Source organism: Pseudoalteromonas maris (assembly GCF_049257235.1).
In the GTDB taxonomy this organism is placed as follows: Bacteria; Pseudomonadota; Gammaproteobacteria; order Enterobacterales; family Alteromonadaceae; genus Pseudoalteromonas.
The window spans coordinates 288357-346027 of the sequence record NZ_JBMMUF010000004.1 but is presented as its reverse complement, the minus strand read 5'-3'; the positions used below and the strand labels follow the sequence as shown (position 1 = coordinate 346027).

At 45.6% G+C, this 57671-nt stretch carries 48 protein-coding genes and 1 riboswitch (2 of these 49 cut by a window edge); of the genes, 19 read left to right on the top strand and 29 right to left on the bottom strand.

What is annotated here, in order from left to right; translation table 11 throughout:
• Positions 1 to 1152, bottom strand: partial view of an aminopeptidase PepB gene (gene pepB / locus AAEU32_RS08400; protein ID WP_421970079.1) — the 5' portion only. 144 nt of this gene lie to the left of the window's left edge; 1152 of the gene's 1296 nt are visible here — the first part of the coding sequence; its start codon is at positions 1150 to 1152; the stop codon falls past the left edge of the window.
• A 78-nt stretch (positions 1153 to 1230) separates the two neighbouring features.
• Here pepB and sfsA point away from each other — a divergent pair, with 78 nt between their 5' ends.
• Positions 1231 to 1944: a DNA/RNA nuclease SfsA gene (sfsA, locus tag AAEU32_RS08395; protein WP_421970078.1), complete on the top strand. Its 714-nt coding sequence runs from the start codon at positions 1231 to 1233 to the stop codon at positions 1942 to 1944.
• Positions 1945 to 2130: 186 nt separating this feature from the next.
• On the opposite strand, the gene AAEU32_RS08390 is transcribed toward sfsA, so the two are convergent.
• Both AAEU32_RS08390 and AAEU32_RS08385 read right to left on the bottom strand, forming a co-directional pair.
• On the bottom strand, positions 2131 to 3603 hold the full coding sequence (locus tag AAEU32_RS08390) for an NAD-dependent succinate-semialdehyde dehydrogenase (protein ID WP_421970077.1): 1473 nt from the start codon (positions 3601 to 3603) through the stop codon (positions 2131 to 2133).
• Positions 3604 to 3901: 298 nt separating this feature from the next.
• On the bottom strand, positions 3902 to 6448 hold the full coding sequence (locus AAEU32_RS08385) for a penicillin acylase family protein (RefSeq protein ID WP_421970076.1): 2547 nt from the start codon (positions 6446 to 6448) through the stop codon (positions 3902 to 3904).
• Positions 6449 to 6593: 145 nt separating this feature from the next.
• Here AAEU32_RS08385 and AAEU32_RS08380 point away from each other — a divergent pair, with 145 nt between their 5' ends.
• The 8 genes from AAEU32_RS08380 to AAEU32_RS08345 all read left to right on the top strand — a co-directional run bounded on the left by AAEU32_RS08380 (position 6594) and on the right by AAEU32_RS08345 (position 13098).
• Positions 6594 to 7607: an AraC family transcriptional regulator gene (locus AAEU32_RS08380; protein ID WP_421970075.1), complete on the top strand. Its 1014-nt coding sequence runs from the start codon at positions 6594 to 6596 to the stop codon at positions 7605 to 7607.
• A 184-nt stretch (positions 7608 to 7791) separates the two neighbouring features.
• The gene (gene dksA, locus AAEU32_RS08375; RefSeq protein WP_421970074.1) at positions 7792 to 8235 is read left to right on the top strand and encodes an RNA polymerase-binding protein DksA; all 444 of its coding nucleotides are present in this window, start codon (positions 7792 to 7794) and stop codon (positions 8233 to 8235) included.
• 6 nt (positions 8236 to 8241) lie between these two features.
• Complete coding sequence (gluQRS, locus tag AAEU32_RS08370; RefSeq protein WP_421970073.1) at positions 8242 to 9177, top strand: tRNA glutamyl-Q(34) synthetase GluQRS; 936 nt, start codon at positions 8242 to 8244, stop codon at positions 9175 to 9177.
• A gap of 79 nt (positions 9178 to 9256) precedes the next feature.
• A complete protein-coding gene (gene pcnB, locus AAEU32_RS08365; protein ID WP_421970072.1) occupies positions 9257 to 10681 on the top strand; it encodes a polynucleotide adenylyltransferase PcnB in 1425 nt (474 codons plus the stop codon).
• A gap of 4 nt (positions 10682 to 10685) precedes the next feature.
• Entirely contained in the window at positions 10686 to 11174 is a 489-nt protein-coding gene (gene folK, locus AAEU32_RS08360; protein WP_421970071.1) for a 2-amino-4-hydroxy-6-hydroxymethyldihydropteridine diphosphokinase, read from the top strand.
• Positions 11175 to 11183: 9 nt separating this feature from the next.
• Entirely contained in the window at positions 11184 to 11978 is a 795-nt protein-coding gene (panB, locus tag AAEU32_RS08355) for a 3-methyl-2-oxobutanoate hydroxymethyltransferase (RefSeq protein ID WP_421970070.1), read from the top strand.
• Between the two features lie 13 nt (positions 11979 to 11991).
• Positions 11992 to 12843: a pantoate--beta-alanine ligase gene (gene panC / locus AAEU32_RS08350; RefSeq protein WP_421970069.1), complete on the top strand. Its 852-nt coding sequence runs from the start codon at positions 11992 to 11994 to the stop codon at positions 12841 to 12843.
• Between the two features lie 24 nt (positions 12844 to 12867).
• Positions 12868 to 13098 (top strand): hypothetical protein, encoded by a 231-nt coding sequence (locus AAEU32_RS08345; protein WP_421970068.1) that lies wholly within the window; start codon positions 12868 to 12870, stop codon positions 13096 to 13098.
• Between the two features lie 193 nt (positions 13099 to 13291).
• Here the strand turns inward: AAEU32_RS08345 and AAEU32_RS08340 are convergent, their stop codons facing one another.
• On the bottom strand, positions 13292 to 13684 hold the full coding sequence (locus AAEU32_RS08340) for an HIT domain-containing protein (RefSeq protein ID WP_421970067.1): 393 nt from the start codon (positions 13682 to 13684) through the stop codon (positions 13292 to 13294).
• Positions 13685 to 13774: 90 nt separating this feature from the next.
• On the opposite strand from AAEU32_RS08340, the gene AAEU32_RS08335 reads away from it, so the two are divergent.
• The gene (locus AAEU32_RS08335) at positions 13775 to 16018 is read left to right on the top strand and encodes a S9 family peptidase (RefSeq protein WP_421970066.1); all 2244 of its coding nucleotides are present in this window, start codon (positions 13775 to 13777) and stop codon (positions 16016 to 16018) included.
• Positions 16019 to 16086: 68 nt separating this feature from the next.
• Here the strand turns inward: AAEU32_RS08335 and AAEU32_RS08330 are convergent, their stop codons facing one another.
• The 4 genes from AAEU32_RS08330 to dinB form a co-directional block, all read right to left on the bottom strand.
• A complete protein-coding gene (locus AAEU32_RS08330) occupies positions 16087 to 18510 on the bottom strand; it encodes a PAS domain-containing hybrid sensor histidine kinase/response regulator (protein ID WP_421970065.1) in 2424 nt (807 codons plus the stop codon).
• A 401-nt stretch (positions 18511 to 18911) separates the two neighbouring features.
• A complete protein-coding gene (locus tag AAEU32_RS08325; RefSeq protein ID WP_421970064.1) occupies positions 18912 to 20453 on the bottom strand; it encodes a M17 family metallopeptidase in 1542 nt (513 codons plus the stop codon).
• Positions 20454 to 20596: 143 nt separating this feature from the next.
• Positions 20597 to 22273 carry a carbon starvation CstA family protein gene (locus AAEU32_RS08320; RefSeq protein WP_421970063.1) on the bottom strand — a complete coding sequence of 559 codons (1677 nt, stop codon included), beginning with the start codon at positions 22271 to 22273 and terminating at the stop codon, positions 20597 to 20599.
• Between the two features lie 118 nt (positions 22274 to 22391).
• Complete coding sequence (dinB, locus tag AAEU32_RS08315) at positions 22392 to 23444, bottom strand: DNA polymerase IV (RefSeq protein ID WP_421970062.1); 1053 nt, start codon at positions 23442 to 23444, stop codon at positions 22392 to 22394.
• Between the two features lie 200 nt (positions 23445 to 23644).
• Here dinB and AAEU32_RS08310 point away from each other — a divergent pair, with 200 nt between their 5' ends.
• Entirely contained in the window at positions 23645 to 24997 is a 1353-nt protein-coding gene (locus AAEU32_RS08310) for a transporter substrate-binding domain-containing protein (protein ID WP_421970061.1), read from the top strand.
• Here the strand turns inward: AAEU32_RS08310 and AAEU32_RS08305 are convergent.
• The 5 genes from AAEU32_RS08305 to AAEU32_RS08285 form a co-directional block, all read right to left on the bottom strand.
• Entirely contained in the window at positions 24991 to 25176 is a 186-nt protein-coding gene (locus tag AAEU32_RS08305) for a hypothetical protein (protein ID WP_421970060.1), read from the bottom strand. The genes AAEU32_RS08310 and AAEU32_RS08305 overlap by 7 nt on opposite strands.
• Before the next feature lie 87 nt (positions 25177 to 25263).
• Positions 25264 to 25770, bottom strand: coding sequence for an Lcl C-terminal domain-containing protein (locus tag AAEU32_RS08300; RefSeq protein WP_421970059.1), 507 nt, complete (start codon positions 25768 to 25770; stop codon positions 25264 to 25266).
• A 12-nt stretch (positions 25771 to 25782) separates the two neighbouring features.
• A complete protein-coding gene (locus AAEU32_RS08295) occupies positions 25783 to 27447 on the bottom strand; it encodes an Lcl C-terminal domain-containing protein (RefSeq protein ID WP_421970058.1) in 1665 nt (554 codons plus the stop codon).
• 69 nt (positions 27448 to 27516) lie between these two features.
• Positions 27517 to 27849 carry a hypothetical protein gene (locus tag AAEU32_RS08290; protein ID WP_421970057.1) on the bottom strand — a complete coding sequence of 111 codons (333 nt, stop codon included), beginning with the start codon at positions 27847 to 27849 and terminating at the stop codon, positions 27517 to 27519.
• Positions 27850 to 27864: 15 nt separating this feature from the next.
• Complete coding sequence (locus AAEU32_RS08285) at positions 27865 to 28629, bottom strand: DUF2982 domain-containing protein (RefSeq protein ID WP_421970056.1); 765 nt, start codon at positions 28627 to 28629, stop codon at positions 27865 to 27867.
• Between the two features lie 271 nt (positions 28630 to 28900).
• On the opposite strand from AAEU32_RS08285, the gene AAEU32_RS08280 reads away from it, so the two are divergent.
• The 3 genes from AAEU32_RS08280 to msrA all read left to right on the top strand — a co-directional run bounded on the left by AAEU32_RS08280 (position 28901) and on the right by msrA (position 33704).
• Positions 28901 to 29965: an efflux RND transporter periplasmic adaptor subunit gene (locus AAEU32_RS08280; protein WP_421970055.1), complete on the top strand. Its 1065-nt coding sequence runs from the start codon at positions 28901 to 28903 to the stop codon at positions 29963 to 29965.
• On the top strand, positions 29962 to 33060 hold the full coding sequence (locus AAEU32_RS08275) for an efflux RND transporter permease subunit (protein ID WP_421970054.1): 3099 nt from the start codon (positions 29962 to 29964) through the stop codon (positions 33058 to 33060). Before AAEU32_RS08280 ends, AAEU32_RS08275 begins: the two co-directional genes overlap by 4 nt.
• Before the next feature lie 110 nt (positions 33061 to 33170).
• Complete coding sequence (gene msrA / locus AAEU32_RS08270) at positions 33171 to 33704, top strand: peptide-methionine (S)-S-oxide reductase MsrA (protein ID WP_421970053.1); 534 nt, start codon at positions 33171 to 33173, stop codon at positions 33702 to 33704.
• A 119-nt stretch (positions 33705 to 33823) separates the two neighbouring features.
• On the opposite strand, the gene AAEU32_RS08265 is transcribed toward msrA, so the two are convergent.
• On the bottom strand, positions 33824 to 35692 hold the full coding sequence (locus AAEU32_RS08265; RefSeq protein ID WP_421970052.1) for a TonB-dependent receptor domain-containing protein: 1869 nt from the start codon (positions 35690 to 35692) through the stop codon (positions 33824 to 33826).
• A gap of 38 nt (positions 35693 to 35730) precedes the next feature.
• A riboswitch (cobalamin riboswitch) is annotated at positions 35731 to 35861 on the bottom strand.
• A gap of 211 nt (positions 35862 to 36072) precedes the next feature.
• Positions 36073 to 36555, bottom strand: coding sequence for a YajQ family cyclic di-GMP-binding protein (locus AAEU32_RS08260; protein ID WP_421970051.1), 483 nt, complete (start codon positions 36553 to 36555; stop codon positions 36073 to 36075).
• Between the two features lie 130 nt (positions 36556 to 36685).
• On the opposite strand from AAEU32_RS08260, the gene AAEU32_RS08255 reads away from it, so the two are divergent.
• Positions 36686 to 37036 carry a VanZ family protein gene (locus tag AAEU32_RS08255; protein WP_421970050.1) on the top strand — a complete coding sequence of 117 codons (351 nt, stop codon included), beginning with the start codon at positions 36686 to 36688 and terminating at the stop codon, positions 37034 to 37036.
• On the top strand, positions 37018 to 37929 hold the full coding sequence (locus AAEU32_RS08250) for a ketopantoate reductase family protein (RefSeq protein WP_421970049.1): 912 nt from the start codon (positions 37018 to 37020) through the stop codon (positions 37927 to 37929). The genes AAEU32_RS08255 and AAEU32_RS08250 overlap by 19 nt, the downstream gene beginning before the upstream one ends.
• Here AAEU32_RS08250 and thiI read toward each other — a convergent pair.
• Together thiI and AAEU32_RS08240 are read right to left on the bottom strand one after the other, a co-directional pair.
• A complete protein-coding gene (gene thiI / locus AAEU32_RS08245) occupies positions 37910 to 39367 on the bottom strand; it encodes a tRNA uracil 4-sulfurtransferase ThiI (RefSeq protein ID WP_421970048.1) in 1458 nt (485 codons plus the stop codon). The two genes, AAEU32_RS08250 and thiI, sit on opposite strands and share 20 nt — an antisense overlap.
• Positions 39368 to 39485: 118 nt before the next feature.
• Positions 39486 to 40136, bottom strand: a complete 651-nt coding sequence (locus tag AAEU32_RS08240) for a TetR/AcrR family transcriptional regulator (protein WP_421970047.1) — start codon at positions 40134 to 40136, stop codon at positions 39486 to 39488.
• Between the two features lie 151 nt (positions 40137 to 40287).
• Between AAEU32_RS08240 and coaD the strand changes: the two genes are divergently transcribed.
• Together coaD and AAEU32_RS08230 are read left to right on the top strand one after the other, a co-directional pair.
• A complete protein-coding gene (gene coaD, locus AAEU32_RS08235) occupies positions 40288 to 40767 on the top strand; it encodes a pantetheine-phosphate adenylyltransferase (protein WP_421970046.1) in 480 nt (159 codons plus the stop codon).
• On the top strand, positions 40767 to 42158 hold the full coding sequence (locus AAEU32_RS08230) for a capsule assembly Wzi family protein (protein WP_421970045.1): 1392 nt from the start codon (positions 40767 to 40769) through the stop codon (positions 42156 to 42158). Before coaD ends, AAEU32_RS08230 begins: the two co-directional genes overlap by 1 nt.
• Here the strand turns inward: AAEU32_RS08230 and AAEU32_RS08225 are convergent.
• The 7 genes from AAEU32_RS08225 to argC all read right to left on the bottom strand — a co-directional run bounded on the left by AAEU32_RS08225 (position 42135) and on the right by argC (position 50624).
• On the bottom strand, positions 42135 to 42629 hold the full coding sequence (locus AAEU32_RS08225) for a hypothetical protein (protein WP_421970044.1): 495 nt from the start codon (positions 42627 to 42629) through the stop codon (positions 42135 to 42137). The two genes, AAEU32_RS08230 and AAEU32_RS08225, sit on opposite strands and share 24 nt — an antisense overlap.
• 1840 nt (positions 42630 to 44469) lie before the next feature.
• The gene (locus AAEU32_RS08220; RefSeq protein WP_421970043.1) at positions 44470 to 44676 is read right to left on the bottom strand and encodes a hypothetical protein; all 207 of its coding nucleotides are present in this window, start codon (positions 44674 to 44676) and stop codon (positions 44470 to 44472) included.
• Positions 44677 to 44825: 149 nt separating this feature from the next.
• Positions 44826 to 46691, bottom strand: coding sequence for an argininosuccinate lyase (argH, locus tag AAEU32_RS08215; RefSeq protein WP_421970042.1), 1866 nt, complete (start codon positions 46689 to 46691; stop codon positions 44826 to 44828).
• 15 nt (positions 46692 to 46706) lie between these two features.
• On the bottom strand, positions 46707 to 47906 hold the full coding sequence (locus AAEU32_RS08210; protein ID WP_421970041.1) for an argininosuccinate synthase: 1200 nt from the start codon (positions 47904 to 47906) through the stop codon (positions 46707 to 46709).
• Positions 47907 to 47915: 9 nt separating this feature from the next.
• Positions 47916 to 48833: an ornithine carbamoyltransferase gene (locus tag AAEU32_RS08205; RefSeq protein WP_421970040.1), complete on the bottom strand. Its 918-nt coding sequence runs from the start codon at positions 48831 to 48833 to the stop codon at positions 47916 to 47918.
• 8 nt (positions 48834 to 48841) lie between these two features.
• Positions 48842 to 49615: an acetylglutamate kinase gene (argB, locus tag AAEU32_RS08200; RefSeq protein ID WP_421970039.1), complete on the bottom strand. Its 774-nt coding sequence runs from the start codon at positions 49613 to 49615 to the stop codon at positions 48842 to 48844.
• Between the two features lies 1 nt (position 49616).
• Entirely contained in the window at positions 49617 to 50624 is a 1008-nt protein-coding gene (gene argC / locus AAEU32_RS08195) for an N-acetyl-gamma-glutamyl-phosphate reductase (protein ID WP_421970038.1), read from the bottom strand.
• 224 nt (positions 50625 to 50848) lie between these two features.
• On the opposite strand from argC, the gene argE reads away from it, so the two are divergent.
• Positions 50849 to 51994: an acetylornithine deacetylase gene (argE, locus tag AAEU32_RS08190; RefSeq protein ID WP_421970037.1), complete on the top strand. Its 1146-nt coding sequence runs from the start codon at positions 50849 to 50851 to the stop codon at positions 51992 to 51994.
• A gap of 63 nt (positions 51995 to 52057) precedes the next feature.
• Here argE and AAEU32_RS08185 read toward each other — a convergent pair whose 3' ends face one another.
• The 5 genes from AAEU32_RS08185 to AAEU32_RS08165 form a co-directional block, all read right to left on the bottom strand.
• The gene (locus AAEU32_RS08185; protein ID WP_421970036.1) at positions 52058 to 53026 is read right to left on the bottom strand and encodes a PstS family phosphate ABC transporter substrate-binding protein; all 969 of its coding nucleotides are present in this window, start codon (positions 53024 to 53026) and stop codon (positions 52058 to 52060) included.
• Between the two features lie 88 nt (positions 53027 to 53114).
• Positions 53115 to 54446, bottom strand: coding sequence for a phosphate regulon sensor histidine kinase PhoR (gene phoR / locus AAEU32_RS08180; protein WP_421970035.1), 1332 nt, complete (start codon positions 54444 to 54446; stop codon positions 53115 to 53117).
• A gap of 79 nt (positions 54447 to 54525) precedes the next feature.
• Positions 54526 to 55215: a phosphate regulon transcriptional regulator PhoB gene (gene phoB, locus AAEU32_RS08175; protein WP_421970034.1), complete on the bottom strand. Its 690-nt coding sequence runs from the start codon at positions 55213 to 55215 to the stop codon at positions 54526 to 54528.
• A 551-nt stretch (positions 55216 to 55766) separates the two neighbouring features.
• On the bottom strand, positions 55767 to 56831 hold the full coding sequence (gene fba, locus AAEU32_RS08170; RefSeq protein WP_421970033.1) for a class II fructose-bisphosphate aldolase: 1065 nt from the start codon (positions 56829 to 56831) through the stop codon (positions 55767 to 55769).
• A 140-nt stretch (positions 56832 to 56971) separates the two neighbouring features.
• On the bottom strand, positions 56972 to 57671 hold the 3' portion of the coding sequence (locus AAEU32_RS08165; protein ID WP_421970032.1) for a phosphoglycerate kinase. The gene runs 476 nt beyond the window's last position; 700 of the gene's 1176 nt are visible here — the last part of the coding sequence; its start codon lies off the right edge, out of view; the stop codon is at positions 56972 to 56974.

Here is a 57671-nt window from a genome sequence, read left to right as displayed (position 1 = left end):
TGATAGGAAGCCAGCAGCATTTGATGCACCGCCAAAACCACCGCCTTTTTGTGGACGGCTATTAGCTGTATCAGCATATGGCGATGGACAGGTATTTTGGTGGAATTTCTCAAGCGGTAGTGGCCACGCGCCTTCAAATTCATCTCGAGCAAAGCCTTCAACGTCACGTACCATGTCTCTATCAAGACCAAATAACGCTGTATATTCTTGACCTACCGCAACCATAGCCGCACCTGTTAGCGTTGCTGCATCGATGATAGTCGCAGCACCTGATTCACTTGCTGCCATTAGGCCATCTGCAAGCACCAAGCGGCCTTCAGCATCGGTGTTAACGATTTCAACGGTCGTGCCATTTTTGTAAGTAAGGATATCACCTAACTTGTATGCATGACCTGAAATCAAGTTTTCAGCACAGCAAAGGTACATTTTTACGCGTTTATCTAGACCACGGTTAATCGCAAGAGCAAGGCCAGCTGTTACTGTTGCTGCACCACCCATGTCACATTTCATAGCCAGCATGCCTTCGCTTGGTTTGATTGAGTAACCACCTGAATCGAAGGTAATACCTTTACCTACAAGCGCTGACGCCACAGGTGCGTTTTCATCACCTGTAGGGTTAAAGTCTAACTCAAGTAATACGGGTGGACGCTCACTACCACGACCTACTTCGTAGATGCCAACCCATTGCTGCTCTTTGAGTGCTTCACCTTTAATGATTTGGTAGCTTACGTGCTCTGGTGCTAGTGATTGGATAAACTCGCCCGCTTTTTCAGCCAAACTTTCAGGGTAGATGTCTTCAGCTGTGCCGTTAATCATCTGGCGCATCCAAATAGCAGATTGCTTCAGAGCAGCCAGCTCGTTTAAATCGCTTTGTGCGTTATCTACAAACTCAACGCCATCTAGTACTTTCGGGCTTACAAAACCTTGATAAAACGCCCATTGGCTTTCTGTGCACCATGCGTCACCTGTTAGGGTCACCGCTTTAATTCCTTGATTGGCAATAGCACGACCGGCCATTTGCACGTTTTTCAAGGTATCCACTTCGCTTAGGTGAACACTCGCACCTTGCTCGTTGAATGATACTGATGCAGCTTCGCCCCAATGTGCAGGTGCGGCTTGTTCACTTAGTTGTACTAAAAATTGTTGACTCATGTGGGTCCTCTTGGACTGTGATTACAATTAGCAGCAGTTTACACTAGGGCCACGCAGTTCTAAAGAGATGTACGATTAATGTTATATCAACCGATATTACAGCCAGCCACCCTACTCAAACGCTACAAACGCTTTTTGGTGGATTTACGCCATCCTGATGGCCATGAGTTCACGGTTCACTGCGCTAACACAGGAAAAATGACAGGCTGTGCCGAGCCAGGGGTGCGTGCATATTATTCTGAGAGCGACAACCTCAAGCGTAAATATCGCCACTCATTAGAACTAACCAGCAACAGCGCTGGAGATATAATTTGTGTTAATACAGCAGTCGCTAATAAGGTGGCGATTGAAGCCATTGAGCAAGGGGTAATCGATGAGCTGGACGGTTATGACACCTTGTTAAGCGAAGTGAAGTACGGTGATGAAAACAGCCGCATCGATATTTTATTAACTGATGCAACTAAGCCTGATTGCTACATTGAAGTAAAGTCTGTGACCTTGTTAGAAGCGCACGGTCAGGGCTACTTTCCTGATGCACAAACCGTTCGCGGACAAAAACATCTACGCGAGTTGATGGCAATGAAAGCGCAAGGGCATCGCGCGGTGTTACTCTTTGCAGTGCTGCATACGGGTATTGAACGAGTAAGCGCTGCGGCACACATTGATCCCAAGTATGCACAATTACTGCAAGAAGCCGTAAATTTAGGAGTGGAAGTGTTGGCTTACAAGGCCAAAATCAGTGAGCAAGGTGTCACCCTGACTCATGCAATTGAATTTATCAGTTCACCTTAAACGCAATGTGAGATGGATAAATAAATACACTACATGGTGAGAGTGCATGCCCGCTTTAGGTGCAGCGCAAACGAGCTGCGTTGCCTTGGCCGCGGGCGATAACGTGCGTCTTTGTTTGTTGTAAACTTGCGTTTGCCATTTAAATTCTACCTAATTCGTTGATTACTGCTTTGCTAGGGCTTGACGTTATTTATCTAAGCCGCCCATGCACAAGTATTTAATTTCAAGATAATCGTCTAAGCCGTACTTAGAACCTTCACGACCATTACCTGATTGCTTCACGCCACCAAATGGTGCAGCTGCATTTGAGATCAACCCTTCGTTAATGCCGACCATGCCATATTCCAGACCTTCAGCTACGCGCCAAATACGGCCAATATCACGGGTGTAAAAATAAGCGGCAAGGCCATATTCAGTGTCATTCGCTTGGGCAATCACATCGGCTTCTTCGTCAAATGCAATGATGGGCGATACTGGGCCGAAAATTTCATTGCGAGCGATTGGCATATCGTTGGTGACCCCAGTCAGTACGGTTGGCTGGTAGAAGTTTTCACCCGCGCTATCTCGCTTTCCACCTAGTGCAAGCTTCGCGCCCTTTGCGAGGGACTCTTGCACTAACGCTTCAACGTCGCTGAGCGCTTTTGAGGAAATCATCGGGCCAATAGTGACGCCCTCGTCAAGGCCATTACCTATGCGCAAAGCAGCAACCGCAGCTGAGAATTTATCGGTAAATTCAGCCAGTACGCCTTGTTGTACAAAGATGCGGTTAGTACATACACAGGTTTGCCCTGCATTGCGGTATTTAGAGGCAATCGCGCCTTGGACCGCTGCATCAATGTCGGCATCATCAAAGACTATAAAAGGGGCATTCCCACCGAGCTCCATAGATACTTTCTTTACCGTCGTTGCACACTGACTGATCAGCGCCTTGCCTACGGGTGTAGAACCTGTGAAAGTGAACTTAGCCACATCTGGATGCTGGGTAAGCACTTGACCCATACCGCGGGCATCTTCACCGACAACCACATTAAATACGCCTGCTGGAATACCCGCACGCTCTGCCAGTTCAGCCATTGCCAATGCAGATAACGGGGTTTGTGTTGCAGGGCGCACGACAAAGGTACAACCTGCAGCCAATGCCGCCGCGGCTTTACGCGCAATCATGGCATTGGGAAAGTTCCATGGTGTGATAGCCGCCACGACCCCTACTGGCTGCTTAATAACGACAATGCGTTTGTCACTTGAAGGGGCCGCGATGGTGTCGCCATACACGCGCTTACCTTCTTCTGCAAACCATTCGATAAATGCAGCACCATAGGCAATTTCACCTTTAGCCTCAGCTAACGGCTTACCTTGTTCTAGAGTCAAAATGCGGCCTAAGTCCTCTTGATTAGCCATCATTAAGTCAAACCAGTTGCGCATCAAACGTGCGCGCTCATGGGCGGGCTTTGCCGACCATGCTTTAAGTGCTGATTTTGCAGCTTTCACAGCCAGCTCTGTTTCAGCAACGCCCGCGTTACTTACTTTGGTCACTTCTTGCCCGTTAGCTGGATTGATAATGGCTACTTGAGACTCGCTGCTATGCCAGCTGCCGTTGATATATGAGAAGTTTTTCAACAGCTGATTGTCTTGAAGACCTAATTCGAATGTATCGTGCATTACCGTTCTCCGTTGAACATCGCGTTGGGGTATTAAATAACAATAGTAAACTGGGTTAAATAACAAACTTTCAACCTCTCACGCTCACCAAACATTGAGCCATTGATATCAGCTTGTGCATTAATGCGCACTAATACCATGGTGCCATGCTTTTTATCTAGGGGATAGGAGATCCCCTATTCGGGGGTAGTGTGCTGTTACAAGCAAAAAAAACGGTTTGCACTAGGCAAACCGTTTTAGTTGGGAATGGGGGCATACTGCACAAGGCAGTTGCCCACTCTGAGGTTCCAAATTGTTACTATTGCGCTTTTGTATGGCTCAGGTCCATCTCGGCAATTAAGTTGTTAGTAATATCACCTTCGCTGAAATACAACGGACGCAGTGCCGCATTTTGCGAGTAATAGCGACTTTGGTCGTCGAAGTGCTCAGAATCCGAATGCGAGCTCTGTGACATCGTCAACAAGCCCTTAGCCACCGGACCTGTGTCGGTGAAATTCATCACAAACATCCAGCTTGAACCATAGTTTACAGGGTAACCATCAGCACTGAGTCCAGACGCTAAAGGTTGACCTGTAATTGCATCATTGAGGCGGTCAAAAATCTTGTAAGGAATGACCGTTGAATTTGATAGCGCACGACGGTCAAACCTAAATACATTGAAACCACCTTCTACGCTCATTGGGCCCGCCCAAGGCAGCTTTTCACCCGAGCCCATACCACCCGCTAAGGTTTTTTCTACAAACTGTAGATCTCCTAGTGTGGCATCTAAGGCAAAACCATTATCAGTGACATTTAACACCGCATGAGCTAGGGCTTCTAGCGCTGTTCCATCTAATCTCAGGGTATTAGGTGTGTTTGGCGCATCAGTCACAGAAAAGTTATCAAAAAGGTGTACTTTGGGGTCAAACAAATGAGCAAACTCACGCACAAGTGCAGCCCCTTTGCTATCAAGATTCATCTTGCCATCGAACTGGGTCAATACCGCACACGCTGAACTTAAATCCACATCTCGACCACCAACATTCACTGGTGTACTGCCTTGTGCCTGACATTGTTCAATGAGGTCTGGGATCACCAAGTCATACAGATAAATATCATTTCCAATGAGCGCTTGCTCTAGCTCTGCAAAGGAAAATTTACCATCCGCGCCGCCACCATCGCGAAGCAACTTTAACCCCATACGGGTGCGTAATGATTGTTGGTAAAGCACGTCACCATATTGTGCTGCATAGCCTAACAGCGGCTGCTCTGGGTTAGTCAGCCAGTAACTGTCGTTAGAATTTTGTACATAGTCAGTACGCTCAAGTTTGGGTGCATCCTCGTAAGCAACCACTCCTGTCGATTCAAACAACGACGTGTCCCCCGGCACTAAATCAAAACCGGTTTGCTCGCGCAGCGCCACCAATTGTGGCTGCAATCGCATAGCAAGGTTTGCAGTATCACCCACTTGCAACACGGTAGAGTCATCTATATAAAAGGCATTACCCTCTTTATCCGCCGCCATCGTGTTATTAAACGACACGCCATCGAACTCTTTGAATGCGGTTTTCATATCATCCAGTGAGTTTGCCGCGTTTAAGCGTGACCAAAAGCCCACCACATCCATATTAAATTCATTGGCGTCTTTTATAGTAAAGGCGTTGGAATCGCTCCAACCTAAGCCAAATGCAGCGGGCGTTTCAATCATCAGACCTTGATGTGAATAGTAGAAATCTTTATTCAACGAGATCACTTGCCCAGGCCCCACAGCCACATCAACACTGATGTTTTTACTGGTGATTGGCATTTCTTCACCATCCAGGGTGTAAGTCATACGATCGCCATCTTTGAGCGCCAATTGATAAATAATGAAGTGACGAGCTGTTGAAAAGGTGTGCGTCCACGCCACATTTTCATTGAAACCAATGTTGATCACACCGGGCATACCTTGCAAGCTTCCGCCCATCACATTGAGTGAATCAGGAATCGTTAAGTGTGATTGCCAAAAACGTAAATTGCCCTGATGTGGGAAGTGTGGGTTAGCAAGTAAGCCACCTTTACCATTTTCCATTTTATCTTTACCTAAACCCCAACCGTTTGAGCCTAAGTGGTCGTATTTCTTTTGCAGCTTTAAGGTACTGGTTTTGCTATTAAGCTCATGAGCAAAGGCTTTCGCTTGCGCGCCTTGCTGCGTCATCACTGGCAAATACTCGTTACCATCACCGGGGTTAGCGAAAAACGCTAAATCCAAAAAGTTGGCTGAACTGGCAATTTGCACCGTCGCCATAGCGTAGGCCAGCATATCTTGCTCTGTAATGGTGATTGCCCAAGGCTGCCCCGCGCATTCAGGGGCCAAATTTGTAACGCCTGTGTCTGCCACATACTTATTAAAGCCTGCAACAAATCCTTGGTAATGGGCGCGACTTTGCTCATCCAAGTTCATAAAATTATTGGCTGCGTACTCATTCACGCCAAGCGCTTTATATCCAAAGTCTGAAATAAGATGCTCACTATCTCCGCTGCCTGGTACCTTGTCTGGGCCGAAGTACATACTGCGATGCCCTCGCACTTTTACCACTTGGTCCATTAATATGCAGGCATTATCTTTGGCGTACGCATAGCCACTACCAAAGGCCAAACTTTCAATGTTGTCGGCTTTCACATGTGGCACGCCGTACGTGGTCCAACGAATGTTCGCCTCTAACACGCCATCGTCATCAAACAACACTAAAGGCTTAGGTTGTGGCTCTGGTTGAACTGGATCTGGCGTTACAACCACCTCCTCTTTATTGTTATCAGAGCCACAGGCGCTCAATAGTAGGGCGCTGAGCACGGCGGCGACCAAAGGTTTGAGATGTGTGTTCATAGTGCATCCTTTTCTCATTATTTCGATACTTAAGTATCAACCATGCCCTAACCTAGGGCTTAAATCTTGACAAACAACGCCAAAAATTGACTTTGCGCGCCAGTTGACGCACTTTTAGTAAGTCGCATAAAAGAATAAAAATAAAATGCATACAGCCTATGTCAGCTATCAGGTGTTACGCTCCCTTGTTTTGTTTTTGCAAAGCAAGGGCTTATCACGTAGCGCCTGCCTAGAAAAGCTCAACTGCACTGAGCACGAGCTCAACAGCCTAGATAGTCGCTTTACAATCAGTGACTACAACACCCTAATGCGCTGGGCACACCAGCAATTGCAATGCCCACATATAGGCTTGTTATTTGGTGCACACATCGACTTAGAAAGATGGGGAGTGCTTGGACATCTCGCGAGCGTCAGCCCTGACTTACGACAAGTGATTGAATACGGTCGGCGCTTTCATTCTCTAGTACGACATACGCAAAGCTTGAGTGTGCATCAACATGTGAAAACCCTGACGATAGACCTCGGACCAACTCCTCATGAGTGTTATTACGTTATTGATGAGCTCTTTGCCAGTTGGCTGCAATTTGCTAACACCTATGCACTCGATGCCGGTGAGCTTGCGCCACAGCATGTGTACCTTACTCGGGCTGCGCCGCAAACGCCGAAAGAAAAACGCCTCTATGAAAGTATATTGAATTGCGACGTGACTTTCGGCGCATCCACGAACGCGTTAGTGATGCCTAGGGAAGCGATAAACTTGCGATTAAAGCATCCCGACAAAGCGCTTGAGCAATTATTGGAGCATCAAGCACAGCAACAACTTGCTAGCCACAAATCACTGTGTGAAGCGGTAAAGCTGTATATTAGTGCCTTTTTGCCAAATGTACCCAAAACAGCACAAATTGCACAATTATGTGGTTTTTCCCCAAGAAGCTTACAAAGACAACTCGCTTTGCAGCACACCAGCTATACTCAGTTGTTGGATGAAAGCCGAAAACAACTTGCTTTACAGTTATTTGAATCAGATTACAGCGCGGTAGAGGTCAGCAACAAGCTAGGATTTTCAGAACAAAGTGCGTTGCAAAGAGCCTTTAAGCGATGGTTTGGCGTATCACCAAAAAAGTATTTATTACAACAAAGAGAACTTGAAAAACAATAAATCAGCCCTATATAGGGCTCAATTATAATCACTACCTACCTCTTGCGTCCTTGTAGCGTTTAAATCTAGACCCTACTGCACTATAAAGAGAACGAAAAAGTGTTTGCTAAGGGGGTGGTATTTTGCTATTTATAGCCGCCGGTATTTGCCGGGGACTCGGTATTTAAGGATTTAGGAGATAGTTATGCCAGAGCAGCGTAAATTAGGTTTAATCGCTCAGGCGGGGTTAGAGCCGTATCAGGAACAACCAGGCGAAGAGTACATGAATGAAAAGCAACGTGCTCATTTTCGCAAAATTCTGGAAACGTGGCGTAACGATCTGAGAAATGAAGTAGACCGCACAAAAACTCATATGCAAGATGAAGCGGCTAACTTCCCAGATCCGGTTGACCGTGCAGCACAAGAAGAAGAATTCTCACTAGAACTGCGCACTCGCGACCGTGAACGTAAATTGATTAAGAAAATCGAAAAGACGTTAACGCTAATTGATGAAGACGATTTTGGTTACTGCGAATCATGCGGTATCGAGATTGGTATTCGTCGACTAGAAGCACGTCCTACAGCTGACCTATGTGTTGACTGTAAATCGCTTGCCGAAATCAAAGAAAAGCAAACAGGTCGCGGCTAATACTCCATGACCCATTTGGATGGGGGCTCCAAAGCTCAACCCTATGTGGGTCGCTTTGCCCCTTCCCCCTCTGGACCACTTCACTTTGGCTCCCTCGTTGCCGCACTAGGCAGCTACCTTGACGCACATGCTCATCACGGGCAGTGGCTCGTTCGCATTGAAGACATAGATACACCTCGCGTTCGCCCCGGTGCAGACAGTGATATTTTGCGCACACTCGAAGCCTATGGTTTACATTGGCATGGCGAGGTATTGTGGCAAAGCCAACGGCTTGAGCGCTACCAACAAGTGACTGCACAATTGCAATCTCAAGGCCTTATTTATGGGTGCCAATGTACGCGCAAGCAAATTAAAGAATTAGGCGGTATTTACAACGGCCATTGTCGTGAACGTGCACTAACAGGACGCGATTTAGCCCTGCGCCTAAAACAACAGCACCCTGTTTATCACTACCAAGATCGCTTGCAAGGTCATATCGATATTAGCCCTAGCGAAGCGCAGGAAGATTATATTATCAAACGGCGCGATGGCTTGTTTGCTTACCAACTTGTGGTGGTCATTGATGACATCGACCAAGGCATTACCGACGTAGTACGTGGCGCCGACTTATTAATTCCTACTGCACGGCAAATAGGGTTGTTCACTCAGTTAGGACGAAATGCACCACGTTATTTGCATTTGCCGCTAGCGGTTGCAAGCCCTGGATTTAAGCTTTCTAAGCAAAATTATGCCCCCGCGATAGACAAGGAAAACCCCCAACCCGCTTTGCTCGATGCCCTGCACTTTTTAGGACTCACTCCTGAACCCGAGTTGGTCAACGCCACGGTTAATGAGATCATTAACTGGGCACAGCAACATTATCACCCAGCGCGTTTGCGTCATGCCTTAGAAGTGCAAGTGAGCAAAGGTGAAAATGGGCAAACCCTGTTACACCCTGTGTAAGTTGGATTTTTATCCCTCAATCGCTTAATTTTTCTGCCACGCTGGTATATTATAGGCCACTTTCAAAATCGCCATAACTATGCCTAGGAGAGCGGTTATCATTTCCAAACTGTTTAAGCTATGCCGACAAGCCCTGTCTGCAAAAGAGCCAAGCGATAACGATGGTGCCTATGTCACTACCTTGAGCGAGCCGCTCATCATTCCTCGCAGTGAGCATGGTATTTCTCGCGCCCAATTTAGTCCTAACGCGCTAAAAGTGCTCTATCGTCTAAAAGACGGTGGCTATGACGCTTACCTAGTTGGCGGTTGCGTCCGCGATTTGTTATTAGGTCTAGAGCCTAAAGATTTTGATGTAGTAACCAATGCAACGCCGGAGCAAGTTAAAAAGTTGTTCCGCAACTGTCGCCTGATTGGTCGCCGTTTTCGTCTTGCCCATATTGTGTTTGGCAGAGAGATCATCGAGGTGGCAACTATGCGTGGTCACCACGAGGAGCAAAACACACAAAAGTGCAACAAAAGCCAAGCTTCAGAGCATGGACAACTGCTGCGTGATAACGTGTATGGCACCATAGATGAAGATGCCGAGCGTCGTGACTTCACCATCAATGCGCTTTACTACTGCATCAAAGATTACAGCATTTATGATTACGCTAATGGCGTAAACGCCATTAAAAAGCGCCGCGTTGAACTCATTGGCGACCCTGAAACACGCTACCGAGAAGACCCTGTGCGCATGCTGCGTGCTATTCGTTTTGCTACCAAACTGGATATGACAATTTCCCCAGCGACTGCAAAGCCTATCACCCAGCTCGCTGATTTATTGGCGAACATTCCACCTGCGCGCCTATTTGAAGAATGCCTAAAACTCTTCCTAAGCGGCAAAGCGCAGGAAAACTTCAGTGCACTTCGTGACTTTGGCTTGTTTAAATACTTATTCCCAGAGCTAGATAAAATTCTCGATGCCAACCCAGGTGGCTTGGAAGAAAAGTTTGTCACCCAGATGTTTGTTAATACCGATGCGCGTATTAACAACGACAAAAAAGTAACTCCGGCATTTATCTTTGCTGCTTTGCTGTGGTTCCCACTGCTTAAACGCACAGAAGAGTTAATGCAGCGCGAGCAATTACCGCACTTTGAAGCCCTTGCGTCAGCAATGAACCAAGTGCTCAGCGAAAGCGCGCAACAAGTTGCCGTACCTAAGCGCTTCACCCTAGGTGCGCGTGATATTTGGCACATTCAACATCGCTTTGATAAGCGCGGTGGCCAACGCGCATATCGCTTGAGCCAGCAACCACGTTTCAAAGCAGCTTACGACTTTATGTTGTTACTTGTTGATAGCGGCCAAGACGAGCTCAAAGAGCTGTGCGACTGGTGGACGGCTTACCTCAACACTGACGTAAACGGTCAAAAGATGATGGTCAAATCTCTCGGTGGCAATAACCGCCCTCGCCGTCGTCGCAGTGGTGGTTCACGCCGTCGTACGAACAAACCAGCAAGCGAGTAACAACGTGGCGTTTGAAACTGTGTATTTGGGCTTAGGGGCGAATCAAGGCGACCCTATTGCTCAGCTCAAACAAGCGATATCGGCACTGCAACAATTAGCAGGTACACGCAATCATCGTTGCTCTGCACTTTACGCTAGCAAACCTATGGGTCCGCAAGACCAGCCTGATTATGTTAATGCTGTAATGGAACTTGAATGTGAGCTTGCACCGCACGCGCTGCTTGATGCCACCCAAGCCATTGAGCTACAACTTGGCCGCGTACGTAAAGAAGAACGTTGGGGCCCGCGCACACTTGATATAGACATTATTTTATTTGGCGAGCAACGCCTTGATGATACCCGTTTGTGTGTACCACACTATGGGATGAAAGAACGTGAGTTTGTTCTTTATCCATTGCAAGAGCTCGCCCCAAATTTAGTGTTGCCTGATGGCAGCACGTTAAGCACACTTATCAGCCAAGTGCCTCGCAATGGCCTAGAACAACTCCAATAAGGAAAGCTAATGGCGAAGACTTCTGTATCCACCATGCTGAAAATGAAGCAATCAGGTGAGAAAATAACGACTTTAACCGCCTATGACGCTAGTTTTGCCAAGCTCTTCGCAGATAACGGCATTGATGCGGTCTTGGTAGGCGACTCACTCGGTATGGTGTTGCAAGGTGGTGATGACACCTTAGCGGTAAGCATTGATGACATTGCTTATCACACCAAATGCGTACGTGGTGGCAGCCGTGAATTATTTATCATCGCTGATATGCCATTTATGACCTATGCCACGCCAGAGCAAAGTTGCATGAATGCTGCGCAACTGATGCGTGCAGGCGCCAACATGGTCAAGCTCGAAGGTGGTCAGTGGCTACTCGACAGTATTCGTGCACTCACTCAACAAGGCGTGCCAGTTTGTGGGCATTTAGGTTTAACTCCTCAGTCTGTTCATGTATTTGGTGGTTTTAAGATTCAAGGCCGTGATAAAGAGCAGGCCGATAAAATGATTAGTGATGCCAAGGCACTTGAGGCTGCGGGCGCGCAACTGCTTGTACTTGAATGTATTCCAAGTGTACTTGCTAAAGCGATCACCGAGGCTGTCTCTATTCCCACCATCGGTATTGGCGCAGGTAAAGATACCGATGGGCAAATTTTGGTTATGCACGATTTACTGGGTATTTCAGCGGGCTACATTCCTAAGTTCTCGAAGAACTTTTTGGTAGAAGCAGGCTCAATGCCAGAGGCCGTGCAAAAATACTGTAATGATGTGAAGTCAGGCGCTTTTCCAAGTGCCGAACATGAGTTTAATTAAGCGAAGTTAGCTAATGCAAACAACCAGCGAAATCAGTTCACTACGAAGTCAAATTAAAGCATGGCGTCAAGCCGGCCTAAGCATTGCGTTTGTGCCTACCATGGGCAACTTACACGAAGGTCACTTTTCATTAGTTGATAAAGCCAAGACCCTTGCTGATAAAGTGGTAGTGAGTATTTTTGTTAATCCAATGCAATTTGGTGCCAACGAAGACCTTGATGCCTATCCGCGCACCTTAAAAGAAGACCAAAGCGGTTTAAGTGAACGTGGCGCAGACTACTTGTTTACGCCCACTGTGGATACCATTTATCCCAATGGCCTAGACGCACAAAGCTATGTTGATGTGCCAGGTGTATCTATGGGTTATTGTGGCGGCTCGCGCCCGGGCCACTTCCGTGGCGTGGCAACCGTCGTGACTAAGCTCTTTAACTTGGTACAGCCTGACATTGCCTGTTTTGGCGAAAAAGACTTCCAACAATTGCAAGTTATCAAAACCATGGTGCGTGATTTAGCCATTCCCGTTGAGGTGGTGGGCGTACCGACGCAACGTGATGTTAATGGCTTAGCCCTGAGTTCGCGCAATGGCTACTTAAGTGAAGCACAAAAGCAGCAAGCAACCATTTTGTTCAAAACCCTCCATTGGGTGAAGGAACAAATTATTACCGGCAACCGTGATTTTGCGGCGCTTGAAGCTCAGGCTATTGCACACATTCAAGAACAAGGTATGCGCAGTGACTATTTCAGCGTAGCCGAGCGCAATACCCTAAAAGCAGCGAAAAGCGACGACACAGAGTTAGTCATTCTTGCGGCAGCATTTTTAGATAAAGTAAGACTGATAGACAATTTAGCGTTAGACTGTAAATAAACCACATAATAACGGGATGTAAACATGAACAAGGCAGTACTCACTCTAGCGCTCGCATTCACACTGGCTGGTTGCCAAAACTCGGTGAATAACCCAGAACTCAATCAGTGTGCGCAACAAAACTTTCAGTGCGAAAATTCATGCACCAACACTACGGTGGAAGAAAGCATGACAGAAAAAGTCTGCGTGGCACAATGCCAAGAAATTTATAATCGCTGTAAAGAGCAAGCACAAAAGCTCGGCGACATAAACTGAGCACGAACATAACGCAAAGGGAGTCTTGCAACCACCCTCTTTAGCAGCGACTAAAAAACGCCGATTATTCGGCGTTTTTTTATTGGCTTTTAAGGCCATGAGCCGCCAATTTAGCCCGCTAGAATGATTCGCTCTTTACGGTGATGTAGATAATTGAACACTGGCGTTTAATCCACACTAAAGCACCAAAGCCCTACATTGCCATGGCTGCTTTAATTTTAGCTATTTGCGCTTCGGTGTATGGCTGTGCAGGGTTGACGCCCCACACAGGTTTAGGCCAAGCAGCATCATCTTTGAAACGGGCAATATGATGAATGTGTAATTGCGCCACCATATTGCCAAGGGCGGCAATATTTAATTTGTCGGGGGAGAATACGGTTTTGAGCATACAAGCCAGCTTTGCCGACTCTTGAGTAAGCGTAATTTGCTCCTCGTCACTTAAATCAATAATCTCTTTAAGTCCTTCTTTTCGCGGAACAAGAATGAACCAAGGGTACTGGCTATCATTCATCAGTAGCACTTTACATAAAGGCCAATCAGCCAATTCAATACAGTCATTTTGTAATTCGGGTGCCAAAGTAAACATCTCAACTCCTGTGGTTTGGTGGCATAAAGTTGCGCTCACACCTGTGCATGAGTACCATTTGCCGGATGTACACAACAATAAGGTTTACCCGTGTCTAAAACAACCAAATACTTATCCATTGCGCTTGCATCAGGCTTAGCTAGCAGTACAGCTTTTAGTGTAGCTAATGCAAAAGATTTAACTCTTGAGCGCATTTTTGATGACCCAAGTCTGGCTGGTTCGGCGCCTGTAAAGTTAAAGTTTTCACCTGATGGTAGCCGTGTAACGTATCTTCAAGGTAAAAAAGAAGATTACAACCGCTATGATCTTTGGGAATACAACCTAAAAGACAACACCAACCGTCTTCTCGTTGACTCACAAGCCTTATTCTCTGGCCCGGAAACACTGTCTGACGAAGAAAAAGCGCGCCGTGAGCGCCAGCGTATCTTTGGTCGCGGTATTTTAGAGTACACCTGGTCTAAAGACGGCCAAGCCCTGCTTTTCCCGCTCAATGGTGATTTGTATTACTACCAACTCGCCACAGGCAAGAGCCGCAAACTCACTGACACGGAAGCCTTTGAAACCGATGCCCGCTTCTCTCCTAAGGGCAACTATGTGTCATTCATTCGTGAGCAAAACCTCTATGCACTCGCCCTTGATAGCGGTAAAGAAATTCAGCTCACTAAAGACGGTGGCGGCGTAATCAAAAACGGTATGGCCGAGTTTGTAGCGCAAGAAGAAATGAGCCGTATGACAGGCTACTGGTGGGCTGGTGATGAAAGCAAAATTGCGTTCACGCGTATTGATGAGAGTCCTGTAGAAGAAGCGATCCGTAACGAAATTTATGCTGAAGAAGTAAAGCTTTTCAATCAGCGCTACCCATTCACAGGCACCGACAACGTTGAAATTGAACTGGGTGTGGTTACCCTCAATGATCAGCAAATCGACTGGGTTGACCTAGGTGAAGATAAAGACATCTACATCGCCCGTGCTAATTGGCTAAAAGACGATAAAACCTTGTCTTATCAGTGGCAAGACCGTGCTCAGCACAATCTTGAGTTGCGTTTCTACGACACTGAAAGTAAAACTCAGAAAGTCGCACTCAAAGAAACCAGCGATACATGGATAAACCTACACTTTGATCTGAAGTTCCTAAAAGACAAAGAACACTTTGTGTGGGCTTCAGAGCGCGACGGTTACAAACATCTTTACCTTTACAAAGTCGACGGCACACTGGTGCGTCAAATCACCTCTGGTGAGTGGATTGTCGATGCCATAAAAGGCATTGATGAAGACAAAGGTCTGGTGTACTTCGCTGGTCGTAAAGACACGCCCCTTGAAAGCCACCTTTACAGCACGGCGTTATTTGAACAAGGCGATATCACACGTATTACACAAAGTGGCGAATACCACAGCGTGGTCATGGCAAACGACCATAAAACCTTTATCGACAGTGCTTCGTCAGTAAATCGCCCTCCTTATGTGGCGCTGCGCAAAGCCAATGGTGAGTTCATTACATGGCTTGAGCAAAATGAGTTGAACGACAGTCATCCACTGACACCGTTTTTAAGTGACTTAGTAGAGCCACAGTACGGTACGATTGAAGCTGAAGATGGGCAAGTCATGCACTATCGCCTGTTCAAACCACGCAAGTTAAACAAAAAAAACAAGCATCCCGTGATGGTCAATGTTTACGGTGGTCCACATGCACAACGTGTGACTAACAGCTGGCGCGGCAAAAACTTGTACTTCCAGTACATGGTGCAGCAAGGCTACGTAGTATTTCAGCTTGATAACCGTGGTTCGTACAATCGTGGTAAGCGTTTTGAAGATGTGATCTACAAGCACATGGGTGAAGCCGAGGTCCGTGACCAAATCAAAGGTGTGGAGTTTTTACGCACTCTTGATTACGTAGACCCTGAGCGTATTGGCATTTACGGCCACAGCTATGGTGGTTACATGGCTCTGATGACTATGTTCAAAGCGGGTGATTACTTCAAAGCGGGTGTTTCTGGTGCGCCAGTAACCGATTGGTCTTTGTATGATACACACTACACTGAGCGCTATCTTGGTCATCCTAAGACCAACGCCAAAGGCTACGAGCAAAGTGCGGTTTTCCCATATGTCGATGGTTTGCAAGGACCCTTGATGATCTATCACGGCATGGCGGATGACAACGTACTGTTTACGCATGCAACTAAGCTATTCAAAAAACTGCAAGACAAAGCGCTGCCGTTTGAAATGATGACTTACCCTGGCTCAAAGCACAGCTTACGTGGTAAAAAAGTGCAAACGCACCTTCATCAAACAATTACTGACTTCTTCAACCGTCATTTTGATATGCAAGAAAAGTAATCTGTAAACCAAAGGGTTAAGCATTAAAAAAGCCTGCAGTTATTGTGCAGGCTTTTTTATGCGGTGTGTTAAGCGCACCGCTGCGTATTCAAAAACAGCTGTAACTTAGCTACAAGGTGCGCAAATTCAACAGGCTTTGCCAAGAAATCATCAAACCCTTCTTGTTCATACTTTTCGACATATTCCGCCATCACATTGGCTGTTAGTGCCAGAATGGGCAAAGTTGGGAAGATGGCTTTAATTTTCCTGCATGCCTCAATACCATCCATTTCAGGCATTTGAATATCCATTAATACTAGATCTATATTGTGCTGTGAAGCCAGTTCCACAGCTTCTACGCCGTTGTTCGCAAAGTGAATATGCGCGCCGGTTTCTTGTAGAAAATCACCAATCACCACACGGTTTATCTCATTATCTTCTGCGACCAATATAGTGTAGTTTGAGAAATCACATTCATAGCTATGTAGATCCATGGTCTCGTTGTGAGCGCTTTGAGTATGTGATTTTTGCATTGGCAGCGTGATAGAAAATCGCGTTCCTTTATTAATTTCACTGGCAACTTCAATAGTCCCATGCATAAGCTCTACAAGAGAGTGGGTAATTGCCATACCTATGCCTGTACCCCCGTATTTTCGAGTGGTGGATGTATCCGCTTGCTCAAAACGATGAAATAACCGTGATAGTTCCTCTTCAGACATACCGATGCCTGTGTCTCGCACTTCGAACGTCACATAGTTTTCTTCAGGTGAAAACACAGACACCAAAACCTGCCCTGCACTTGTGAACTTAATGGCGTTAGAACACACATTAATCAAAATTTGCCGGATACGAATATCATCCCCTAACCACATATCGTGCTCGACGGTGTTCGACAAAGAGAAGGTGACGGGTTTATCGTTAATCAGCGCATCAGCTTCAACATCAATCGACGCCACTAAGTCCGACAATGAAAAAGGATGAATATCGATACTCAACTTGCCCGCTTCAATCTTAGAGAAATCGAGAATATCATTAATGATGGTGTTTAAATTCCGGGTGGAGTGAATGGCCTTATCAACAAGCGTCTTCTTATCTTGATGCTGCACTTTTTTCTTGAGCAACTGCAAAATACCATAGATGCCATTCATGGGTGTACGAATTTCATGGCTCATGTTCGCTAAGAACTCACTCTTAGCTTGACTGGCTTTTTCAGCTTCTTGCTTCGCGGCCTTAAGCGCCTCAATCGCATTTACTTTGTCGGTAATGTCATAGTTCACACCGATCACTTTAAGGGCATCGCCATTGCTATCGCGTATTACCTCTGCACTGGCTTTCATCGTTCTTACTTGACCATCTGGGTGCACCACTCTGAATTCAGGATCATACACATGGGTGCCAATCACAGCGTTATGAAGTAAGGTTTTTGCTCTTAGCAAATCATCAGGATGAACACTGTTTTCCCATGCTTCATAAGCTCCTGAGAAGTCTTGTTCACGGATGCCATAAAGCTTATACATCCATGCGTCCCAAATTAATTCATTGGTGCGAACATCCCACTCCCAGACACCTATTTCAGCTGAGTCATTAGCCAACTTCATCCTCAATGCGATGGACTCAGCCCGCTCTTTTGCTTCTTGTAGCTGTGCTTCAATGGCTTGTTGTGACGATGTGTCTTGAATTACTGACCATATAAACTCCTCACCACTACTGGTTGTCATTTTCACGCCAGATAACTCAACGGGGTATGTGTCTCCTTCTCTATGGATGTACTCTTTTTTGTATGGGCCATAACGCCCCGTTTTCGCTAACAGCGACAATTGTTCTTTTTCTTGATTCTCGTACTTTCTTGGCGTGAGTTGCCAATAATCCATATTATTGAGCTCGTCTAACCCATAACCACTAAAGCGAACAAACTCACGATTAACATAACAAAATGTGCCATCATCCAGCCTGTTAATAGCGACCCCCACAGGAGCCAGATTTACAAACTTCTCAAATTTTTCTTTCTCTTCTTGATACGCCGACTGCACACGCTTAATTTCACTCGAAGCACTCTCTAGTTTGGTTTTTGCTTCAACCAACTCGGTAATATCTCTGCCTATAGCCAAAACAAGATTTTGACCATCGAGCGTAATGGCGGTGAGCGATACCAGACAGGGAAACTCAGAGCCGTCTAATCGACTATGAAGCCACTGGAAAAGCTGCGGACCTTCTGTGCATGTTCTTGCGATATATTCTCTGGCCATTTCGGCTGATGTGCGACCACATGGCTGACACTCAGGAGAGATATCATGGGGCGTTAACTTTATGAAATGACTACGATCTTCTACACCATGTAACCTGATAGCCGCATCATTGCATTCAATGAATTTGCCGGTACTTACATCGATTATTGACAGCGCATCAGCTGAGCTATCAAAGAGCGCCTTGTATTTGGCTCTTGCACTGTTGGCAGTCTCAAGTTGACTCTTGAGGTGTTCAATTTCTGCCAATAAGGTTTCTCTATCGTGCATATATCTGCTCTAAGTGATGCGACTACATGATGTTAAATCGGTAGCAAAGAAATACGGCAATGCTCTTTGCACATTCCCATGCTGCAGGTAGGGACGTTACACATTCGTTTAAGTACCGATCACTTCAGTGGGCGGAATATCCGCTACCGAGCGCTCTATCTGATTGCATACTTAACGGATTTGATATTAATAAAAGTTAGCAGCTAAATTGCACTGTCGCTATGCAGTTTTGCCCCTGAGTTTGATGGAAGTCATACAAATGAGCGATAACAGCGCCAACAAGCAGCGTTCGCTGGGGGTATAGAAGGGTTGAGTACTCGCTATATATTGCAAGGAGAGACTAAATCACTTTGCAAAAATGACAAGAGGCGAGGTTTCCCTCACCTCTTGATGGTGTCTAATTAACGGCAGTATTTTGCAAATAGCGCAGCAACCGTAGGCGCTGTTGGCTTGCCATGTTGCCAATCACCACCTTCAACGCCACTGCCCGCAATATCCATGTGCACATATGGCAACGGCTGTTCGCTATCAAGACCATGTTTGTCCAAACCTGAAACAATCGCTAGGAAAGCCATTGGGAACTGGTGACCACGCGCAGTGACAGCTGACGGCGCATTGTTACTTGAAAGCAAATGATCCGCCATCGTGCGCGGCTGAACAAAGTCGTAGTCTTCACGGCGTGAACGTGACACCTCAGCACAGTCTGCCCATAAGTCACCATGTTCAACTAATTGCTGTGATACTTTTGCCGCGCGTGCTGGACCGTTTTCAACATACGCACTATAAGGCCCGACTGCACGTGCAGCATGACCTGTAAGTGTTGCTACAGTGAAGATTTCTGGGTTCACCTCACCTTTTGCCAAGTCTTTTGCTTCGCTCAATAGGTCACCCATTGCCAAGCGCCCTTCCGCATCGGTGTTACCGATACGCACGCGAATGCCTTCGCGGCTAGTGATAATTTCATCTGGTACGAAGCAGTCAGAGCCAATTGAGTTACGTACGACCGCTAAATAAGCAACGACTTTAACACCCTTGGGCTGCGCTTGAGCTACCGCTTTCATAAAGCCAGCTACAGATGCTGCGCCGCCTTTGTCACGGCTCATACCCGCCATAAAGCCACCTACTTTGAGGTCTGCGCCACCTGTATCATAAACGAGACCTTTGCCCACGAAGATAAGCGTACGCTCAACATCACCCTGTGGTACGTACTGCATTTTCACAACGCGCGGATGATGACGCTCAACAGCATAAGATGCACGCGCAACCGTGCTCAATAGTGGGTAGTCTTTGTCGATGGTGTCGATGTCACTGATCACTTCAACACTCACTGATGAACCTTTAAATAAGTCCACGCAATAATCTGCAAAACGTGGCGGTGCCATACGCTCAGGCTCGGTGCCGCATAAATCACGTGCTGCGTATTGGCCAGCAGCAATGGCATTCATGTGAGTCACTTGCTCATCTGATGCGCCGACAACACCAATTGCTTCAATCGGTGAAATCTCGCTGCCGTGAAACTCACGTGCTTCGAGAGGTTGCCACAACGCTTGGTTCGCCCCTAAAAAAGCAACTTCAGAGGCAAACTCATAACCTGCGCGATGACTGATATCATGTACATACAGCGCTGGTTTTACTGCTCCTGCTTGTTTCGCAATTTCAATACCTGCCTTAGCTGCAGCAAAGACGCGACGAACATCATCATAATCTCTGTTTAGAGGCCCTGTAGGCGCAAGAACTAGGCGTTGACCCGGCGCTGAGTCTGATACAACAAGTGCGCACTGCTTACCAATGCGGCTATCAACTGCACTGCTTTGCTGCAATACATTAAGAAAAGGTTGAGGAAGTGAGTTGATGCTGTCGCTGATAATAATCAGGGCATCGAACTGACCTTGGCTGGTCACTGCATCCAAACTAGCGCAAGTAAGTGCGTGTGCAAAAGACATAAAAAAAGGTCCTAATTAAAAACAAAGGACCTTCATTATCGGTGATTTGGCGCGCCTTTGCTAGCTGCGCTCACTCACGTGACACGCACTGTAAAGACGCCATGGCAACAAGAGCTTACGCTGCTATTGCCTTGGTTATGCGCTTAACTTTGTGCTGAGTCTTCACGCTTATGCTTAACAATTACAGACCATGCCTCTAGCATCACCAGCACACTCACCACCAGCACTATGGCATCGAGTGTCACCAGTAACCAGTTACCTTGTTGATAGTACTCAGCCAACTTAATGACACCGGCAAAAAATGCCATGCTCAATACAAATACCATGGGTATCAAGGTGAACTTGGCAGGACGCCCTGCTTTAATCAACATTACAGAGATAACCAGCAAGGTTAAGCTTGCCAGTATTTGGTTAGTAGAGCCAAACAGTGGCCAAATAATCATACCACCGCTACCTGATGAGCCACCCGCTCCAAAGGCGAGCAACAAGCAACAACCAACCGCAACAAAGGTCGCAATAATGCCATTTTTAAGAGCGCCAATATTGTAGATATCGCCCCACTCTTGAATGATATAACGCTGCAAACGCACGCCTGAGTCCATCGTCGTACCTGCAAACAGAACCACCATCACCGCCAATAATGTTGAGGCAATCTCTGTTGGGATCCCCCAGCCGTTTTCGATGAGGTTTGCCCCACCGCTTATAAATGCGCCAACGCTGCCAGCGCCAAGGTGACTATAGATTTCATGCCATTCCTCTGGCGATACAGCTAATGCAACACCACTGACTGCAACAAGCGTGATCAGTGCCAAACATCCCTCACCTACCGCACCAAGGTAACCTACAAAGCGACCATCCGTTTCTTTATCGAGTTGCTTAGAACTGGTGCCCGAGGACACAATGCCATGGAAACCAGATACCGCGCCACAGGCTATGGTAACGAATAGCAGTGGAATGATGCTCGGCGTATCTACCGCTGTTTGGGTATTAAATGCCGGGGCTGTAATATCAGGCATTGATACAAACACCGCGCCATAAAGCAACAATAAAGCCACCAACAGCTGCATACCATTGATAAAGTCACGGGGCTGTAACAACATCCAGACAGGTAATAGCGAGGCTATCGCTGCATAGATGAATAAAATAATGATCCAGTTCGCTTTATCGCTCAGCCCAAACATTTCTGTTGGCAGCGCCAAAGGCATTGAACTGCCCATGTAAATAGTGGCGTACAGTATGCCAACACCGATTGCACACAGTGGAATTAACGGCACTTTTCGACGCAACAATTGGCCTATCACCAGCGCCACTAATATTGCTGACCACGCAGGGAAAACGGCGGTAGGCTGAGCCACAAACGAGTTGGCGATGACCACGCCAAACACCGCATTGACCATCAGCAATACTAGAAACACGACAATCATAAACAGTGAGCGAGTACGTTTACCTATGACCGATTCTGACAGCGCCCCCATTGATTTACCCTTATGGCGAGCACTGGCCCACAATGCCCCCATATCGTGCACACCAGCAAAGAAAATAGTGCCAAGAACAACCCAAAGTACCGCGGGCACCCAGCCCCAATACACGGCAATTGCCGGGCCTACAATCGGTGCTGCACCTGCAACAGAGGTAAAGTGGTGCCCCCATAACACGACTTTATTAGTAGGCACATAATCCACCCCATCTTGCAACTCATGGGCTGGAGTGACGAACTTATCATCCATTTGGAAGATTTTTTGAGCTATGAACTTAGAATACACGAACCAGCCAAAGAGCATGCCGATGATCCCAAGCAAGACAATAACTACTGATTGCATAGTCTTCTCTCTTGTTTTAATGATGACTTAGCCTAAGCCATAAGCGCTTTATACACTTGCCTTAGGCGCAATAACACTCATGTACAATAGCAGCACAGAAGATAAATTCAGTAGGGCTTTAGTCTAAGATACTTAATTGCAAGGTATCGCTGCTATGGTGATCTATCCCCACACCTAAACCCAATAAACGCACTTCGGGAGTGTGGCCTCGCTCATACGCTTTGGCTAACAAGGCGTTGAACACATCCATATTTAAGGTGCGACCGCTTTGGTCAGCGGTAGTCACATGGAAATTCGCGAACTTTACTTTTACTGACAGCTTATTAATGCAATTGTGCAATTGCTGTTTGGTTAAGCGTTGCTGCAACTCATCAAGTAACGCAGGTAGCGCCTGTTGGCATTGCTCAAGCGACGTTTTGTTGTACTCATACGTGTGCTCAACGCTCAGTGATTTGCGTACTCGCTCGGTTCTCACAGAGCCAATCACCTGCCCTGCGCATTTTTGATATAAAGACGCACCGAAATTACTAAAGTGTTGTTGCATCCACGTTAACCCTTTATCGAGAACATCCTGCCCTTTGAATAAATCAAGCATGTGCAGTTTCTCAATGGTGACTTTGCCTACCCCAGGTATTTTTTTGAGATCCAATGCAGCGAGGAATTGTGGGATTTGTTCTGGTGTCACCACACATTGACCATTGGGTTTATTCTCATCACTGGCAATTTTGGCAACAAACTTTATGGGGGCTATCCCCGCGGATGCAGTCAAACCCGTTTGTGCAAAAATTTCTTGCCTGATTTGCTGGGCAATTAAGGTGGCACTGCCTTTACATAGCTCACAGTCAGTCACATCAAGGTAAGCCTCATCCAGTGATAAGGGTTCTACTTGGTCTGTGTAGCGCGCAAAAATGGCACGAATTTGTTGCGACACCTCTTTGTATACCTGCATGCGACCTGGGACGATAACAAGGTCAGGGCATAATTGTTTAGCATGGTAATTCGACATGGCTGAGCGCACACCGTACTCTCGGGCGATGTAATTTGCCGTTGATAACACGCCACGGCGGCTATTGCCACCGATTGCCAGCGGCACTTTTGCCAACGCGGGGTTATCACGCATCTCCACAGCAGCGTAAAAACAGTCCATATCAATGTGAATGAATTTCTTCATACTCGTAAGCGGCAAACCTTGATGGAGTTATCATCGCAAAATTGCAGCAAAAGCGCCACAGAACACTGTATGAAATACTGTATAAAATTTACCAACGGTCGCCCATGCAGCTGTTATACTTTTTCATATAGTGGGTGTGTAAAGATAAACCGCTGATATGGCACAGGTCTCTTACACGCCTTTAAACCGGAGCCTGTTCTATGCATAAGTCCCCTCTGTACGTTGGGGTGTTGGTGATTTTGATATTGCCCCTATCTTTGTTCGCATCTGAACTGAGATGGAAAATCGCATCCTTAGAGTGGCCCCCCTATGCCAGTGCCAAAATGGCAAATGGAGGCGATGCCATCGCCGCTTTGCGCACAAAACTTGAACAACAAGGGATCACTTTAGATGTTGATTATTTACCTTGGGATCAAGCACAAATTCGCGCCGCACAGGGTGACTACATAGGGTATTACCCTGCATGGCCTTCAGAAGTCAAAGAGGGCTTTAGCGCTTCAGAGCCTCTAGGCTCATCGTCCCTTGGGCTACTAACCCACAAGGACAAACACCTTAACTATCAAAGCCTCGTGAGTATTTTTGAGCAGTACAAAGTAGGTGTTGTCTCAAGCTATGTGTATCCTGACACCATTCAATCTGTATTAGATGAATATAAAAACACCATACGTCACGCTCGCACAGAGCAAGGGCTTGTTGATTTGCTGATGCGAGGTGATGTGGAGTTGATTCTTGCTACTGCAGAAATACTTGAGCACAGCGTAAGTAAAAAGCAATTTTCAGCACTGAAAATGGTCAAGCAATTTGCAGACATTCCATTGGTGGTGGCGTTGCGAAATACAGATACCACACACAACCCTTTAACACTTATCAATGATGCAATGCAGCAAACCGACGTTGTTAATTCAGATTTCATCAAACCCACACACCTCTCAGGCACCTATATTAAAACCCCAGGCATTGAGCCCTTCATTGAGTTTATTAAGCACACTTATGCGCAATTAGGTATCGAGTTGAAGCTTGAACCGGTGCCAGCAAGAAGAGGACTGGTGCTATTAAATGCGGGGTTATCAGATATGGATGTGGTGAGAGTGAGATCAAATATGGGCCAATTCAACAACATCATGGTCATTGAACCCAGTTTGGCGAAGGGTGAGCATATCTTACTGTGTGATAAGACTATGCCTTGTAATCTAGAGGTATTAGATAATCCTAAAAACACGATTTTGACTGGCAGAGGAACACTAGACTCTTTGGCGCAATTCAATATCAAGGCTAGGACGATAATCAACGAACAAATCGGCTTAGCGCCTGCGCTGTTAAAACGACGCGACGTAGAATATGTATTGTTTTCTGTTGTTGCTGGTGATGTTGACGTTTATCGCGATGATTTCAATGTTTTACCGTTGAGAACCTTTCACTTAAATCATGTAGTGAGTAAGGAGCTCGAACCATTGATCCCGCAGTTGCAAAAGGTGATAAACGCCACGCTAGGGGAGTTTTCACCTCAAGGTGTGTTAGTAAAAAATAAGTCCACAGCACCTGAGGTTCACTGAGGAGGTTGATGTGATTGGCGATGCTTCTCTTTATTGCGTTTAAACAAGCCAACCCAAAAGGCACATTCTAAAATGCCGCCTATGATCAGCATGGCGATGACGCCTTTTTCTGCCCCAATCGCATAGCAAATCAGTGCCAGCGGTAATGCCCACAGCCATAAATACTTACGAATAGTCATTCTTGTAAGTCCCTCTTTTAACGAGACCTAAGCCTATCTAATTTATGCGCTGTGAACAATAAACCAACAGTTTCAAAATGTAAGCACTTATTGCTGGTAACGTACCAAACGCAAATACACGTCAGCAGTTTTGTCATGAAGGCTATTTTTACCGCTGTAAAACTCATAGACCCAAGCATGATCAGCGGGGGTTATTGCCGAGGTATTGCTCCAGTAGTTATCGTTATCTGCACTTAAGAACACACTGAGATTAATACTAGGCTCCACGCATGTGCGCTCAACAATACTCGCCAACTCTTTTGCGTTGGGTACCTGCCAATCATCAAAACCTGCAAATTCATTAGCATGAGCGTTTTGCAGCGCTTGCTGCCACGTCAGTTGTTGTGCATCACCCGTACAACTTTGTAGTTGCGCATCAAACGTTTGTCCATAGCTACAACGCTGCCACATAAGCCCGGTGTGGGTGTCAGTTACCGTACCATCTTCATGAATGGTAAAGCGCTCTGTAGGTGTGGTGACGCTTAACGAATAACACGTTTGTGCACTGGCTGAAAAACTCATTATCGCAGCACAGCACCAGAGAATATGTTTCATATCGGCTCACTCCTATGGGTTACGCACTAAACGCACATATGCGGTGTTGGCTTTGGGGTAAGCCAAATCATTAGCGCTGCGCATATCAATGGTGAATGCTTGTGACAGTGATTGACCATCAACACTGGTACGTGATGTCCAATAATTCAAATGCCCGAGCACATTAACATCGGGTAAATTGGGGAAAAAGTCTGGGCTGAGCATTTGCGCCTGACCATGACGCTGGTAGTCAATAATACTTATCAACTCAACGTAAGTAGGAATGCGCCAGTTAGAGCCACCGCAATAATTAGTTGCGTTGACTTCATCAACATAACGCTGAATTGAGCAATCACTATTACTTGGGCAGGTACCATTTGCAGCACTGCGAACACTACCAACAACATCACCTTCCCCCCCGTCAAGCGCCCATGTGTAATGATTATGAGCTTCGCGTAATGAGGTGTTAGGTAACGCATTCATGCTGACTTCTTTGACTTCCCAAATAAGCCCCGTAATGTTGTCGCGAACGCAACTAAAGTCACTGGCATCGTCCGGCAGTTCGTCGGCATATTGATTGAGCTTAGTAAAATCAAACGCCATATCACCACGGCCTACTTTATCGAGCCGCTCGGCTACACTGTCACGCCCTAGCTGAGCATCTTGACCCATAAAGTCATCACTGCCGCAGCTGATCGACTGCGAATTGTTGAAACACGTACTCATACCGGTATCGTTAATAAGGCCCAACGGTTTGCGCTGCACAGTTATCATCACCGAATCCGTATCACTGCGACTGAGATCATCAGTGACATTCACATCAAATGTAAGTTGCTGCGCTGAGTCTATATCAGGTGCTATAAAGGTTGTCTGGCATTGGCTTGCATCAGCGACCGATACAGCCATGCCTGCGCTTTGCTGCCAATAGCATGAGAAGATCCCCCTGACCGTCTCACTCGATGTGGCATCGAGGGTGACGATTTCAAATTCACTAACCTGTTGATCTCCACCTGCATGAGCAATAACGACTTGCGCTGATTTATTCAAAAACAAAGAATACTCGGTACTAACCTGCCCCCCTTCATCGTCAACTACGGTCAATGTCCACTGCAAAGTGGTATTTTCATCTAATAGAGGGTGCACAAAGCTAATTTCGGCACTGTCTAAACCTGTTGCGTTCACACTCATACCGGCAGTTTGTTGCCAGGTGAAGTTAGCAATATGGCCATTTTCGTCTGGGTCAGTGGTTTGAGCTGCGCTGATCACTATGGTGTCACCATACTGGGATGGCAGTTGCTCTGGCGCGGTTTGCTCAATCACTATTTGTGGGAGCTGGTTGTCCGAGACAATGTTGATCATCACGGTATCAGTCACTAAGGAGGTATCGGGCGCGCGGTATTGGACTTGCAGCTGAGCTTGAGTGTCTGCTTTAACATCTGGCAAGGTGATAGCAATTTCAGCTTCTGAGCTCGGTAGGCCTTCGATAGCGGGGCCTGATAATTGCTGCCAACTAAAGGTTCCGCCCTGTGGGAAAACTTGAGCGCTGAGCGTTACCTCAGATTTTTCAACAGCATTGATATCTTGCCCTGCGTTAACACTTGCTTGGTTGACATCGCTATCGTCTGAACCAGATCCACCGCAACCATAGAGCATCAACAACGCCATCATACTGACACTCAGATTTGCCTTATTTATCATGTTCGATTCCATCAAGGAGCAATGCACAAATCAAAGCAAGTTAAATGCCAGATAGGTTTATATCAGGCGCTACAAGTAACTGTCTTGGTGAATACGCACAAACAGCTTGGTGCCTATTTTTGAGTAATCAACTTTGTACTCTTTGCCATCCAGCGCTTGAATAAACAACAAAGGACGCTCATCACCAAATACATCAGGACTGGCTACGTACACCATTTCAAGGTAGCGCTCGCGGGCCTCGCGACGGTTCTTAGGTAAAGGCTCTTTGAACGGCTCAAGGCCATGCTGGGTCACTTTTATACGTGGATGTTCATCACCATTAACTATTACCAAATCCAGCTTTTTAGCTTTGTGGATAATGGTGTTACGCCCGCTTTTTATGTACGCTCTTTCGTCGGCCATTGAAAGGTTCCTATATCACTTACCACTTTGGGTATTGAGTTCTTCACGCAGTGTCGCGACAGTGTGCTCGGGGTCAAGCTGCCAGCGATGCAGTAGATAACTAAACGCCCAAATATCCCGGTCCAATGCTGAAGCTGGAAGCAGGATGTCATATCCGGTCAAAAATTTTAAGTTATTCATTCTATTAGCAAACATAGCTAATAATCCAGTATAACCGTATCCGCTTGTACTGGTATATTCAGTATCTTCAACCAACCAGTGCGCCGGACACTCTTTGCCATCTTGGCAATAGGCTTTGATTGCTTGCATTAAATAATGGCGCTGCTCAACAAGTAATCTTCCCGCCAGACGTGGTGATAAACGCTTTAAAAAGGCATCTTCGTCTTTGAGCGTGATACCTACAACATTTAAGTCAATTTGCTGCGCCTGCACAGTAATATGTGGCACCCCGACCTTGGCTATATTGTGAACATCTATCTGCCACCATCCGTACTTATGATTATAGCTAAGTTTTTGATTATCGAGAAATAGACTAAAAAAGGGCTCTCTTATTTTGAGATAGCCGATAATGATGCCCACAATCGCGGTGGTGAGTAAGAAAATAGCAACGAGACTAACTTGGCCGGGTGCAAACTGTACAAACAAACTTAACACCAACAACCCTGCAATACTCAACAGTAAAGTCTCTTTACCAAAACGCGCACCTAGCGCACGAATTTTCGCACCGCTGTAAGGAGGATTTTGGCGCGGCTTGCGCGGCGGTGGTTCATTAACAGCCATATTTGTTTATTACCCCCTATACTTGTAAAGCACCGCAACACTGTGCACCACATTAACATTGCTGCGCACTCAATATAGATCATTGTGCTCTTATCATACGTACATAGCTTGAGAAGGAGTAAATCTGAACACAAAAAAGTACATTTGTTGTCACAATCTTATTATTTTCGGTTAACACACAAAAATACAGGATTGGCGGTCTAGGTGTTCTCCGCCAAAGTCGTAAACTAAGCTCACACACTTGTGAGCTTCAAAATCAAAGGCAGCACTAATGAACATCAGTAGGCAATCTGGAAAAGTTGTTTTCCCAGTCTTCATTCTTATCTTTCTCGGATTGAGTATTTATCTATATCTACCCCATGGGCAATCACAACAAAATGGCAGAAACATGCAGCCAACAAAGGTGTTGGCTCACACGGTAACGAATGACCAGCGTGCAGTGACGGTAGAGGGTATTGGTAGCAGCCGCGCCAACCAGGCGATTTATATTAAAAGCGCACAAAATGACTACATCGACAGCATTCACTTTGACGATGGTGAACACGTCAAAGCCGGACAATTACTCGTGCAATTACGCGACAAAGAAGAGCAATTACGCGTCGCAGAATTACAAGCCAATCTGTCAGAAGTGAAACGCCAGCTAGACCGCCTAACCGAGCTTGCGCGTTCACAAGCAACAGCCAAGTCACTGCTAGAAGAGCAACGTGCAAAATATGAAGCAACACAAGCTCAACTCGAAGCTGCAAAGACAAAACTCGCTGAAATGAAAGTCAGCGCACCGTTCGCAGGGATTCTCGGCAAGCGCATGGTATCCAAAGGCGCATTTGTATCGACATCTACCGAAATCACCTCACTTGATGACATCAGTGTTATCAAAGTAGATTTTAACGTACCAGAGAAGTACTTAGCACAGTTGAGCATGGGTATGAATGTCACCGCGCGCAGTGACGCATATCCTGATCGTACATTCACAGGCACGGTCACTCACGTAAGTTCTCGTATCGACATGGCCACGCGCAGTGTGCCAATTAGCGCAAGCTTTACCAACAAAGACAACATGCTTCGCCCTGGTATGCTTCTAAACACAGCGCTTGAGTTAAAAACATACGAAGCATTATTAGTACCTGAGAAGGCGATTATCCCTCGTCAAAACAAACACTTTGTATTCAAAATTGTTGATGGTATCGCCCAACAAGTGGAAGTAAAAGTTGATAAACGTTACGACGGTTGGGTGGGCATTAGTTCAGGTTTACAAAGCGGCGACCAAGTCGTAACCGAAGGCATAATCAAAATTCGTAATGGTTCACCGGTTAATGCTCAGGAGAATGACCAGTGAGAATTACAGATACCGCTGTAAAGCGCCCCGTATTTGCAATTGTAATCAACCTGCTGTTGCTCACCTTTGGTTTGGTGGCATTTTCTATGCTGCCACTTCGTGAATACCCAGATATCGACAGCCCAATTGTGAGTGTGAGCACCAGCTACCCAGGCGCGTCTTCAGAAATTATCGAAACCAAAATCACACAAGTCATTGAGAACCGTATTTCTGGTATCGAGGGCATAAAAAGCATTACTTCATCGAGTCGCAACGGTCGCTCGAACATCACCATCGAATTTAATATCGACCGCGATATTGATGCGGCAGCCAACGATGTGCGTGAGCGCGTATCGCGAGCACTTGATAACCTTCCCGACCAAGTACGTCCGCCGGAAGTGTCAAAACAAGACTCGGATGAAAGCCCAATCGCGTGGTTTGTACTCAACAGTACGACCATGGATACATTGCAGCTTTCAGACTACGCCCAGCGTTATATTGTCGATCGTTTAGCGGTGGTCGATGGCGTTTCCAACGTACGAGTCGGTGGCCAGCGCCAATATGCAATGAAGGTATGGCTTAATCGCCAAGCGATGGCCGCCCGCGGTATTACGGCGCAAGACATCGAGCGTGTTTTGCGCGCCGAAAACGTGGAACTCCCAGCTGGGGAAATTGAGTCAAAAGACCGAGATTTCACAGTGCGTACCGCACGTAGTTACCTCTCTCCTGCTGACTTTAGAAACCTTGTGATTGCGCGTGGCGATAGTGGTTACTTGGTGCGCCTAAACGAAGTAGCGAACGTGCAACTTGAAGCCGCAGATGAAGAAAGCATGTTCCGCGGTAATGGCCGCAATATGATTGGCTTAGGGGTGGTTAAACAAGCCAAGGCGAATACCTTGAGCGTGGTTGAGAATGCGCGTAAAGAGCTTGAAAACATCAAACGCAACTTGCCTGATGGCACCACAATTGAAGACAGCTATGACTCGTCAATCTTCATTAAAGAGTCTATCAACGAGGTATATCGTACTTTAGCGATTTCGATGGCCTTGGTGGTACTGGTCATTTACCTTTTCCTTGGTAATGTGCGCGCAACCTTGATCCCCGCTGTCACCGTGCCAGTTGCGCTGGTTGCCAGTTTCATGTTTTTACTGACTATGGGTTATTCGATTAACTTACTGACCCTCCTTGCACTCGTGCTGGCCATTGGTCTTGTGGTGGATGACGCCATCGTAATGCTAGAGAATATTCACCGCCGTATTGAAATGGGCGAGCCTCGTCTTCTCGCTGCGTACCGAGGAGCTCGCGAAGTGGGCTTTGCGATTGTCGCGACGACGTTAGTGCTAATAGCGGTATTTGTGCCTTTGGTATTTATGGATGGGCGCATTGGCGCACTATTTACCGAGTTTGCTATGGCGGTCAGTGCCGCGGTATTTTTCTCAAGCGTTACCGCACTCACTCTATCCCCTGCGATGTGCTCAAAGGTACTGAAGCACTCTGAAAGTGAAGGTCGCTTCAGTGTATGGATGGACCGTCAGTTTGGGCGTTTGGAAAATGCCTATGAACGTGCCCTAAAAGGCAATGTTAAACGCTCTGGCATGCTGGCTATCATGCTTGTGCTCGCTGGATTCACCAGTTATTCATTGCTCAAGCAAATCCCATCCGAATTAACACCGAAAGAAGACCGCGGAACCTTCTTTGTGATGATGAATGGTCCAGAGGGAGCAAGCTACGAGAACAATGCGCAAAACATGGCCAAAATAGAAGAGCGTTTACTCCCTTATGTTGAGTCAGGCGAACTAAGCCGAGTGTTGGTGCGTGTTCCTGGTTGGGGTGGTCAAGGCGGTGTCGCCATTGTTGGCATGGCCGATTGGGATGAGCGTAAACGTGATACATGGGCAGTGATCGGCGAAATTAGCGGTAAAATGCGCGAAGTAACCGATGTGCGAGCGTTCGCAATCATGCGCCGCGGCATTGGTGGTGGCGGTCAATCACGTCCAATTGAATTTGTGTTACAAGGCAATGATTATGATGAGCTTGCTGACTGGCGAGACCGCATTATCGCCAGAGCGCAACAAAACCCGGGACTTGTGCGTTTAGATCATGACTTCAAAGAAACCTTCCCACAGTTTTTAGTCAGCATCGATAAGAATAAAGCAGCTGATTTAGGGGTATCGGTGTCAGATATTGGTCGCACTCTTGAGACCATGCTGGGCCAACGCCGAGTCACCACCTTCATCGATCGCGGTGAAGAATACGACGTACTATTAAAAGGTGAAAAACAGGACTTTACTAGCCCGCAAGATGTCTCCAACATTTATGTAAAATCACGCTCTGGTGAGCTCGTGCCACTGGATAGCTTGATTTCAATTTCAGAAGAAGCGACCGCATCGCGCCTCAACAGGTATAACCGTATGCGGGCTATCACCATCACAGCTAACCTCGCTGACGGCTACACCCTAGAAGAAGCGTTGAACTTCCTCAATCAAGTAGCCGCCGAAGAAAACGATATTGATGGTGCTATCGACTACAAAGGCGAATCGCAGCTTTTTTATGAGGGTGCGTCAGCAATGGTGTATGTATTCGTTCTTGCATTGACCGTTACCTTCTTGGTTCTTGCTGCACAATTTGAAAGCTTCGTGCACCCATTTGTGATCATGCTGACTGTGCCTTTGGGCATTACAGGTTCATTGTTTGGTCTTTATGCAACCGGTCTCACGCTGAACATCTACAGCCAGATTGGTATCGTAATGCTCATCGGTTTGAGCGCGAAAAACGGCATTCTTATCGTCGAGTTTGCCAACCAATTACGCGACAAAGGCATTGAGTTCGAACAAGCATTGCTGCAAGCATCAAAGCAACGTTTGCGTCCAATTATTATGACTTCTTTAACAACAGTGATGAGCTCAGTGCCATTAGTACTTGCCAGTGGCCCAGGGGCTGAAAGCCGCATGGTAATCGGTGTGGTTATCTTCACTGGGGTGAGCGTAGCCACGCTACTCACCCTATTTGTTGTCCCAAGCGCTTATTACGCTCTGGCACGTAAAACTCAGTCACCTGAATTTTTACAGCACAGATTAGCGCAGCAGGAGCAAGAAAACCCCATTAATCAAAAGTGACGTCGTACTCACTATTGAACCAAAAAGGCGAGGTAACTCGCCTTTTTTATTATTTGCCAGAAGCAGCTACACTTTAATCAGTTATCCTATGAATACAGGTAATTAGAGTTATGCAGGAAATTAAAAAGGCGACCTTTGGCGCTGGCTGCTTTTGGTGCATTGATGCCGCATTTAGGCGTGTAAAAGGTGTACATAAGGTTGAGTCAGGATATTGCGGGGGCCATGTAGAGCACCCAACCTATCATCAAGTGTGCGCGGGCGATACCGGCCATGCAGAGGTAGTTGAACTCACTTACGACGAGTTTGAAGTAGATTTTAATGTGCTAGTGAAGATGTTCTTTAGCCTGCACGATCCCACAACGTTAGACCGCCAAGGTAATGATATTGGCCCTCAATATCGCAGTGTGATTTTTTACCATGATGATCAACAAAAACTCCAAGCTGAACACGGTATTCAGCACGCGCAGGAAAAGTATGACTATGACATCATAGTAACGGAAATAGCGCCTGCAAAAACCTTTTATCCGGCAGAGGAAAGTCATCAGGATTACTACAGTAAGAATCCTAATCAGCCCTACTGCTCTATGCTAATTGGACCAAAAATAGCCGCCTTCGATAAAGAGTTTGATAAATACCTCATCTAGGGCGTACTGCTATTTGCTTTTGCAGTAGTCATTAAGGCGCCAATTATGGCGCCCTCATATGAATCAAGATCAACAAGGCCTCCATCAGGAGGCCTTGTTATATCATCACTTAATACTGACTACAGTGACCAATTCAGTCCTGCATAAACCTTGCGCTCGCCACCAATATACTGCGACGTGACTGCTCCTGTATTCCAATCTGTCGCCGCAACATTTGTCACATATTGCTTATTAGCTAGGTTTTCGATTGTTAAATTGAAAGAGACGTTCTCGACCAGCTGGTACCTAGCAGTAAGATTCACCAAGGTATAACTTGGTAAATGAGTGCGATAGTAACTTTGGCGCGCAGAACGATACTGCAATTGTGCACCGAGCTGCCATTTATCAAACTCTTTTGTAACATGCCAATTGGCACTGCGCTTAGCGCGAAGCACTAACTCCTCCGTGCTATTTTCATCTTTGGCATCTACAAAGCTGAAATTAAACGTATGATGGACACCCAATAAATCTGTCACCTTGGCGCTGAACTCGGCGCCTTCGAAACGCGCTTTATTCACGTTTTGCGGACCACTTGGCCCCCAATCAATAAGGTTATCAAACTCATTTTTATAGAGGCTCAGATCATACTGAGCTCCTCCGTGAGTCACAGTGAAGCCAAGCTCGACATTGGTTGACTCCTCTGGCTCCAAGTCTGGATTAGCACCCCAAATTGAGCTTGCGTCATTAAACGTAGGAGCTTTAAAGCCTGTGCCATAACTTGCTCGCGCACGGATGTTATCACCAAGAGGTAATCCCAAAGCCAGGTTATAGGTTGTCTCATTACCAAAATCGCTGTGTTCATCATTGCGCACAACCGCATTTGCGTTAAGAGCGTCATTATTAAAATATGCCCCTGCGTACACACCTAAATTATGTTGTGTTTCGCGCACAAACCCAGACGCTGGCTGTTCAGGCAGGGCATAGGCATTGATAGAGTCGCCGACATCATCAAAATAGTAATCAATTCCTGAACTGAGCGTAACAGACTGATTAACATCATAGTTTAACTGATAGTTAAGCTCATCACGTGTGGTGATGTAATGATTCGCTACATAACCGTCATAAGGATTTTCCAGCGTGTTGAGGTTGTCGTCTTTTACCACAGCTGTTTTTAGCGTATGCGCAAAGCTGCCGTGGCTTTTGTGCCAACCTAATTGCAGATGATAAGTTTCAAAAGTACTTAAATCACTGCTAAAACCATCGTATTCAACTTCAGCATCACTATAGTGCCCCACAAATTCAACACGACCGAATGAATCAAAGTCATAACTCAGGCGCGCGCCGATATTGCGATTTTCATAACCGTCGTTGTCATCATCGCCTCCTGTAGTAACGTTATAACCATCCGTTTGCTCAAATCCGAGGTTCAACGCTGCAGAAAAAGCCCCTTGATTTAGTGCGTAAGCGCCTTGCAGATTGAGGTAATTATCACTGCCACTTTGTGCGGACACTCCGCTACTTTGGCCGTTGCGGGTAATGATATTGATTACCCCAGCAAGCGCGTCAGAGCCATACCACGCAGCGCGTGATCCACGAATAATTTCTATCTTTTCAATGCTATTAAGAGGTATGGTCTCTAACGGCTTATAACCTAAGCTCGCGGAGCTGACGCGAACACCATCGACCACCACCAGCGAGTGTCGACTCGCTGCACCGCGAATAAACAATCCCACTGTTTGCCCCTGACCGCCGCTACGAACAATATCGATACCGGCGTAATTTGCCAGTACCGCGGGTAAATCACGCGCTCCTAAACGCTCAATGTCTTCGCGAGTGATTACATCAACACTGGCCAACACGTCATCTTTTGATTGTGAGAATTTATTAGCCGTTACGGTAATGTGTTCAATTGTGGATGACTGTACAGACGCGGACGCAGACACAGACGCAGACGCAGACGCAGAAAAAAGTGTCGCCAAAGACAGCGCCACGGAAGTTTTGATATGCATGTAAATCCCTTAACCTGCGCCCACCGCACAGGAACAATGGTGAATTAAATGCTATGGCCGGTCTCCGGACTGATTGGCCTAAACCAAAATCACCGTTGCGGGGGCAGCGTAGGATTCGCACCTACTTCCCGATTATCCCCAAAAAAATACCAACTCAGTTAAATAGTTGCTCATTCGAGCAAGCTCACATATTTAACAGAATTGATATTAAGTAGTTGATACTACAGGGCACCATAACAAGTCGACGACATTGTGCACAGATGAGGGGAACAAGTCAATGGACGTCTATACTTCCATTGACGAATTATATTCAAGGCTCTTGAATTAAATTAACGTACAAGGTCAATGGCAGAGCATTGACCTTGCAGGCAAAGGGCTGATCAGTCGCGGAAGTTCTTAAACTGGAAAGGCTGACCTAAATCGGCTCCACGGATAAGCTGCATCACTTCTTGCAAGTCATCACGCTTTTTACCCGTTACACGCACTTCTTCACCTTGAATAGCAGCTTGCACTTTGATTTTGCTATCTTTGATAGTTTTTACCACTTTCTTAGCAACATCTTTAGCAATACCTTGCTTCATGGTCACGTTTCGAGTCACGTATTTACCGTGCAGATCCGCTTTTTGAATTTCGAAACTGTTCACATCAAGGCCACGCTTTGACGCCTTGTTCGCGAAAATATCGAACAACTGCATCACTTGTTGCTCGGCTTCTGCCGTCAGTTCAATGTGTTCATTGTGAAGCTCAATTTTTGCGTCTACTCCACGAAAATCAAAACGTGTTTCTAGTTCACGTTTAGCGTTTTCAACGGCATTTTTAGCTTCGCTCATATCGATTTCTGAAACGATATCAAATGAAGGCATAAGGCTCTCCTAAACTTAAATTTGTTGTGATTATACCCTGAGATTTCACATTTTGTGCATAAGTACACGGTGAATTCAGTTTTTAGTTTGTTATACTGCCAGCGTTTAATGATTATTAAAGGCAGAAATAGTGACACGGCGGGTTTATCAAGGGTTATTTTTAGTGAGTTTAGTCGTATGCACCGCTTTGTTCGCTAAAGAGGTGAAAGGTGCAGCAATAAACCTGTTTCCACATATCGATAAGGTGGCGCACTTTGGCATCTTTTTCGTGCTTGCCTTTATTATGGATAAAGCCTTTCGCATTCCGTTAGCGGCACAAATTGTATTACTGTGCTTATATGGCGCTGCTGTTGAGTGGATGCAAGACATGCTACCACACAGACAAGCTTCCATGGCCGATTTCGTCGCCGATGCAGCGGGGGCTGCAAGTTACTTTATGCTTCATTATGTGTGGCAAAAGCAATGCCAGAAAAACGTTTAGACCCAGTTTATATTCTCGGCCCCGGTGCATTGGGGCTTAGCTTTGCTCATCAGTTTAGCGCACAGCGCCCTGTCACCTTAATAACCAAAGCGCACCACCCTAGCCAATTTACGTACACGCATCAAGGCGCTAGTTCAGCACTTCAAATTCACAACGTTATGCAAAGCCACAATATTGCAGCGGCATCGATTACAGAGCTATGGCTGTTCGCTAAGGCACACCAGATTAAAGCTGCGCTGCTTGAATTAACTGAAAAGCTGCATCCAAACGCGCACATTGTTGTAAGCCATAATGGCATGAGTGATACTGCCGAACTTGAGGCATTACTGACTGCTAAGCAAAGCCTGTATTTTATGCTCACTCAACAAGCCGCGTTTAAGCCATTAGAAGCTGAAGTAGTACATGTTAGTCAAGGAGCGAGCATCATTGGTGCTGTTAACACAGCAGCAATGAACACGCTAAATCAGCAGTTCGTGCGCTGGCAAAGCCTGCTTCCTAATCTTCAAAAAAGCGAGGATATCAATCGCGCTCGTTGGCATAAGCTACTAATAAATTTAGCAATTAACCCAATAGCAGCATATTACTCAGAACGTAATGGTGGCGTGCGTTCACCGCGTTATGCCAGCGACGTATTCGCATTACTTCAAGAGGCCCTGCATGTTGCCGATGCACAAGGCGTAAGTATGAGCCTTACTGATGCACTCAATACCGCATACCAGGTGATGGCAAATACTGCCGAGAACCACTGTTCAATGCTTCAAGATAAGCGCAACGGCAAAGAAACCGAGATAGATGCGATGTGTGGTTATATCTTACGAAAAGCGCAGCAATATGGTCTTGCTGCGCCAATTAACCAAAGGTATTACCAGCGTATTAAGGGCGGTAAACTTTAACGGTTTTGAAACCATTTTCATGTAAAATCAGCGCCTGTAATTGGCTCATTACGCCTTTCGCGCAATACAAGTAATACTCTTTATCTTGCGGCAAGTCACCGAACTGTGTTGCCAAACGGAAAAATGGCAGATGAATAACTTCTACACCATCAAGCTCAAGTGGGTTGGCATCTTCCTCTTCAGGTGAGCGAATATCAACGACAACCGCACCTTTAGGTAATTGAGAAGCTGATTCTGCTTCTTTGACTTCTTCTTTCGCCTCAGTATCAATGTCGCGAATATCAATTACTGTGGCATTCTCAACCACGCTATCTAAGATATCAAAATCGAAGTTTTGTTCTTGCTTTTCAATCACATCAAGCTTGGCTTTCACTGTTGGTTTACGTGAAATAACACCGCAATACTCAGGCATTGCTTCCGCCATTTCTGATGTACCAATAGCACGAGCAATATCAATGATGTCTTGTTTATCGTGCTGGATGAGCGGGCGCAAAATAAGCGTGTCTGTTACTCGGTCAATAACGCTCAAGTTAGCCAGTGTTTGGCTCGACACCTGACCGATACTTTCTCCGGTTACCAATGCAGCAATATTAAGTTTTTCTGCCACCTTGCTACCTGCACGCATCATCATACGCTTGAGTACCACACCCATTTGTGAATCTTCGATATTCTCTAGGATCTCTGCAACCACAGGTTCAAAATCAACGGTGATGAATTTTACTTTGTGTGTAGAGCTAAATTGTGACCATAGGTAGTGACTTGCCTGCTTTACACCAATTTCATGTGCCGCGCCGCCAAGATTAAAGAACAAGAAGTGTGTACGTGCTCCTTTACGGATCATTTGGTAACTGGCCACGCCCGAGTCAAAACCGCCAGACATTAACGACAGCACATCTTCTTGCGTTGGTAGTGGGAAACCGCCCATACCACGATGAGCATGCGTTACGATATACGCGCGCTGATCTTTAATCTCAATTTTAACAGTGACTTGTGGACGGCTAAGTTGTACACGAGCTCCTTCTACATGCTGATTTAAGCCGCCACCAACATAGCGCTCAACATCAGTAGAAGTGAAATCATGATTACCTTGGCGCTTACAACGCACACAGAATGATTTACCCACAATTTGGTGTGCGAGCAGTTTTTGTGCCTGTTGGTAGATGTCATCTAAGGTTGTAAATTCAACCTCAGTCACTTCATTAAACTGCACGATACCCGGAATACGCCCTAGCGCGTCGGCCATATCACTGCGAATATGAGGTTCTTGCGCGTGCGATTCAACAGTGAGGTTATCCCAGTTATTACGCACTTTGACCTGCTCGTCGATACGACGCATCATGATCTTGATGTTGTTTTCCAACACTTTGGTGAAACGTTTACGAACAGACTTACTCTTGATCGCAATTTCCGGGTGCAACTTAACAATAAACTTGATCATGACATACTCGCAGCAGCTCAGTTGGGCATTAATAACAGTAAATGTGAGCCCATAGATTCGAAGCGCGCGATTATATCAAAACCACACGCTTACGGAAATAATAGCGAATGACGGCGATTTATGCCTCAGAGCTTTGCTGCTTACTTTGCAGATAATTAGTTTTGAGTTCTGCTAGCTGCTCTTTACCCTCAGGTGTTGCAAACGCAGAAAACAAGGTCACAACCTTCATCAAACCTTGCAAGATATCTTCGCGATTAAGCTCGCCGCTTTGGCGACGTGCCTTGATGTAAGGAGTCCAGAAGCTCACGGTTAACTTCAACATGTGTGTTAATTCTGATGCCTCATGTTCTGAAATGACCACAATCCCTTTGTTATCCAATTCAAGCACAATGTCTTTTACTTGATCGAATAGACGCTCTTGGAAAGCGATATAGTCAGACTTTAGCCCAGCATCGCGCGCTAATATGTCGGTCATGTTGTCGTAAAAGAAGTGAAACTTCCACATCAGCTCAAACAATGCATCGAAGTAATGAGTCAACTGTGACAACACATCAACTTCATCTTGCAATGGTTTAAACTGAGTATCTAAGTGATTACGATACAAAGAAAAAATGTGTCGTAAAATATCTTCTTTATTCTTAAAATGGTAATACAAATTACCTGGACTAATGCCAAGGTGCGCTGCGATATGGTTAGTTGTAATTGCTCGCTCACCGTGAATGTTAAACAGCTCAATGCTTGCTTGAATTATGCGTTCCTTGGTACTCATATGACACTTTTACTACATGGGTTTAGCAGCCAGTATAAACAATGTTTGCAGCCCATAACAATCATAGGATGTGTAGGTATTTTAGGGGCTGTCAACAGATGTAAACATTGATAAAATACACTTAGCAATTATTAAAAAAATGAGATTGACCATGAAGGTTACCGCACTGTATCCAGGCACATTTGACCCAATGACAAATGGCCATCTTGACCTCATCGAGCGAGCAGCCAAAATGTTCGACAAGGTGATTGTTGCCATCGCCCATAATCCGAATAAAAAGCCTTGCTTCTCTTTGGACGAACGCGTTGATTTAGCAGAACAAATCGTGGCTCATTTAGACAATGTAAGTGTCATTGGATTTACCGGTTTGCTCGCTGAATTAGCCAAAACCCAGCGCGCTAATGTGCTTGTACGAGGCATTCGCGCCGTATCAGATTTTGAATATGAGTTTCAGCTTGCCAACATGAATCGTAGGCTCAATCCAGATTTAGAAAGTGTATTTTTAACTCCCGCAGAAGAAAATACCTTTATCTCTTCCACCCTCGTCAAAGAGGTTGCGTTGCACGGAGGCAATGTGTCAGAGTTCGTTGCTCCCGTTGTCGCCAAAGCATTACAGGACAAACTATCATAATGGCATTAACTACACGACGTACATTGGTAATTGGCGCGCTATTGTTACCAATGCAGGCTATCGCCTCCCCATGGATTGGAACTGAATCAGCACAACTTCGCCACTCTGTAGAAGTGCTCGTAAATTATAATGTAATCAAACGCCCTGTTAATACTTACCCTTTAATGTGGAAAGGTATTATCTCTGATTTGCATGCAGTGCCAGTGCATACTCTCGAACCACAAGCACAATTTGCCTATTATCATTTGCAGCATGCGCTGAAGTTTGCCAAACAAGACTCCAGCTCAAAGGTGCGAGCTTTTGCCAACTCCAAGCCAGAAACATGGCAAGGGTTTGGACCACGTAACCGAGCAAAAAGCGGCATTGAAACAAGCGGACAAATCACAGGTAAAACTGTAAGCGCCAAGGTCAGCGTGAATTATCGTGATGATGCGCTAGATGGAAAGTATGTTGACTACGATGGCAGTTATCTTGCGGCTCTATTGGGGAACTGGTCACTCAGCGCGGAGAAAATAACTCACTGGTGGGGGCCAAGCCAAGAAAACCCATTGGTGCTATCAAATAATGCACAAGCTATGAAAGCTGTACGTTTGACGCGCCACGACAGTGGTTATGAGGGCCCGAGTTGGCTTTCATTTATTGGGCCGTGGAGCTTTACGGCCCTTGGTGCCAAACAACAAAATCAAATCAATAAGATAGCTGATGTTAAAGTGGAAGACGGTGACTTTTGGGGGTGGCGCTTTAGCAGTACGCCCATACAAGGTTTAGAGGTTGGCTTGAGCCAAACCCACTCTGACTGGCTGCACTTCCCCGTCGATACTATCACCGTGGCTGTTGCGGATGAACAAAAGCTCAGTGCGATAGATTTCAAATACTCAAGCACCCTCGGCTCTTGGCCTGTGGCTATTTATGCAGAGTATGCAGGGCATGTTGAGTCTGCCTTAGTCGCTGAAGATGGCGCGTTTACTTTAGGAGTTCAATCTCACTATGGCACCTCTGAGTCACTGTTAACAAGCTACCTAGAATATACTGACACTCAAAGCCAATGTATCAACCAAGCACCTGATTACAATTGCAACTATGGTAATATCGAGGTTGCTCAAGGCTACCAACATAGAGAGCAGAATCTAGGCCCGACAATTGGCAGCAACAGCGAAGCCGTGACTTGGGGGACGTATTATCATCGTGTGGGTGGTTACGCAGGCCATATAAAGCTGGGGCACATCAAAAATAACGACACAGACTTGGATATCACTCGGCTAGAGCTAGGATACCAGCAAGGTGTGTTCGGTATGCTAGTGCAACTTACAGGACATATTTGGCAGGAAGAAACAACTTCATCATCAGACACACATACTGCTCTTAGTTTAGCGCTGGAACACCGCTTTTAAATAGCGGCCAGCGCGGCACAGCCCCAAGTAATCTTTATTCACAATCAACGCGATTATCATCATGGCATCATTCACGTTGATGCCAATGGAATAGAGCGACCAAAGCCACCAAGGCTCGCCATTTTGCACAAGCACGAGATCTACATACAGACTGACATTTAGTGAGGCATTTGCCGATAGCCCAAAGACACAATAATAGAGCGCAGGGATTTTAACCCTGCCATTTTGAACAAAAATAAGCACAGCGACAGTGAGTAAGTCCGCAATTGGGTAGACAATATAAATAGTCGCTCCAATATCCAAAAACGAGGTGCTCAGATAAGACAGGTTTATAACTAAGCACAACCACAAAGGAGAAGCAGCTCTTTTGCGAGGCTCAGAATAGCTGACCATGTTGTATAACAGCGCCATCATGAATCCCCAGTTCACAAACGCGGTGAACAAAAGGGCTAACTCTCTATCGATGTACAACTAATTGGCTCCCATGTTTGCTCGTCTACCTTTATTCAGCCTTCCCCAAAAAAGATTAGACAGCCTAATAAGTCCCAAGAAATCTTTGTTTATTATTAGCGCTAAAATCATGATGACATCATTAATGTTTATAGCTATCGAATAGATACTCCATAGCCACCAGACTGAAAAGTTGCCGATTAAAAATGAGTCTAAATACATTGCTAAATGCAAAAGGGCGTTAACGGTTAAACCAAAGTAGCAATAATGCAGCGCAGGGAGCCTTGTTCCTCTTAGGGGTAGAAAGAACAAAAGCAAAACTGTCATAAGGTCTGCGATGGCCCAAATACCATACACATAGTAATCGAATTCGATAAAGGAAGTACTGAGGTAGGAAAGACTAATGGCTAAAGTAATAAGGATGGGGTTATGCGCTCTAGTGGAGGAGTCGGTAAAGCATACCAAGTTGTACAGCAGCGCCATCATAAATCCCCAATTTATGAAAGTCGCTATAAGTTGTCCTAACTCTACACCCACAAAAAACACTAAAATAGCCTCTGTCTTTTATTTCTAGCCAAGTGTGAATCGCTGAATTCACGGCTGAGTAAAAATTGCAAAAATGGGATTATGCTTAAACTTTTATTGAGTGTGTACAATCCAGTCAAATTATTACTCGAACGAAATGGTTCGATAATCAATTCTTATCTATTGTATCTCTCAAACTTGAGCTGTCAGTAAACCGAAATATAATTCGACTATAAACTCTCTCTATGTTTAAAAAGTCACGATTTAATATAAGACTAAGTATAAGTATCACATCGATTAGGTTTACGCCGATAGAATAAATAGCCCAAAACCACCAAAACCCAAACTCTTTGCTAAAGTGATAATCAATGTGCATCAGTAATTGCAATATACAATTAACGATTAGGCATCCAATAGAGTAATAGAATGCTGGAGGCTTATGTTTATTAGACTGAATGAGCACTATTATCGCAATAGTGAGCAGATCAGCTGCAGCCCAAGCCAAATATCTCTCAATGCCAAATTCAAATTGTGATGAAGTTAAATAGGAGATGCTAACTATTATGCTGATCCACAGCGCTGAATATTTCCGGTTGCAAGGTTCTGAGTAACTTACAAGATTGAATAATACAGCCATCATAAGGCCCCAGTTCACAAACAAAACGATAAGGTCTACGAATTGAACTGTAGAGAAGAAATCAAATATTTGCGTAGCTTCAAAGCTCATTGAAATACCCTTGCGAAGCAACGGTGTCAGTTAATCAAGCATTAATAGCGTCTATATTTCTTCGATAAAGAGAGTTGCTTTTCTTTGAGAGCTTTTCCACAAGAAGCTTTTTGAAGATGATAAAACCTAAAACATCTCTGTCTACTATTAGAGCGACTATCATTGTGAGGTCCGATAAATTTATCCCCATAGAGTAAAAGCTCCAAAACCACCACTCTTCTCTGTTCCCTGCTACTACAATGTCAGTATGCATGAGTAGCAAAAGGACACTATTGAATGTCAACCCTATAATTACGTATATAACACCCGCTGATATAGGCGATTTCCTGAAAAATAAGACTGGAACTATTAAGATAAGAGTAAGCAGATCATAAGTGAGCCACTTAAGGTAATAATCATATGTTCTAAAATAATCATGAAAGTGATCACTAATGAAATACGAGATGAACATGACCACGCTAACCCAAACAAGCCTTAAGTCTTGTTTAGCTTTGCAGCCCAAAAGTAGCAAGTTAAACAACATTGCCATTAGGAATCCCCACACAACGAAGGATCCCATAAAAACAGCTAGGCCTCTCTCAAAATACATCCGTCATCTCGTTTTATTTCCTAATTCTCTTTTTTAGGTGGATCAAGAATCACATCCCCACCGCCACGCTGTAACTCAGCTTGGCTCGCAGCTACTGCGTCGCTTGATAAAGTCACTGTATCAGATTGTAGCGTCTGAGTGCCAGTGTTTTGCGCTACAGGCTGAGCTTGCTGTTGTAGTGTTGTGTATGCTTGTGCTTGAATTTGTGAATTGGCATTAACTTGCATCGTTAATCTCCTTTAAAACCTAAGTTAAATTATTATTAACAGCCATGTCAAATGTTTAACATGCTTTGTAATGGAGCCGTCAAAATCAATTCTTTGACGACCCATATAACAATGCAGAAGGCGTGCCAAAAATCACAACATGATCAAAATTAGGCGATTTGTTGGCATGGGATCTCACCGATTTCCACTTTTTGTAGGTAGTAATCCATTGCCACTTCGTCGCAATTCTCCTTGCGTAGGCACAACTCACAGTCTTTCATAACCTTTTCAGGTAAACTTGCCTTGCTGCTGTCAGCAAATCCAAGTTTGGCAAAAAAATCAGGTACACGCGTCAGTACAATCACACGCTTAAGTGCCAATTTTTTGGCTTTTTCAAGCAAGTGTTCTACCAAAAAGCGCCCTTGACCTTTAACACTGCACTGTGGATTGACACCTAACGAGCGGATTTCAGCTAAACCGGTATCATACACGTACAAAGAGGCGCACCCCGTTACTTTGCCATCGACCTCGGTCACGGCAAACTCGTTAATAGAGTGCACCATGTCACTTTTTGCGCGAGGCAAGTTCTCACCTTCACGAGCCCAGTATTGTATAAGTTCGCTAATAGCGTCGACATCATTTAGGTTCGCGTCGCGCACCACAATGTGATGCTTCGCTTTAGCCTGTTTGATAGCAAAGCTCACTTGTTGAGGAGACGTTCCCCCAAGGGCTTTACGGGCATTCAGACATGCATCGAGCTCTAACACTGCGTACACATCATCATCTATGACATCGCATACAGCTTTAAATTGCGCAAGTTCCAGTTGTTCCAAGTTTTTCCCTTCACTAATCGCAACTTGCACAAGCTGACCAACAATATGATGCCCTTCACGGAACGGGATCCCTTTCGCAACTAGGTAATCAGCAAGCTCAGTGGCATTAGCATGGCCACCTTGCGCAGCCGCCTTGGTTTTATCAGCATTCACTTTAATACCATTGATGCATGATTGCGCCATGTGTAAACAAGCTAACCAGGTTGGCAGCGCATCAAAAAGCCCTTCTTTGTCTTCTTGCATGTCTTTGTTGTAAGCCAGAGGCAATGATTTAAGAGTCATCATCATGGCACTCATGGCACCAAATACACGCCCAGTCTTACCGCGGATAAGCTCCAACGCATCTGGGTTTTTCTTTTGTGGCATCAACGACGAACCTGATGTCACATTATCCGCCAAGTCGATAAAACCGGCTTCGCCAGAGTTATAGAAGATGAGGTCTTCAGCAAAACGAGACAAATGCAGCATCGAAATTGATGCGGTGCTTAGTAGCTCCACAACAAAGTCTCTGTCTGATACTGCATCTAAGCTATTGCGTGTCGCACTGGCAAAACCAAGGTCCTGAGCAAGAAGCTCTCTGTCCATGGCATAAGCAGTGCCAGCTAATGCGCCACTCCCTAACGGGCATTGGTCAAGGCGCTTGAGCGCATCATACAAACGACTCTCATCACGCTCTAGCATTTCCACATAAGCCATACACCAGTGACTAAATAGCACAGGTTGAGCACGTTGAAGGTGGGTATAGCCGGGTAAAACAGTACCAAATTCACGCTCAGCTAACGCAATCAAGGCTGTTTTAGTCGCGCAGATGGCATCAGCAACTGTTAACGCAGTCTTTTTACACCACAACCGGAAATCTGTTGCCACCTGATCATTTCGACTACGTCCTGTATGCAATTTCTTGCCAAGATCGCCCACTTTACCAATTAGCGCGGCTTCTACGTAGGAATGAATATCTTCATCACCACTGAGCGCTACACTATCCGGGTCCGCTTTAACTTCCTCAAGTAACTCATACAAGGCACCCACTAGCTCTGAGTGCTCAGCATCAGTTAATACAGCAACACGATTGAGCGCCCCCGCCCACGCGATAGAGCCGATAATGTCTTGCTCAGCCATAACATAATCGAATGGCAAAGAATCATTAAACTGTTTAAAAGCTTCATCAGGACCCGATGAAAACCGTCCACCCCAAAGTGCCATACCCTATCTCCTGCCTTACTTCTTAAGCGCTGCAATTCTGCTAGATAACGAGAACAAACGAATAAATCCTTCAGCGTGTGATTGGTCATACACATCGTCTTCGCCGAAGGTAGCGAAGTCTTCACTATACAGGCTGTTAACTGATTGCTTTTGTACTGCGACTACTTGACCCTTGTACATTTTCAGCACAACTTCACCACTGGCGTATTGTGAGAATGCCTCAGCCGCTGCCAAAATACTGTCTTTAAGTGGTGTAAACCAACGACCGTCATACACTAGATGTGCAAACTCACCAGCCAAGGTTTCTTTCCACTTGCGGCTTGATTTATCCAGAACTAACTCGTCAATCGCCTGTAATGCCGCCATCATCACTGTGCCGCCCGGTGTTTCATAACAACCACGAGACTTCATGCCAACTAAACGGTTTTCAACAATATCAACACGACCAACACCGTGAGGCGCAGCGAGTTGGTTTAATTTAACCAAGCACTGATATGGGCTTAGTTGTTCGCCATTAACAGCTACAACTTCACCTTTTTCGATGCTTAAAGTAACTAGCTCTGGCTCATTGGGTGCTTGCTCTGGAGCAGTCGTCCAGGTCCACACTTGGTCACTTGGCTGACACCATGGATCTTCAAGTTCACCACCTTCGTGAGAAATATGCCACGCATTGGCATCTCGACTGTAAATTTTGGTGGCTGACGCTGAACACGGAATATCGCGCTGTGCTAGGTAATCAAGCAAAGACTCACGGCTTGATAGATCCCACTCACGCCAAGGCGCAATCACTTTTAGATCAGGCGCAAGGGCAGCGAAACAAGATTCAAAACGGACCTGATCATTCCCTTTACCTGTGCAACCATGGGACAACGCATCAGCGCCCACTTTGCGCGCAATTTCTACTTGTGCTTTAGCAATGATTGGACGTGCCATCGAAGTACCTAGCAAATAGGTGCCCTCATATACCGAACCGGTTTTCAACGTTGGATAGATGTAGTTAGCAACCATTTCTTCTTTAAGGTCAACGATATGGCACTCAGACGCACCCGATGCAATCGCTTTTTCCTCTACGCCTTGCAACTCTTCCTCTCCTTGGCCAACATCGGCAACGAATGCGATAACTTCACATCCATAGTTCTCTTTTAACCATGGAACGATTGCTGATGTATCTAAACCACCCGAGTAGGCCAATACAACTTTTTTAATAGTGCTCATCTCAAGTCCTTAAAAATTTGGGTTTAATAATGTCACTAGCAAGGCATTTTGCGCATGCATGCGGTTTTCTGCTTGCTGAATAATTTTTGATTGTTCGCCATCCATCACCTCAGAGGTAATTTCAAATTCACGGTGTGCTGGTTGGCAATGCAATATCGTTTGTGCGCCTGTCATCTCTACCAGCTCTTTGTTTAGCTGATATGGCATGTACTTTTCTTTTACTTGCTCAAGCGGTGTGTTGTCGCCCATTGACACCCATGTATCTGCATATAAAGCGTTAGCACCAACAGCCGCTTCGACACGGTCACTGACAAGGATAGACGCTCCTTTGGCTGCTGCAATTTGCTCTGCTTGTTTAACAATTTGCGCATCAGGACCGCTGCCTTTGGGGCATACTGCCACAAAATCTGTACCTAATGTAGCAGCAAGTAGCATTAATGAGTGAGTTACGTTATTTCCCTCACCTAAGTAAGCCAGTTTTAATTGACTCACATCACCATGTACCTCTTTAAGTGTCAAAAAATCGGCAAGCGCCTGACACGGGTGATACAGATCACACAATGAGTTAACCACAGGTTTTGCTGAAAACTCACTGAGTTCTTGAAGTGTCTTATGCTGATTTACACGAGCAACAATGGCATCAGCCCATGCGCTAATATTGAGCGCAAAGTCTTTAACTGACTCACGCGAACCCATTGCACCATTTTGCTGATCCAAATACACCGCATGACCACCTAACTTGTGGATACCAAGATCAAATGTCAGACGAGTACGTAAACTTTGCTTCTCAAACAGGGTTACAATGGATTTGCCAGCCAATGCCTGCGCATAGTCTTTTGGTTGTGCTTTGATCTCTTGCGCTAGGTTTAATAGCGACAGTACTTTTTTGTCATCTAGCTCTAAGCCAGTAATAAAATCTTGTTTCATAGTCATATCTATATCGTAATTTGAGTGCCCACGTGCTCGCCATTGAGCAACGCGATGAGGTTTTGTGGTTTTAACCAGCTTGAGATATACACACCTCTTCGTAAGTGCTGGGCTGCAAGAAGACTGGTCTTAACTTTGACCTCCATCCCGCCCGATATAACTCCTTGTTCAATAAGCTGTGAAATGTGCTGTGCACTTAATACATGCAAAGGCTGCCCTTGTTGGTCAAGCACTGCCTCTACATCGGTCATGAAAATAAGTTCCGCTTGTAACTGCTTAGCAATGGCCGCAGCAGCTTCATCGGCATTCACGTTGTACCAATTACCTTCGCTATCGAAACTGATACTGCTAACAACAGGCAAACGGTGGTTTTCTAATAACGAAGGAACAATTGAGCCCGGTACTTCTTCACACTCGCCAACACACCCTAAAGCCTTGAGTTTTTGCTGCGCTTGTACTCCAGCTTCATATAGGCTAATGCCCACGGGTTGTAATGCGTTTTTCAGCGCCGCGCCAACGAGTTGTTTATTCGCACACCCAGCTAATGCCCCCACGATATAGGGCATTTGTTCAGCAGGACTAATGCGTAACCCCTGATGCTTTGCGGTTGCAAACCCTGCATCGTGTAACCATCTATCCACCAACGCACCACCACCATGAACAACAACATAGTGGGCATCGGGCTTTGATGCTAAAGCTGCAAATAAGGCATCCAACGCCTCAAGGTTATTCAATACGGCTCCGCCGAGCTTAATTACCCATGTTTTCTTTGCAGTTGCCATATCACATTAGTCCCGTATTAATTGCTAAGCCTGCATTTAGGTTTAAACACTGCAATGCCTGACCTGATGCGCCTTTGAGTAGATTATCGATAGCAACACTGATGATCAGTTGCTGATCCTTTAGGTTCCAGCCTATGTCGACATAAGGTTGATTTTCGATTCCTTTAATAGACGCGACTTGCCCTGCACCTAGCAAGCGAATAAGCGGCTCATCAGCAAGTACTTGATACGCAGAGCTCACATCCTCAATGCTCACACCATGATTAACTTGGGCATAGATGGTCGCCAAAATGCCTCGCTTGAAATTACCCAAATGCGGTGTAAATAGAACAGGATGATCAAGATATTGTTCAATCTCCGGAGTGTGGCGATGATTGAATAACCCATAGGGCGTGAGGGATACCTCACAAAAATGCGTACCGATATTGGCCTTTCTACCGGCTCCGGTAACACCTGAGACGGCATTGATAATGATGTGAGCATTATCTGCTAACAGCTGGGCGTCTTTTAAGGGTTTGAGCGCATTTAGGCTCGCAGTGGGATAACAACCAGCAACCGCCACAAGATTGGCATCTTTTACTTTGTCACCATACCACTCTGCTAAGCCATAAACAGCGTGATCAAGTAGTGCTGGGTGTTGGTGTGTAAAACCATAATATTGGTCATACTGGCTCGCATCAGATAGGCGAAAACCTCCAGATAAATCAAATACTTTTAAGCCCATTTCCAAAAATACAGGAGCTAAGTCAATGCTCACTTTATGATCGGTGCACAAACATACTGCATCTGCTTTTTGCGAAATATCTTTGATAGCATGAGGGCTTAATCCTTCAAGGCAAAGATCAACTACTCCTTTGTGTTCAGGATACAATTGACTTAATGGCTTGTTTAAATCTGCACTTGCTTCAGATACATAGCATCCTACTAAATCAAAATAAGGGTGATTGGCGATTAGCTTGGCTAACTCAGCCCCGCTGTAACCGCTTGCTCCAACTATTACAATATTCATTTACAACACACTCAAAAAAGAACTAAATAACAGGCGGGAAGCCCGACGAAAAAAAAGTGAGTACACACCCTGTGAGGGATGTGTACTCGAACTATCGTCGTTGCGATATGCTAGGAAGAAAACCAATCATCAAACAATATTTATGCTAAAAAAGTGAATTGATATTCACTATAAAGGCATTTATATTGTTATGCAACAGTTGTGAATAATTATTTGGAAAATTTATGCTAACCCCTGATTTTATTGAGCTATATAAGCAACTTATTGCTTCTCCCTCGATTAGTTCGCTTGACCCTCAACAAAGTCAAAGCAATCGCGGCGTTATCGAACTCCTCGCTACATGGTGTGAATCACTCGGTTTTGAGTGTCAAGTCATTGAATTAGAAAGCGCTCCGGGCAAGTTTAATCTGCTCGCAAAGCGCGGCGAAGGAGCCGGTGGTTTGATGCTCGCAGGGCACACAGATACGGTGCCTTTTGATGAAGGCCGTTGGCATAGGGATCCATTTACTCTAACAGAGCAAGATAACAAGCTGTTTGGTCTGGGCAGTATTGATATGAAGGGATTTTTTGCTTTTGTACTCAATGCGATTGCAGAGCTTGATAGCAGCACTCAACAGCAACCTCTGTTAATTTTAGCGACCGCCGATGAAGAAACGACCATGGCCGGTGCGCAAGAAGTTGCAAGATATCCAGACTTAAAGCCCGCACGCTGTATCATTGGTGAACCCACCGACATGGTGCCAGTATTCACTCACAAAGGTCATATGACATCGGCAATTCGTATCATTGGAAAGAGTGGTCACAGTTCAGATCCAGAGCGCGGCATCAATGCCATTGAAGTGATGAATCTGGTCATTCAAAACTTGCTGAAGCTAAAAGAGGAACTTAAGAATAAATATTCAATTGAGCACTTTGCTATTCCCTATCCAACTTTAAACTTAGGGCATATTCATGGTGGAGACAGCGCAAACCGTATTTGCGGGTGCTGTGAATTACAGTTAGACATGCGTCCTCTACCGGGGCTGAGCATCCCAGAATTACAAGCAATGTTACTTGATGCCACCAAAGACATTAATACGCAATATCCGGGCTGTGTTGAAGTGCGTGACATGCACGAGCCTATACCTGCCTTTGCGGGTACCACTGACAGTGCCCTTGTGAAACTCGCAGAGTCCGTATCGCAGCAACAAGCCGTGGCCGTGAATTATTGCACTGAGGCACCATTTATCGCGCAATTGGGGTGTGAAACGATTGTTATGGGCCCAGGTTCCATTACCCAAGCACATCAGCCTAATGAATTTTTGGCGATGGAGCGAATCGTCCCCTCGCAACAGATGATAAAAGAGTTAATTCACAGAAGTTGTTGGTAAATCAAGGTATAAAAAAGCCCCTCAGATGAGGGGCTTTGCTTGTTAATCAACAAGATTCAAAGATTATTTTAAGCCTAGCTTAGCCAATTCGCTTTCAACCATTTGTGCTGAAAGTGGCACATAGCCGTCTTTTTCAACAATTTTCTGACCTGTTTGCGACAGCACCATTTTGATGAATTCAGCATCGATTGGTGACAGTGGCTTGTTTGGGTGCTTGTTCACGTAAACATATAGGAAACGTGATAGTGGGTACTTACCTGTAGCTACATTATCAAGTGTTGCGTCAACAAACTTGTCGCCTTTTTTAGCTAGAGGCACAGTGCGCACACCCGATGTCTTGTAACCGATACCAGAGTAACCAATCGCGTTCACTGAAGACGAGATAGACTGTACTACTGACGCCGAACCTGGCTGCTCGTTTACGTTGTTACGGAAGTCACCTTTACATAATGCTTTCTTCTTGAAGTAGCCATATGTACCAGATACAGAGTTACGACCATAAAGCTGAATGTCTTTAGAAGCCCAATCACCCTCAAGACCAATCTCACCCCAGCGATTCACTTCAGAATCTGCACCACATTTACGTGTTGATGAGAAAATCGCATCAACTTGGTCAATACGCAGACCTTCAATCGGGTTATCTTTATGTACAAATACCGCTAGCGCATCGATCGCAACGCGAATCTCAGTTGGTTTGTAACCGTGGCGTTTTTCAAACGCTTCAATTTCTTTAGACTTCATTTTACGGCTCATTGGGCCGAAGTTAGCAGTCCCTTCTGTTAATGCTGGAGGAGCAGTAGATGAACCAGCAGCTTGAATTTGGATGTTTACGTTAGGATAGATACGCTTATATTCTTCTGCCCAGAACGTCATCATGTTAGCGAGTGTATCTGAACCAACAGATGAAAAGTTGCCTGAGATGCCACTTGTCTTTTCGTACTCAGGAATCGCTTTGTCTGTAGCCATTGCTTGACCTGCAGTCAGAGCACTAATAGCAACGCCCATTGCAGCAACTAAGTTTTTAAATTTCATTGGGTTCTCCGATTTGTTCTTCCCATGTTTTAACTGCGGTCATTGTGCAGGGGAAAAATGACAGTTAAATTACTTAAAAATGACACTTTTATGACTGTACTAAATGCAAGGTATCGCTGGGCTTTGACACCACCCAACTCGGTGCGAATGCAAACCAAAAACAGCTTCCCTGACCTACTTTACTGTCAATATGTAAGGTTGAATCATGGCGAGTAAGCACATGTTTAGTGATTGCAAGACCTAGACCTGAGCCACCAGTCTTTCGGCTTCTAGCCTTATCAACACGATAAAAACGCTCAGTGAGTCGATTTAAATGCTCCGGCGCAATCCCCTCACCATTGTCGGTGACACTAAATTGCGCGTAACCACCTTTTGTTTGCCAACGCACAATGATCTCTCCACTCTCTGGCGTGTAATGCACAGCGTTAAAAACCAAATTCGAAAACGCACTGCGTAACTCTTCGCCAGCGCCTATAACATCGAGATCGTGATCTACTTCGAAGATGAGGGTGTGGCCTTTATCTTGATTCAGTGATTGCGCTTCTGTTTGGATCAACTCTAACATTGCGGGCACATTTACTGGTTTGTCATTGTCATGTTTACGCGCACCTTCGATACGCGACAATGACAGAAGTTGATTGACCAGAGCATCCATACGTTGGCACTGCTCTAACATGGTGGTGTGGGCCTTTTGCCACATCGCTGGAGGCGGCATGTTATCCGCATCCATCATTTCCAAATATCCTGTAACCACTGTCAATGGTGTGCGCAACTCATGGGATACGTTGGCGACAAAATCTTTGCGCATTTGCTCGAGTTGCTTGAGCCGCGTGATATCACGCACTACCATCATTATTTGCGACTGCGCATATGGCATGACCCTGAATTCTAAAATTTGCTCGCCGCTGTGGGTCACATCAAGCTCTAATGGTTCATCATATTTAGCTTTAAGCATGTAGCGACTAAATTTAGGGTGGCGAATAAGATTATCAATACGCTGACCATGATCAGCAGGCCATTGCAATCCAAGCAAACGCAAAGCAAGTTGGTTACACCACACAATACTGAAGTCGAACTGCAATACAATAACTGCATCAGGCACGGCTTCAGCGCCTTCTCGGAAACGACGAATGAGATCAGCTAGTTCATTGCGCTTTTTGCGGTTACGTTGTTGTAAATGATAAATGCCTTCAAAGACTTGCTCCCACGCGCCTTCTCCTTCAGGTGGATTAAAAGAGCGCTGATTAATAAGCCAATCACTGAGACGATAGAGCTGACGATAATGCCAAAGTAGTAGCGTTAAAGCGCCCAAAAAGAGAAGCAAAAAAGGTGCGCCTACAAGCACACCTATCATTACTAATGGTAAGAAGTACATAAACAAACGCTTTGTTAGCGTGCGTTTATTAATTACTCGATACATAGATTATCTCTATTTCGTGCATGACGATGCTGTGCTGATTAACAGCTAGGGCATGCCATAATCACGCCCCCACATGTCCCTACACTTTGCTTGAAAAGCGGTAACCCGCTCCACGCACAGTTTGTACTAAGCGATCATGCCCCATCGGCGCGATAGCTTTTCGTAAACGACGAATGTGTACATCAACCGTTCTGTCTTCCACATACACATTCGTACCCCAAACATGATCCAGCAATTGCTCTCTGCTGTAAACCCTCTCTGGGTGAGTCATGAAAAAATGTAATAATTTGAATTCAGTAGGGCCCATATCGAGCTCACTACCTTGAGATGTTACGCGGTGAGAAACAGGATCGAGCCGCAAACCATGCACTTCAATTGCTTCTTCTAGGGATGTCGGTGACACTCTGCGGATCACGGCTTTCATACGCGCCATCAATTCTTTGGGTGAGAACGGTTTAGTGACATAGTCATCAGCCCCCACTTCTAAACCGCGCACTTTGTCTTCTTCTTCGCCGCGGGCCGTGAGCATGATGATCGGAATATTGCGTGTGTGATCGTTTTGCTTGAATTGCTTGGCTATTTGAATACCGCTGCCACCTGGAAGCATCCAGTCCAATAACACCATATCTGGGTATGGCTCAACCATAGCAGCAAGCGCTGAGTCATAATCCTGTGCTTCTATTGCCTGATACCCATTTTGCTCGAGGACGAACACCAGCATTTCGCGAATAGGTGCTTCATCATCAACAACAAGAACTTTACGTGACATTCCATTTATCTCTTATTGGTCTTAATGAACGCATGCCATTATTAGTACTTTTTGTGACATTTTTATGAAAGCCTATACCTTATAACTCAAACTGGCAAAAATAGCAGACCGATCCGCGGATCGCTATCTTACTAAGCACACATGTTTAGATCACTTTTATACTAGGGAGTGCCCTGATTCCCTCCTTGGCGGGATCAGTATTTTACTAATCGATCTGCATTGGGATCACTCTTATACCAAGTGACGCGTATTACTAATAACTAACCCCCTGATTTTTGTTTACTAAATAATCAGAATGTCACTGGTGGACAACACAGTTAGTACGACAGTGATCCCAAATCCCCTAAGTTGATAAAACTCTGATCCCAACCGATCAGTGCATCACTTTTTTGATAAAGTATAATTTATCATGCAGTTACAAAAATTACTGGTGGCACGTTGATGATCTGAGCGTTGCTTGAATCCCCATACTCCAATACTGAATAGGTAAAATCTTGATCTAAAAAAGCCCCGCATAATGCGAGGCTTTCTATTGTACTAACTATCTAAAATTACTTAATTTTAGGTGCTAGCTCACCACTTAGATAACGCATGTGCATGTCATCTAAAGAAATTGGCTTGATCTTATCCGCCTGACCCGCAGTACCAAACGCTTCATAACGCGCAACACAAATGTCAGTCATTGCTTTTGTTGCTTCTGCAAGGAACTTACGAGGATCGAAGTTCGCAGGGTTGTGCGCTAGGTGGCGACGAATCGCACCCGTTGAGGCTAAACGCAAATCAGTGTCGATGTTTACTTTGCGCACGCCGTGCTTAATCCCTTCAACGATCTGCTCTACTGGCACACCGTAAGTTTCAGGGATCTCACCACCATACTCGTTGATCACCGCTAGCCACTCTTGTGGTACAGATGAAGAGCCATGCATTACAAGGTGCGTATCAGGAATACGGCTGTGGATTTCTTTGATGCGGTTAATTGCAAGAATGTCACCTGTTGGTGGACGCGTGAACTTGTATGCACCGTGTGATGTACCGCAAGCAATAGCAAGTGCATCAACACCTGTTTTAGCAACGAAATCAGCCGCTTCTTCAGGATCGGTAAGCAATTGATCGTGAGACAATTTGCCCACTGCACCAATGCCATCTTCTTCACCAGCTTCACCAGTTTCTAATGAACCAAGTACACCTAGCTCACCCTCAACAGAGACACCACATGCGTGCGCCATCTCAACGGTGCGACGTGTTACGTCAACATTGTACTCGTAAGATGAAGGAGTTTTACCATCGTCAAGCAATGAGCCATCCATCATTACTGATGAAAAGCCTAGTTGAATTGAGCGCTGACATACTGCCGGAGACGTACCATGGTCTTGGTGCATTACTACAGGGATGTGAGGCCACTCTTCAATGGCAGCCAAAATCATATGGCGAATAAAAGGGGCGCCTGCGTATGCACGGGCACCAGCTGAGCCTTGCACAATAACCGGGCTGTTCGTTTTGTCGGCCGCTTCCATGATGGCACGCATTTGCTCTTGGTTATTTACATTGAAGGCAGGTACGCCGTAACCAAATTCCGCCGCATGGTCGAGAAGTTGACGCATACTGATCAAAGCCATTTCGCTTATCTCCAATTTTTGATAGCACCAGACTATCGGGTTTTTGAACGGGATGTTTGTGTTTGGATTAATCCAAACATGAGCCTTTGGCTCGTAACACAAGGCCGGCAAAGTGAGAGGCCGGCCTTGAAGTTAATTCGTTATTTTGCTCGCTCTTCTAGCATAGCAACCGCTGGTAGTTTTTTCCCTTCGAGGAATTCCAAGAAGGCACCACCACCAGTAGAAATGTACGAGATCTTATCAGCCACATTATATTTATCAATGGCTGCAAGAGTATCGCCGCCGCCAGCGATAGAGAAGGCATCAGACTGTGCAATCGCTTTGGCGATACTTTGTGTACCATTACCAAATTGGTCAAACTCGAATACACCTACAGGGCCATTCCAAACAATGGTTCCGGCTTGAGCAATAATATCGCCCAATTGCTTGGCTGTATTTGGACCAATATCAAAGATCATGTCTTCGTCTGTCACATCTTGCACGTCTTTTAATTGCGCCACTGCTGACTCAGAAAACTCATTACCTACAACCACATCTACTGGCACTGGAATATCGCCACCATTAGCGCGCGCCGTATCTGTTAGTTTTTGCGCTTCAGCAATTAGGTCTTGCTCGTACAGAGACTTACCTACTGGATGACCTGCCGCTGCAATGAACGTATTAGCAATACCACCGCCGGTGACAAGCTGATCAACAACGTTTGAAAGTGAATCAAGAACGGTCAGCTTAGTTGATACTTTTGATCCGCCAACAATAGCAACAAGTGGACGCTTTGGATTATCCAAGGCTTTACCAAGTGCATCTAATTCTGCAGCGAGTAATGGTCCTGCACACGCAACA

Bases quoted from the DNA above. Each gene is read 5' to 3' on its own strand.
- sfsA (WP_421970078.1), top strand. From the start codon at position 1,231: ATGTTATATCAACCGATATTACAGCCAGCCACCCTACTCAAACGCTAC.
- AAEU32_RS08390 (WP_421970077.1), bottom strand. From the start codon at position 3,603: ATGCACGATACATTCGAATTAGGTCTTCAAGACAATCAGCTGTTGAAA.
- AAEU32_RS08385 (WP_421970076.1), bottom strand. From the start codon at position 6,448: ATGAACACACATCTCAAACCTTTGGTCGCCGCCGTGCTCAGCGCCCTA.
- AAEU32_RS08380 (WP_421970075.1), top strand. From the start codon at position 6,594: ATGCATACAGCCTATGTCAGCTATCAGGTGTTACGCTCCCTTGTTTTG.
- dksA (WP_421970074.1), top strand. From the start codon at position 7,792: ATGCCAGAGCAGCGTAAATTAGGTTTAATCGCTCAGGCGGGGTTAGAG.
- gluQRS (WP_421970073.1), top strand. From the start codon at position 8,242: ATGACCCATTTGGATGGGGGCTCCAAAGCTCAACCCTATGTGGGTCGC.
- pcnB (WP_421970072.1), top strand. From the start codon at position 9,257: ATGCCTAGGAGAGCGGTTATCATTTCCAAACTGTTTAAGCTATGCCGA.
- panB (WP_421970070.1), top strand. From the start codon at position 11,184: ATGGCGAAGACTTCTGTATCCACCATGCTGAAAATGAAGCAATCAGGT.
- panC (WP_421970069.1), top strand. From the start codon at position 11,992: ATGCAAACAACCAGCGAAATCAGTTCACTACGAAGTCAAATTAAAGCA.
- AAEU32_RS08345 (WP_421970068.1), top strand. From the start codon at position 12,868: ATGAACAAGGCAGTACTCACTCTAGCGCTCGCATTCACACTGGCTGGT.
- AAEU32_RS08340 (WP_421970067.1), bottom strand. From the start codon at position 13,684: ATGTTTACTTTGGCACCCGAATTACAAAATGACTGTATTGAATTGGCT.
- AAEU32_RS08330 (WP_421970065.1), bottom strand. From the start codon at position 18,510: ATGCACGATAGAGAAACCTTATTGGCAGAAATTGAACACCTCAAGAGT.
- AAEU32_RS08325 (WP_421970064.1), bottom strand. From the start codon at position 20,453: ATGTCTTTTGCACACGCACTTACTTGCGCTAGTTTGGATGCAGTGACC.
- AAEU32_RS08320 (WP_421970063.1), bottom strand. From the start codon at position 22,273: ATGCAATCAGTAGTTATTGTCTTGCTTGGGATCATCGGCATGCTCTTT.
- dinB (WP_421970062.1), bottom strand. From the start codon at position 23,444: ATGAAGAAATTCATTCACATTGATATGGACTGTTTTTACGCTGCTGTG.
- AAEU32_RS08310 (WP_421970061.1), top strand. From the start codon at position 23,645: ATGCATAAGTCCCCTCTGTACGTTGGGGTGTTGGTGATTTTGATATTG.
- AAEU32_RS08305 (WP_421970060.1), bottom strand. From the start codon at position 25,176: ATGACTATTCGTAAGTATTTATGGCTGTGGGCATTACCGCTGGCACTG.
- AAEU32_RS08300 (WP_421970059.1), bottom strand. From the start codon at position 25,770: ATGAAACATATTCTCTGGTGCTGTGCTGCGATAATGAGTTTTTCAGCC.
- AAEU32_RS08295 (WP_421970058.1), bottom strand. From the start codon at position 27,447: ATGATAAATAAGGCAAATCTGAGTGTCAGTATGATGGCGTTGTTGATG.
- AAEU32_RS08290 (WP_421970057.1), bottom strand. From the start codon at position 27,849: ATGGCCGACGAAAGAGCGTACATAAAAAGCGGGCGTAACACCATTATC.
- AAEU32_RS08285 (WP_421970056.1), bottom strand. From the start codon at position 28,629: ATGGCTGTTAATGAACCACCGCCGCGCAAGCCGCGCCAAAATCCTCCT.
- AAEU32_RS08280 (WP_421970055.1), top strand. From the start codon at position 28,901: ATGAACATCAGTAGGCAATCTGGAAAAGTTGTTTTCCCAGTCTTCATT.
- msrA (WP_421970053.1), top strand. From the start codon at position 33,171: ATGCAGGAAATTAAAAAGGCGACCTTTGGCGCTGGCTGCTTTTGGTGC.
- AAEU32_RS08265 (WP_421970052.1), bottom strand. From the start codon at position 35,692: ATGCATATCAAAACTTCCGTGGCGCTGTCTTTGGCGACACTTTTTTCT.
- AAEU32_RS08260 (WP_421970051.1), bottom strand. From the start codon at position 36,555: ATGCCTTCATTTGATATCGTTTCAGAAATCGATATGAGCGAAGCTAAA.
- AAEU32_RS08250 (WP_421970049.1), top strand. From the start codon at position 37,018: ATGCCAGAAAAACGTTTAGACCCAGTTTATATTCTCGGCCCCGGTGCA.
- thiI (WP_421970048.1), bottom strand. From the start codon at position 39,367: ATGATCAAGTTTATTGTTAAGTTGCACCCGGAAATTGCGATCAAGAGT.
- AAEU32_RS08240 (WP_421970047.1), bottom strand. From the start codon at position 40,136: ATGAGTACCAAGGAACGCATAATTCAAGCAAGCATTGAGCTGTTTAAC.
- coaD (WP_421970046.1), top strand. From the start codon at position 40,288: ATGAAGGTTACCGCACTGTATCCAGGCACATTTGACCCAATGACAAAT.
- AAEU32_RS08230 (WP_421970045.1), top strand. From the start codon at position 40,767: ATGGCATTAACTACACGACGTACATTGGTAATTGGCGCGCTATTGTTA.
- AAEU32_RS08220 (WP_421970043.1), bottom strand. From the start codon at position 44,676: ATGCAAGTTAATGCCAATTCACAAATTCAAGCACAAGCATACACAACA.
- argH (WP_421970042.1), bottom strand. From the start codon at position 46,691: ATGGCACTTTGGGGTGGACGGTTTTCATCGGGTCCTGATGAAGCTTTT.
- AAEU32_RS08210 (WP_421970041.1), bottom strand. From the start codon at position 47,906: ATGAGCACTATTAAAAAAGTTGTATTGGCCTACTCGGGTGGTTTAGAT.
- AAEU32_RS08205 (WP_421970040.1), bottom strand. From the start codon at position 48,833: ATGAAACAAGATTTTATTACTGGCTTAGAGCTAGATGACAAAAAAGTA.
- argB (WP_421970039.1), bottom strand. From the start codon at position 49,615: ATGGCAACTGCAAAGAAAACATGGGTAATTAAGCTCGGCGGAGCCGTA.
- argC (WP_421970038.1), bottom strand. From the start codon at position 50,624: ATGAATATTGTAATAGTTGGAGCAAGCGGTTACAGCGGGGCTGAGTTA.
- argE (WP_421970037.1), top strand. From the start codon at position 50,849: ATGCTAACCCCTGATTTTATTGAGCTATATAAGCAACTTATTGCTTCT.
- AAEU32_RS08185 (WP_421970036.1), bottom strand. From the start codon at position 53,026: ATGAAATTTAAAAACTTAGTTGCTGCAATGGGCGTTGCTATTAGTGCT.
- phoR (WP_421970035.1), bottom strand. From the start codon at position 54,446: ATGTATCGAGTAATTAATAAACGCACGCTAACAAAGCGTTTGTTTATG.
- phoB (WP_421970034.1), bottom strand. From the start codon at position 55,215: ATGTCACGTAAAGTTCTTGTTGTTGATGATGAAGCACCTATTCGCGAA.
- fba (WP_421970033.1), bottom strand. From the start codon at position 56,831: ATGGCTTTGATCAGTATGCGTCAACTTCTCGACCATGCGGCGGAATTT.